Origin of the sequence: Photobacterium sanguinicancri (assembly GCF_024346675.1) — a bacterium.
Taxonomy (GTDB): Bacteria; Pseudomonadota; Gammaproteobacteria; order Enterobacterales; family Vibrionaceae; genus Photobacterium; species Photobacterium sanguinicancri.
Genome location: NZ_AP024850.1, coordinates 3,402,621 through 3,460,291 on the forward strand (window position 1 = coordinate 3,402,621; position 57,671 = coordinate 3,460,291).

General features: G+C 45.7%; 56 protein-coding genes (2 of these 56 cut by a window edge). 20 read left to right on the top strand and 36 right to left on the bottom strand.

Going from position 1 to position 57,671, the window contains the following annotated elements; all coding sequences use genetic code 11:
• The 5 genes from frdA to OCU87_RS15655 form a co-directional block, all read left to right on the top strand.
• Nucleotides 1–1,208 carry the 3' portion of a fumarate reductase (quinol) flavoprotein subunit gene (gene frdA / locus OCU87_RS15635; RefSeq protein ID WP_261857524.1) on the top strand. The gene continues 607 nt to the left of window position 1, outside the view, so only the last 1,208 of its 1,815 coding nucleotides appear in the window; its start codon lies beyond the left edge, outside the window; its stop codon occupies nt 1,206–1,208.
• Nucleotides 1,208–1,948, top strand: a complete 741-nt coding sequence (locus OCU87_RS15640; RefSeq protein WP_094958446.1) for a succinate dehydrogenase/fumarate reductase iron-sulfur subunit — start codon at nt 1,208–1,210, stop codon at nt 1,946–1,948. The genes frdA and OCU87_RS15640 overlap by 1 nt, the downstream gene beginning before the upstream one ends.
• Nucleotides 1,949–1,950: 2 nt before the next feature.
• Nucleotides 1,951–2,334: a fumarate reductase subunit FrdC gene (frdC, locus tag OCU87_RS15645; RefSeq protein WP_062687953.1), complete on the top strand. Its 384-nt coding sequence runs from the start codon at nt 1,951–1,953 to the stop codon at nt 2,332–2,334.
• Between the two features lie 10 nt (nt 2,335–2,344).
• Nucleotides 2,345–2,707, top strand: coding sequence for a fumarate reductase subunit FrdD (frdD, locus tag OCU87_RS15650; protein WP_048899877.1), 363 nt, complete (start codon nt 2,345–2,347; stop codon nt 2,705–2,707).
• 197 nt (nt 2,708–2,904) lie between these two features.
• Nucleotides 2,905–3,609 carry a VV20781 family protein gene (locus OCU87_RS15655; protein ID WP_261857525.1) on the top strand — a complete coding sequence of 235 codons (705 nt, stop codon included), beginning with the start codon at nt 2,905–2,907 and terminating at the stop codon, nt 3,607–3,609.
• 96 nt (nt 3,610–3,705) lie between these two features.
• On the opposite strand, the gene efp is transcribed toward OCU87_RS15655, so the two are convergent.
• Nucleotides 3,706–4,272, bottom strand: coding sequence for an elongation factor P (efp, locus tag OCU87_RS15660; protein ID WP_062690215.1), 567 nt, complete (start codon nt 4,270–4,272; stop codon nt 3,706–3,708).
• A 33-nt stretch (nt 4,273–4,305) separates the two neighbouring features.
• Here efp and epmB point away from each other — a divergent pair, with 33 nt between their 5' ends.
• The 4 genes from epmB (at nt 4,306) to rimK (ending at nt 9,533) form a co-directional block, all read left to right on the top strand.
• Nucleotides 4,306–5,328 (top strand): EF-P beta-lysylation protein EpmB, encoded by a 1,023-nt coding sequence (epmB, locus tag OCU87_RS15665; RefSeq protein ID WP_261857526.1) that lies wholly within the window; start codon nt 4,306–4,308, stop codon nt 5,326–5,328.
• Nucleotides 5,329–5,525: 197 nt separating this feature from the next.
• The gene (locus OCU87_RS15670) at nt 5,526–7,154 is read left to right on the top strand and encodes a methyl-accepting chemotaxis protein (RefSeq protein ID WP_062690214.1); all 1,629 of its coding nucleotides are present in this window, start codon (nt 5,526–5,528) and stop codon (nt 7,152–7,154) included.
• A gap of 38 nt (nt 7,155–7,192) precedes the next feature.
• Complete coding sequence (gene alr / locus OCU87_RS15675; RefSeq protein WP_261857527.1) at nt 7,193–8,407, top strand: alanine racemase; 1,215 nt, start codon at nt 7,193–7,195, stop codon at nt 8,405–8,407.
• A 220-nt stretch (nt 8,408–8,627) separates the two neighbouring features.
• Nucleotides 8,628–9,533 (top strand): 30S ribosomal protein S6--L-glutamate ligase, encoded by a 906-nt coding sequence (gene rimK / locus OCU87_RS15680; RefSeq protein WP_261857528.1) that lies wholly within the window; start codon nt 8,628–8,630, stop codon nt 9,531–9,533.
• 1,496 nt (nt 9,534–11,029) lie between these two features.
• Here rimK and groL read toward each other — a convergent pair.
• Nucleotides 11,030–12,676: a chaperonin GroEL gene (gene groL, locus OCU87_RS15685; RefSeq protein ID WP_261857529.1), complete on the bottom strand. Its 1,647-nt coding sequence runs from the start codon at nt 12,674–12,676 to the stop codon at nt 11,030–11,032.
• A 39-nt stretch (nt 12,677–12,715) separates the two neighbouring features.
• Nucleotides 12,716–13,006: a co-chaperone GroES gene (locus OCU87_RS15690; protein WP_048899867.1), complete on the bottom strand. Its 291-nt coding sequence runs from the start codon at nt 13,004–13,006 to the stop codon at nt 12,716–12,718.
• A gap of 208 nt (nt 13,007–13,214) precedes the next feature.
• Here OCU87_RS15690 and OCU87_RS15695 point away from each other — a divergent pair, with 208 nt between their 5' ends.
• Nucleotides 13,215–14,585, top strand: coding sequence for an MATE family efflux transporter (locus OCU87_RS15695; RefSeq protein WP_062690212.1), 1,371 nt, complete (start codon nt 13,215–13,217; stop codon nt 14,583–14,585).
• A 125-nt stretch (nt 14,586–14,710) separates the two neighbouring features.
• On the opposite strand, the gene OCU87_RS15700 is transcribed toward OCU87_RS15695, so the two are convergent.
• Entirely contained in the window at nt 14,711–15,274 is a 564-nt protein-coding gene (locus OCU87_RS15700) for an FxsA family protein (RefSeq protein WP_062690211.1), read from the bottom strand.
• A gap of 441 nt (nt 15,275–15,715) precedes the next feature.
• Here OCU87_RS15700 and aspA point away from each other — a divergent pair, with 441 nt between their 5' ends.
• The 7 genes from aspA to OCU87_RS15735 all read left to right on the top strand — a co-directional run bounded on the left by aspA (nt 15,716) and on the right by OCU87_RS15735 (nt 23,895).
• Nucleotides 15,716–17,176, top strand: coding sequence for an aspartate ammonia-lyase (aspA, locus tag OCU87_RS15705; protein ID WP_062690210.1), 1,461 nt, complete (start codon nt 15,716–15,718; stop codon nt 17,174–17,176).
• A gap of 123 nt (nt 17,177–17,299) precedes the next feature.
• A complete protein-coding gene (locus OCU87_RS15710) occupies nt 17,300–18,607 on the top strand; it encodes an anaerobic C4-dicarboxylate transporter (RefSeq protein WP_062690209.1) in 1,308 nt (435 codons plus the stop codon).
• Nucleotides 18,608–19,076: 469 nt separating this feature from the next.
• The gene (locus tag OCU87_RS15715) at nt 19,077–20,018 is read left to right on the top strand and encodes a LysR family transcriptional regulator (protein ID WP_062690208.1); all 942 of its coding nucleotides are present in this window, start codon (nt 19,077–19,079) and stop codon (nt 20,016–20,018) included.
• 150 nt (nt 20,019–20,168) lie between these two features.
• Entirely contained in the window at nt 20,169–20,804 is a 636-nt protein-coding gene (locus tag OCU87_RS15720; protein WP_094958032.1) for a response regulator transcription factor, read from the top strand.
• A gap of 274 nt (nt 20,805–21,078) precedes the next feature.
• Nucleotides 21,079–21,711 carry a MarC family protein gene (locus OCU87_RS15725; protein WP_094958030.1) on the top strand — a complete coding sequence of 211 codons (633 nt, stop codon included), beginning with the start codon at nt 21,079–21,081 and terminating at the stop codon, nt 21,709–21,711.
• A gap of 202 nt (nt 21,712–21,913) precedes the next feature.
• Nucleotides 21,914–22,180 (top strand): DUF4212 domain-containing protein, encoded by a 267-nt coding sequence (locus tag OCU87_RS15730; RefSeq protein WP_062690206.1) that lies wholly within the window; start codon nt 21,914–21,916, stop codon nt 22,178–22,180.
• 11 nt (nt 22,181–22,191) lie between these two features.
• Nucleotides 22,192–23,895: a sodium:solute symporter family protein gene (locus tag OCU87_RS15735; protein ID WP_261857530.1), complete on the top strand. Its 1,704-nt coding sequence runs from the start codon at nt 22,192–22,194 to the stop codon at nt 23,893–23,895.
• Nucleotides 23,896–24,572: 677 nt separating this feature from the next.
• Here OCU87_RS15735 and OCU87_RS15740 read toward each other — a convergent pair.
• The 24 genes from OCU87_RS15740 to flgB form a co-directional block, all read right to left on the bottom strand.
• Complete coding sequence (locus OCU87_RS15740; RefSeq protein WP_261857531.1) at nt 24,573–28,007, bottom strand: PAS domain-containing hybrid sensor histidine kinase/response regulator; 3,435 nt, start codon at nt 28,005–28,007, stop codon at nt 24,573–24,575.
• 109 nt (nt 28,008–28,116) lie between these two features.
• The gene (locus OCU87_RS15745; RefSeq protein WP_062690204.1) at nt 28,117–29,046 is read right to left on the bottom strand and encodes a GumC domain-containing protein; all 930 of its coding nucleotides are present in this window, start codon (nt 29,044–29,046) and stop codon (nt 28,117–28,119) included.
• Nucleotides 29,039–30,085 (bottom strand): plasmid segregation protein ParM, encoded by a 1,047-nt coding sequence (locus OCU87_RS15750; RefSeq protein WP_261857532.1) that lies wholly within the window; start codon nt 30,083–30,085, stop codon nt 29,039–29,041. The genes OCU87_RS15745 and OCU87_RS15750 overlap by 8 nt, the downstream gene beginning before the upstream one ends.
• A gap of 145 nt (nt 30,086–30,230) precedes the next feature.
• Nucleotides 30,231–31,232 carry a flagellar motor protein MotB gene (locus OCU87_RS15755; protein ID WP_062690202.1) on the bottom strand — a complete coding sequence of 334 codons (1,002 nt, stop codon included), beginning with the start codon at nt 31,230–31,232 and terminating at the stop codon, nt 30,231–30,233.
• A gap of 4 nt (nt 31,233–31,236) precedes the next feature.
• Entirely contained in the window at nt 31,237–32,085 is an 849-nt protein-coding gene (gene motA / locus OCU87_RS15760) for a flagellar motor stator protein MotA (RefSeq protein ID WP_062690201.1), read from the bottom strand.
• A 12-nt stretch (nt 32,086–32,097) separates the two neighbouring features.
• Nucleotides 32,098–32,850, bottom strand: coding sequence for a FliA/WhiG family RNA polymerase sigma factor (locus OCU87_RS15765; protein ID WP_062690200.1), 753 nt, complete (start codon nt 32,848–32,850; stop codon nt 32,098–32,100).
• A gap of 8 nt (nt 32,851–32,858) precedes the next feature.
• Nucleotides 32,859–33,341: a flagellar basal body-associated FliL family protein gene (locus tag OCU87_RS15770; protein WP_261857533.1), complete on the bottom strand. Its 483-nt coding sequence runs from the start codon at nt 33,339–33,341 to the stop codon at nt 32,859–32,861.
• Nucleotides 33,342–33,361: 20 nt separating this feature from the next.
• Nucleotides 33,362–34,531, bottom strand: a complete 1,170-nt coding sequence (locus tag OCU87_RS15775) for a flagellar hook-length control protein FliK (RefSeq protein ID WP_261857534.1) — start codon at nt 34,529–34,531, stop codon at nt 33,362–33,364.
• Nucleotides 34,532–34,541: 10 nt separating this feature from the next.
• Nucleotides 34,542–34,829, bottom strand: coding sequence for a hypothetical protein (locus OCU87_RS15780; RefSeq protein WP_062690197.1), 288 nt, complete (start codon nt 34,827–34,829; stop codon nt 34,542–34,544).
• Entirely contained in the window at nt 34,819–35,226 is a 408-nt protein-coding gene (gene fliS / locus OCU87_RS15785) for a flagellar export chaperone FliS (RefSeq protein WP_062690196.1), read from the bottom strand. Before fliS ends, OCU87_RS15780 begins: the two co-directional genes overlap by 11 nt.
• Nucleotides 35,227–35,246: 20 nt before the next feature.
• Nucleotides 35,247–36,791, bottom strand: a complete 1,545-nt coding sequence (gene fliD, locus OCU87_RS15790; protein ID WP_062690195.1) for a flagellar filament capping protein FliD — start codon at nt 36,789–36,791, stop codon at nt 35,247–35,249.
• A gap of 200 nt (nt 36,792–36,991) precedes the next feature.
• Nucleotides 36,992–38,281 carry a flagellin N-terminal helical domain-containing protein gene (locus OCU87_RS15795; protein ID WP_062690194.1) on the bottom strand — a complete coding sequence of 430 codons (1,290 nt, stop codon included), beginning with the start codon at nt 38,279–38,281 and terminating at the stop codon, nt 36,992–36,994.
• Nucleotides 38,282–38,599: 318 nt separating this feature from the next.
• Nucleotides 38,600–39,685, bottom strand: a complete 1,086-nt coding sequence (locus tag OCU87_RS15800; RefSeq protein ID WP_062690193.1) for a hypothetical protein — start codon at nt 39,683–39,685, stop codon at nt 38,600–38,602.
• A 162-nt stretch (nt 39,686–39,847) separates the two neighbouring features.
• Nucleotides 39,848–40,762 carry a flagellar hook-associated protein FlgL gene (gene flgL / locus OCU87_RS15805; RefSeq protein WP_261857535.1) on the bottom strand — a complete coding sequence of 305 codons (915 nt, stop codon included), beginning with the start codon at nt 40,760–40,762 and terminating at the stop codon, nt 39,848–39,850.
• 27 nt (nt 40,763–40,789) lie between these two features.
• Complete coding sequence (gene flgK, locus OCU87_RS15810; protein WP_062690190.1) at nt 40,790–42,196, bottom strand: flagellar hook-associated protein FlgK; 1,407 nt, start codon at nt 42,194–42,196, stop codon at nt 40,790–40,792.
• Nucleotides 42,193–42,702: a rod-binding protein gene (locus tag OCU87_RS15815; RefSeq protein ID WP_062690189.1), complete on the bottom strand. Its 510-nt coding sequence runs from the start codon at nt 42,700–42,702 to the stop codon at nt 42,193–42,195. Before OCU87_RS15815 ends, flgK begins: the two co-directional genes overlap by 4 nt.
• Nucleotides 42,702–43,826, bottom strand: coding sequence for a flagellar basal body P-ring protein FlgI (locus tag OCU87_RS15820; RefSeq protein ID WP_083540896.1), 1,125 nt, complete (start codon nt 43,824–43,826; stop codon nt 42,702–42,704). Before OCU87_RS15820 ends, OCU87_RS15815 begins: the two co-directional genes overlap by 1 nt.
• On the bottom strand, nt 43,811–44,470 hold the full coding sequence (gene flgH, locus OCU87_RS15825) for a flagellar basal body L-ring protein FlgH (protein ID WP_062690185.1): 660 nt from the start codon (nt 44,468–44,470) through the stop codon (nt 43,811–43,813). Before flgH ends, OCU87_RS15820 begins: the two co-directional genes overlap by 16 nt.
• A 10-nt stretch (nt 44,471–44,480) precedes the next feature.
• Nucleotides 44,481–45,266, bottom strand: a complete 786-nt coding sequence (flgG, locus tag OCU87_RS15830) for a flagellar basal-body rod protein FlgG (RefSeq protein WP_062690184.1) — start codon at nt 45,264–45,266, stop codon at nt 44,481–44,483.
• Between the two features lie 93 nt (nt 45,267–45,359).
• Nucleotides 45,360–46,094 carry a flagellar basal body rod protein FlgF gene (locus tag OCU87_RS15835; protein WP_062690182.1) on the bottom strand — a complete coding sequence of 245 codons (735 nt, stop codon included), beginning with the start codon at nt 46,092–46,094 and terminating at the stop codon, nt 45,360–45,362.
• A gap of 13 nt (nt 46,095–46,107) precedes the next feature.
• Nucleotides 46,108–47,364: a flagellar hook protein FlgE gene (gene flgE, locus OCU87_RS15840; RefSeq protein WP_062690180.1), complete on the bottom strand. Its 1,257-nt coding sequence runs from the start codon at nt 47,362–47,364 to the stop codon at nt 46,108–46,110.
• A gap of 32 nt (nt 47,365–47,396) precedes the next feature.
• A complete protein-coding gene (locus tag OCU87_RS15845; protein ID WP_062690179.1) occupies nt 47,397–48,080 on the bottom strand; it encodes a flagellar hook assembly protein FlgD in 684 nt (227 codons plus the stop codon).
• Between the two features lie 11 nt (nt 48,081–48,091).
• Nucleotides 48,092–48,511 carry a flagellar basal body rod protein FlgC gene (gene flgC, locus OCU87_RS15850; protein ID WP_062690177.1) on the bottom strand — a complete coding sequence of 140 codons (420 nt, stop codon included), beginning with the start codon at nt 48,509–48,511 and terminating at the stop codon, nt 48,092–48,094.
• A 5-nt stretch (nt 48,512–48,516) separates the two neighbouring features.
• A complete protein-coding gene (flgB, locus tag OCU87_RS15855; protein ID WP_062690175.1) occupies nt 48,517–48,891 on the bottom strand; it encodes a flagellar basal body rod protein FlgB in 375 nt (124 codons plus the stop codon).
• 74 nt (nt 48,892–48,965) lie between these two features.
• Between flgB and flgA the strand changes: the two genes are divergently transcribed.
• From flgA to OCU87_RS15870, 3 genes are all read left to right on the top strand, one after another.
• Nucleotides 48,966–49,736: a flagellar basal body P-ring formation chaperone FlgA gene (gene flgA / locus OCU87_RS15860; protein ID WP_261857536.1), complete on the top strand. Its 771-nt coding sequence runs from the start codon at nt 48,966–48,968 to the stop codon at nt 49,734–49,736.
• Between the two features lie 105 nt (nt 49,737–49,841).
• Nucleotides 49,842–50,117: a flagellar biosynthesis anti-sigma factor FlgM gene (gene flgM, locus OCU87_RS15865; RefSeq protein ID WP_062690172.1), complete on the top strand. Its 276-nt coding sequence runs from the start codon at nt 49,842–49,844 to the stop codon at nt 50,115–50,117.
• Nucleotides 50,117–50,551, top strand: coding sequence for a flagellar protein FlgN (locus tag OCU87_RS15870; protein ID WP_062690171.1), 435 nt, complete (start codon nt 50,117–50,119; stop codon nt 50,549–50,551). The genes flgM and OCU87_RS15870 overlap by 1 nt, the downstream gene beginning before the upstream one ends.
• Nucleotides 50,552–50,577: 26 nt before the next feature.
• Here the strand turns inward: OCU87_RS15870 and OCU87_RS15875 are convergent, their stop codons facing one another.
• The 8 genes in view from OCU87_RS15875 to OCU87_RS15910 are tightly spaced (at most 20 nt apart) and all read right to left on the bottom strand, a layout consistent with a single transcriptional unit that may run on beyond the window.
• The gene (locus OCU87_RS15875; RefSeq protein ID WP_239928751.1) at nt 50,578–51,012 is read right to left on the bottom strand and encodes a flagellar FliJ family protein; all 435 of its coding nucleotides are present in this window, start codon (nt 51,010–51,012) and stop codon (nt 50,578–50,580) included.
• Between the two features lie 10 nt (nt 51,013–51,022).
• Entirely contained in the window at nt 51,023–52,354 is a 1,332-nt protein-coding gene (gene fliI, locus OCU87_RS15880) for a flagellar protein export ATPase FliI (protein WP_062690166.1), read from the bottom strand.
• The gene (gene fliH, locus OCU87_RS15885; protein WP_239928752.1) at nt 52,347–53,057 is read right to left on the bottom strand and encodes a flagellar assembly protein FliH; all 711 of its coding nucleotides are present in this window, start codon (nt 53,055–53,057) and stop codon (nt 52,347–52,349) included. The genes fliI and fliH overlap by 8 nt, the downstream gene beginning before the upstream one ends.
• 6 nt (nt 53,058–53,063) lie before the next feature.
• Nucleotides 53,064–54,071 (bottom strand): FliG C-terminal domain-containing protein, encoded by a 1,008-nt coding sequence (locus OCU87_RS15890; RefSeq protein ID WP_062690164.1) that lies wholly within the window; start codon nt 54,069–54,071, stop codon nt 53,064–53,066.
• Nucleotides 54,058–55,758 (bottom strand): flagellar basal-body MS-ring/collar protein FliF, encoded by a 1,701-nt coding sequence (fliF, locus tag OCU87_RS15895; protein ID WP_094956672.1) that lies wholly within the window; start codon nt 55,756–55,758, stop codon nt 54,058–54,060. The genes OCU87_RS15890 and fliF overlap by 14 nt, the downstream gene beginning before the upstream one ends.
• A 13-nt stretch (nt 55,759–55,771) precedes the next feature.
• Entirely contained in the window at nt 55,772–56,116 is a 345-nt protein-coding gene (locus OCU87_RS15900; protein WP_062690160.1) for a flagellar hook-basal body complex protein FliE, read from the bottom strand.
• Between the two features lie 20 nt (nt 56,117–56,136).
• Entirely contained in the window at nt 56,137–57,618 is a 1,482-nt protein-coding gene (locus OCU87_RS15905) for a sigma-54-dependent transcriptional regulator (RefSeq protein WP_261857537.1), read from the bottom strand.
• Nucleotides 57,615–57,671, bottom strand: the 3' portion of a protein-coding gene (locus tag OCU87_RS15910) for a MotY family protein (protein ID WP_261857538.1). It continues 816 nt past the right edge of the window; only the last 57 of its 873 coding nucleotides appear in the window; its start codon lies beyond the right edge, outside the window — the gene reads right to left on this strand; its stop codon occupies nt 57,615–57,617. The genes OCU87_RS15905 and OCU87_RS15910 overlap by 4 nt, the downstream gene beginning before the upstream one ends.

Below are 57,671 nucleotides of genomic sequence, written 5' to 3' on the forward strand. Positions count from 1 at the left end.
ATACCAATGGCGGTATCGTAACAGGTGATGGTATGGCTATGGCGTTCCGCCACGGTGTACCACTACGTGATATGGAATTCGTTCAGTACCACCCAACGGGCCTTCCAGGTACTGGTATCCTGATGACCGAAGGTTGTCGTGGTGAAGGCGGTATCATGCTGAACAAAAATGGCTACCGTTACCTGCAAGACTACGGCATGGGCCCTGAGACACCAATCGGCCAGCCAAAAAACAAATACATGGAACTGGGTCCACGTGACAAAGTTTCTCAAGCGTTCTGGCACGAGCTACAAAAAGGCAACACCATCAAACACCCACTGGGCGATGTTGTTCACCTTGACTTGCGCCACCTAGGTAAAGAATACCTACACGAGCGTCTACCATTCATCTGTGAGCTTTCAAAAGCCTACGTAAACGTTGACCCTGCGGAAGAGCCAATTCCAATTCGTCCAACCGTTCACTACACCATGGGTGGTATCGAAACAGACAAGAACAATGAAACACGCATCAAAGGCCTATACGCTGTTGGTGAATGTTCATCTGTTGGTCTTCACGGTGCAAACCGTCTTGGTTCAAACTCACTAGCAGAGCTTGTTGTATTCGGTCGCCTAGCGGGCGAAGGTGCAGCAAAACGCGCAGCTGAGTTTACAGGCTGGAACGACGATGCTATCGCTCAACAAGTAGCGGCTGTTCAAGCTCGTATCGATACACTTCTTTCTCAAGAAGGTGACGAGAACTGGGCTGATATCCGTACTGAAATGGGTCACTCCATGGAAGCGGGTTGTGGTATCTACCGCCAAGAAGATCTAATGCAAGCGACTGTCGACAAACTTGCCGAGCTTCGTGAGCGTTACAAGAAAATCAGCATTAAAGACAAAGGCAAAGTATTCAACACTGATTTGCTATACGCAATAGAAGTGGGTTACGGCCTTGAAGTTGCAGAAACAATGGCTCACTCAGCGATTCTTCGCCGCGAGTCACGTGGTGCACACCAACGTCTAGATGACAACTGCACAGAACGTGATGACGTGAACTTCCTGAAACACTCGCTAGCATTCTACAACGGTGATAAAGCACCTCGTATTGAATACAGCGACGTGAAAATCACTAAGTCTCAGCCAAAAGCACGTCTATACGGTGCAGCGGCAGAAGAAGCAGCGGCGGCGGAAGCAGCAGCTGAAGCGAAGAAAGCAGAGGAGCAGGCATAATGTCAGGCAATCGTATCCAAAAAGTTGAAATCCTGCGTTATGACCCAGCAAAAGACGCAGAACCGTACTTCGAAATGTTTGAAGTACCGTTTAACGAAACTATGTCTGTGCTTGATGCACTGGGTTACATCAAAGATAACCTAGACAAAGATCTCGCTTACCGTTGGTCTTGCCGTATGGCGATCTGTGGTTCTTGCGGCATGATGGTTAACAAGGTACCAAAACTGGCTTGTAAAACTTTCTTGCGTGATTACCCGAATGGTCTAAAAATCGAAGCACTGTCTAACTTTGCTATCGAGAAAGACTTAATTGTTGATATGACGCCGTTCATCGAACGTCTAGAAGCAATCAAGCCTTACATCATTGGTAACGATCGTACACCAGAAGATGGCCCGAACAACCAAACACCAGAGCAAATGGCAAAATACAAGCAATTTGCTGGCTGTATCAACTGTGGTCTTTGCTACGCAGCATGTCCTCAGTTTGGTTTGAACCCAGAGTTCATTGGTCCTGCGGCGCTAACACTGGCACACCGTTACAACCTAGATAGCCGTGACAACGGCGCGGATGAGCGTATGAAGCTTATCAACGGCGAAAATGGCGCTTGGGGTTGTACGTTTGTGGGTTACTGTTCTGAAGTTTGTCCGAAGAGCGTTGATCCAGCGGCAGCAGTTAACCAAGGCAAAGTAGAATCTTCTAAAGATTTCGTTATTGCCATGATTAAGCCTCAGGAGGCATAAGGATGAGCAACCGTAAACCTTACGTTCGTGAAATGACACGTACATGGTGGAAAGATCACCCTTTCTACCGCTTCTACATGGTTCGTGAAGCAACAATTTTACCTTTAATTTTCTTCACTATCTGCCTGACTTTCGGTCTAGGTAGCCTAGTGAAAGGCCCTGAAGCATGGGCGACTTGGTTAAGCTTTATGGCGAATCCAGTTGTTGTTGTGTTGAACATTCTTGCTCTAGCGGGCAGCCTGTTCCACGCACAAACATTCTTCAGCATGATGCCTCAAGTAATGCCGATTAAGATCAAAGGCAAAGCACTTGATAAGAAAATTGTTGTGCTAGCACAGTGGGCCGCTGTTGCAGCTATCTCACTATTCGTTCTAGTACTAGTTTAAGGAGAACCACGTGGTCAATCTAAATCCTAAACGTTCTGACGAGCCAGTATGGTGGGGTCTGTTCGGTGCTGGTGGTACTTGGTTCGCAATGCTAACACCAGTAACAGTACTTGTGCTTGGTATCATGGTACCGCTGGGCATGATCGATGCTGAAGCAATGAGCTACGAGCGTGTAACAGGCTTTGTAACGAGCATCATTGGTGCGCTATTCACTATCGCGACATTAGCACTACCAATGTGGCATGCAATGCACCGTTTACACCACGGTATGCATGACCTTAAATTCCACACAGGCGTTGCTGGCAAAATTGCGTGTTACGCAACAGCATTCCTAGTGTCGGCGCTGGCTGTTATTTTTGTCTTCATGATCTAATCATCAAGATAACCCAGCCTCAAAAAACACCGCCTCGGCGGTGTTTTTTTATGCCTTAAACCATCGCCTATCTTTGCTTTTTCTTCGTGCGCTCTATACGCAAAATGTCACCATCAAGATGCAAAACAACCGTCATTGCAGTATCCTCCCCTCACAAATAAAACACCATTCAATTAATAATCCTATAAGGATGCCTCATGAAAAAGTTTGCTATCACATCCCTTGCTCTACTGACCTTAGCGGGTTGCAGCGCTGTCACCACTAAAATCAAAGTAGATGACACGCTTAAGCAACAACCTGAGTTAGCCGTAAAAACCAGTGGTATGTTTTGGGGCTTAGGTCGTAGCGGCAATTTCGATATGGCAGGTCTATATAAGGGCGATTACAGCCGAGATAAGAGCAATACATGGTGGATGCCAATTGACGATGTTAACGCTGAACTAGTGGCTCGCGTTATCAAAGTCAGTGATGATCAGACATGGAACCTTATGTGCAGCGGTGGCTATACAGGTGTGAACTTTGGAGGGATTTCCGTTGGTTCGTCAGACCCTTATACTTGCCAGATCCTCGCTGGTGAAAAGAATATCGGCAAAGTAGAGCTACGCGATAAAAGCGGTGCCATTAAGCTGGGAACAACAAAGGAAGTTGAAGGCTTTATTGAAATGAATAACATCCGCTACCAACTGACTTCCGATCACCAGATCGAAGGGAGTTTCATGAAAACAGATAACCCATCAGGATTCCATGTTAGCCAAGATGGCAAGCGCGTTGCGGCTATCTATACCAATGGTAGTATCTCGCTACAAATGCTACCCAACCTCACAGCCAACCAGAAAGATGTACTGGCTGTCGCAACCATCGCCAGTGCGATGAGCTGGCGTGCAGACGCAGATAACGAGTAATCCCATCCGTTTTGTAGGCAAAGTAAAACAGCAGATACAAAAAAGGTCGCCTTAGCGACCTTTTTTATTCTCATGCCCTAAAGCATCAGTGCGTGATTATTTCACACGACCTACGTATTCAGCTGAGCGAGTATCAACTTTGATCACTTCGCCAATAGCAATGAATAGTGGAACACGAACAACTGCGCCCGTAACCAATGTAGCAGGCTTGCCGCCCGTACCTTGTGTATCACCTTTCAGACCTGGGTCTGTTTCAGTCACTTCAAGCTCTACGAAGTTTGGTGGCGTAACTGTGATTGGGTTACCGTTCCACAGTGTTAGCGTACAAGTGTTGTTTTCTACCAACCATTTCGCATTTTCACCAACCGCTTTTACATCGGCAGCAATTTGCTCAAATGAAACATTGTCCATGAAGTGGTAGAATTCGCCGTCGTTGTATAGGTAATCAAGCTCGATGTCGACTACGTCTGCAGCTTCAACTGACTCGCCAGATTTAAATGTTTTCTCAAGCACTTTGCCTGATAGTAACTTACGGATCTTAACGCGGCTGAATGCTTGACCTTTACCAGGCTTAACAAATTCGTTTTCAATAATGACACATGGTTCATTATCTAGCATAATTTTCATTCCGCTGCGGAATTCATTGGTGCTGAAAGACGCCATTTCTATCCTCTTAACATCTTCGAGTTGTATTTAATGCCGCATATAATAACCCGAAACGCCTCATCTGTTGAGCAAAACTGGCTCAAAGAACTGACTAATGCGATTTCTGACCCCTTTCTTCTCCTTAAAACCCTGAATATCGATCCTGAGCCGTGGAAAGCAGGTTTAGAAGCTCGAAAGTTATTTGCGTTGCGCGTACCAATGAGCTTTGTCGCACGCATGGAGATAGGCAATCCACACGATCCATTATTGCGCCAAATACTACCACTCGCGCAGGAATATGACGTTCATGAAGGCTACTCACTCGATCCTCTCGAAGAGCAAGATAATGAAACGCCAGGATTGCTGCACAAGTACAAAAACCGCGTACTGATGATCCTTAAAGGTGGCTGTGCGGTGAATTGTCGCTACTGTTTTCGCCGTCACTTTCCTTACGAGGACAACAAAGGCGGTAAGCGCCAGTGGCAAGTCAGCCTCGACTACATTGCAGCTCATCCAGAGTTGAATGAGGTGATATTGTCAGGTGGTGATCCCTTAATGGCAAAAGATCATGAACTGGCTTGGTTGATCAAAATGATCGAGGATATCCCTCATATTAAGCGTTTACGGATCCACACCCGCTTACCTGTGGTTATTCCGAACCGAATTACCGCGGAACTTTGCCAATTACTGAGTGATACACGCTTACAGTGCATTGTCGTGACACACATTAACCACGCCAATGAAATCAACCCAGAACTTCAGACTGCAATGCGTCAACTCAAGCACGCCAATGTCACCTTACTTAACCAAGGTGTACTGCTAAAAGGTGTTAATGATTCAGTTAAAGTCTTAGTCGATTTGAGTGAATCATTATTTGATGCTGGTATTCAGCCTTATTACTTGCACGTTTTAGACAAAGTGCAGGGGGCGGCGCACTTCATGGTCGATGATATTGAGGCGAAAAAGCTCATGGCAGGGTTAATGCAGGAAGTGTCTGGTTATTTAGTACCAAAATTGACCCGAGAAATTGGTGGCCGAAGCAGTAAAACGCCACTGGACCTGCACCTCGAATAACCCCCCTTTATCCTCCCTCCCAGCTTTATTCACTCAGTTTGCGTCAATAATGGCGCAACTGCACTCCTCTTCGCCTTAACACTTGGTCACAAAGCAAGCAACCGCTTCTAAAACAGTTAACTTCTTGGATTTTTATGCCGCTTTTTACATAAGCAAACATATGGAACCAAGATCACAATTAAGAAGCTAATAATAACATGACCATAAATTGGAATTTAAAGGCGAAACTTGCAGCCTTTTTTGCTGCATTATCACTACTCATAACACTCTTATTATCTTACTTCTCTTACCAAACATTAGAGAACTCGACATTAGCTGGCATTGACTCAGAACTCAAAACGGCAGCGTACGCTACTCAGCAAATTATCGGCGTCGATAAACACAATCAGTTAGATAAAACCCATAACGATTACGATGCTATTAGCCAGCAGCTCACCCAATTTACCCAAGGTTCTGAATTAGATTGGGCGTACTCAACGGTGATGAAAAACGGCCGTGTCTACTACACCTATGTCAACCACAGTTCCGATGAAGCTCGCAGTGGTCGCTACAAAGAATGGTATTTGGAAGAATACCAAATCGTCCCAGAAATGCTGCGCGAAGCCTTTCTAACGAAGCGTATTCAATTTGAAGAATACCAAGGAGAATTTGGTCGCTACCGCTCTATCTTTATTCCGATGCGTAATGCTCAAGGAGAAACATATGTTATTGGTGTCGACCTCGCGTTAAAAGAAGTCGATGACCTACTGAATAAAGAACTAAAACAAGTTTGTTTCACTGCAATGATCATCTTGGCACTATCGCTACTTGCAGCTCGTTTAATTGCCATTCGTATCGTGGAGCCCATTAACGCGCTTAACAAAGTGCTATTAAACATTGCAAATGGTGACTGGAATCTTACTCAACGTGTACCAGTAACAAGCCAAGATGAAGTCGGCATGATGTCCGCTTCTTTTAATACTTTCATGGCAGCATTACGAGAACGTCTACTAGAAGTTAGCCACACAACGGATAACGTAGCAGCCATTACGACTCAGCTTGATCTATTGGTTCAAGCGGTCACCGAGCGTTCGGTAGAACAAGCTGAAAATGTTGGTAACAGCGCAGCCGCAATTGAAGAGCTAGCGACCAGTTCACAAAGTATTTCGGGCGTGGTTAACGAAGCCAACCAAAAAATGACCCGTTTTGAACAACATACCCAAAATACCGTTGGTGCAATCAACCACGCGGTGACAGGCATGCAAAGCGTCCAGTATGAAACCAACACTGTCGCAGAAAAACTACACCAGCTAGACAGTCGTGCAAACGACATCAACTCAATTGTCGAAGTGATCAAAGACATTGCCGACCAAACAAATTTACTTGCATTAAATGCCGCCATTGAAGCCGCGCGTGCCGGTGATCAAGGTCGAGGCTTTGCTGTTGTTGCTGACGAAGTACGTCAACTGTCTGAACGGACAGCCAAAGCGACCATCGAAATTGGCTCAATGATCACCTCGATTCAAAGCGATACCAGCAGTACCACAGATACCATGCAACAGGCTGTCGGTCAGGTTGATAGCTGTGTTCAACACGCAGATCAAGCCAACGACTCTCTCAATGGTTTCCGTGCTGAAATTCTTTCCGTTACCGAAGGAATGGAAGAAATTACTGAATCGGTCAAGGAGCAGGCCTTTGCTGCTGAACACTTGTCCTCAAACGTTGCAGCACTGAGTAACAGCGCCAACGAAAACCGCCTCTCAACGCAAGAGGCACAACAAGGTGTTGAAGAGCTAAAGCGTCGAACTGGCACGCTACGCGATGTCGTTCAGCTATTCACGCTTTAACTTGTAAATACCGTTACATAAACAACAGGAAAAACACTGTGAAATTAAAATTAAGCTTAATCGCACTTGCTCTTATGAGCCAAACTGCTGCCCAAGCAGCGCCTTTACTTGTCGATTTTGACAACAGCGAACGTGAAGAACGCGTTGAATCTAGCAATGCATGGTTAGAAGTTGATACGCACGCTTTCTCTAACAATATTCAGCTGCTTCAAAACCAACTAGCTGATAACACAAAGATCTGCGCCATCATGAAAGCGGATGCTTACGGCAACGGTATTGCTGGCTTAATGCCATCTATCATCGCGAACAATGTTGCTTGCGTTGGTATCACAAGCAACGAAGAAGCACGCGTAGTCCGTAAACATGGCTACACAGGTAAAATCATGCGTGTACGTGCGGCTAGTCGCAACGAAATCGAAGGCGGTCTAGATTTCCACATGGAAGAACTAATCGGCACCAAAGAACAAGCCGATCAAATCATTGAAATTGCACGCACACACGGTACTACGATCCCAGTTCATCTTGCTCTTAACACTTCTGGTATGGGTCGTAACGGTTTAGATTTAACAACATACGCAGGCCAAGTTGAAGGCGTGCAAATCGCAGGTGATCCTAATCTAAAAATCGTCGGTATGATGACCCACTTCCCAAATGAAGGTCTCGACGAAATCAAGCGTAAAGTTGAACGCTTTAAAGTGGAAACACAATGGCTAATCGACAGTGCAGATCTCACCCGTGAAGACATCACCCTTCACGTAGCGAACTCTTACATCACGTTAAACTTACCAGAGGCGCATCTAGATATGGTTCGTCCTGGCGGGATGCTATATGGTGACTATCCAGCAAAAGCACCATTCCAACGTATTGTGTCATTCAAAACGCGTATTGCATCGCTGCACCACTTTCCAGCAGGTAGCACCATAGGTTACGGCAGCACCGTGGTATTAGATCGTGATTCTGTATTAGCGAACCTACCAATTGGTTACTCTGACGGCTTCGCGCGTTCACTCAGCAATAAAGCAGAAGTCCTTATCAACGGCCAACGTGCAAAGGTAATGGGGATGGCATCAATGAACACCACCATGGTCGATGTCACTGATATCGTTGATGTTGAAGCAAATAGCGAAGTAGTGATCTTTGGCCCACAAGGCCAAGACGTTATTACCAGTGATGAAACTGAAGAACGCAGCGGTCGAATCTTACCAGAGCATTACACTATTTGGGGGGCAACTAACCCTCGAATTTACCGCTAATAAAGCAAAAAATAAGGCCAGCACAGTGCTGGCCTTACTCTCCCGTACCATCAATGTTTCACATCTTATCGATAAAAAAATATCATCGTCATAATTCTCGATTTTCGTTCGATTTGCGTGCATAGTCGCCATCCATTCAGCTACGGGCAACAAGGCTCTAAGGGAGTTCGCCAAACTTCCCTCAGCTGGTCATTAATTTCTATTTGTCGCGAGTAACGCAATGAAAATTGGCATTCTTTCCCAAAACGAAAACCTATACTCTACCCGTCGTCTACGTGAAGCATGTGAATCACGCGGTCATGAACCCGTGATCATTAATGCATTACGTTGTTATATGAATATCAACTCGGTTCAGCCATCAATTCATTTTGAGGGTAATGACTTAATAGGCTTCGACGCTATTATTCCGCGCATTGGTGCTGATATAACCTTTTATGGGTGTTCAGTGTTACGCCAATTCGAAATGATGAATGTGTTTTCGATTAACCCCTCGATTGCGATTTCTCGCTCTCGTGACAAATTGCGTTCATTACAATTGCTAAGCCGTAAAGGCGTTGGCATGCCAATCACGGGCTTTGCAAGCAAACCTGATGATGTGCCAGACCTAATCAAAATGGTTGGTGGTGCACCTTTAGTCATTAAATTACTGGAAGGTACACAAGGCATCGGTGTTGTACTTGCTGAAACACAAAAAGCCGCAGAAAGTGTTATCGAAGCATTCATGGGCTTAAAAGCCAATATCATGGTGCAGGAATACATTAAAGAAGCAGGTGGTGCAGATATTCGCTGTTTCGTTATTGGCGATAAAGTGATTGCCGCTATGAAACGCCAAGCCGCTGAAGGCGAGTTCCGCTCTAACCTTCACCGTGGTGGTAGTGCATCACTGATTAAGATCACACCAGAAGAACGTAAAACAGCTGTTGCTGCGGCAAAAGCGATGGGCTTAAGCGTGGCTGGGGTTGACCTACTTCGCTCAGAACGTGGTCCACTAGTGATGGAAGTGAACTCATCACCAGGCCTTGAAGGCATTGAAGCGGCTACGGGCAAAGATATTGCTGGCATGATTATCGACTATATCGAAAAGAACGCACAGAAAAAAAGTCGTCGTTTGTTGCACGATCAGTAAAAAGTAACAGCGTGTACGATAGATAAAACAACGGTAACGTGTTTTAGCCACAAAACCTCTCTGCGAATTTATAATTCGCTTAATCAAAAGCAGCTGAGCTTCAGCTGCTTTTTCTTTATCTCCAAACACTCCAATCAATAAAAGCCTCTAACTCTCACACCCTTATTGGATTATAAGTTGTTGTTATAGTTGCGTTTTAATTTAGCCTAATCAAATGGGTATAACTACACCCACTTTTTAATGAGGGGCACCCCTATTTTTTTGACCATGACATAAACCTATAACGCTATGCCGCACGAAGTAATTTACTCATTAAAATCCATACTACATACCCCTGACATCAAAAATGTACAGCATTAATGACCAATACCACCTAAAAGGTGAGCGCTTCACTGAAATTATTCACCCTCTCTTAATTTACATGTAAGCCATTGATTTTAAGTGCAATATTTCCTGTACAGCTTTTCTGGCTTTTTTAAAAGTGAACCATACATGATGTTTTTTAGCCTACAGATGTATTTTTACTTATCCAATAATACCAGCTAGAACGCCCGTACAGCTTTTCACCAAAAAAGCAGCAAAAAGATACACAAAAATAAACTCGCAATTAACCAGCAATAAAATCAAAGTTAAGCTCATGTTTTAAAAGAAATTAAATCACAGTACAGCTTATTTTGCTTTTTGTCGGGTAAAGGGTGCCATGTATATTTCACAAAGAAGAACCATAAAAACAGCGACGAATGGTAAGTATGAATGGCCAATATGAGGGACATAAAGGAAAGGAAAGAACAGATTACAAAGCAGTAAAGGATAAACCGTCATTATTAATGTCCCCACACCAAGATACCAAACGACATCACTAATGATTCCAGAGGGTTAATACCCTTAATTACTTAGTTATATATTTGTCAAAAAGGCTACTCACTAGCAATAATTAATACCTCTTCTACATCATTTTCCCTGCACAACATTCTTAGCACTTATCTATCCTGCTAGCGATTCCGAGGTTAACCATACTAACGCGTACAGCTTTAGCTTAAGCGTACTGGAAAATGGTGAGCAGTTTGACACTCATACTTTAAAAACAACAAGATGAATCTAAGTGTTTGATTTTATGGGGTTAAATAAACGTACAGCTTATTGAGCTTTTTCATGAGTGAACTGTACAGGTGGAAATGAGCATGAGGAACTAAAGATATAAACAAGATTTAGCCAGAATACGGCATAACTTTAGTCATAAACATACGCCAAAACCCCAGCCCTATTCACACTCAACTGGCACAAAAGCGTACATATTCCTTTTCAGCTCCCTTAAGCTTTCTACAGACGTAAAAAAGCCGAAGTATAAACCTCGGCTTTCTAAACCTACTGGATAAATAGGTGGGCTAACTCAACGCTGTATGGCTTTAGTACAAGGAGAGCACGCGGAGTTTACGCTAGTAAATGAGCATGCTCGACGCAGTAATTAAGCCTTACAGCAAGAGATAGGCTGGCTATCACATCATGCCGCCCATACCACCCATACCGCCCATGCCGCCCATATCAGGCATTGCAGGGGCATCTTTAACAGGCTTGTCTGTAATCATTGCTTCTGTTGTGATCATAAGACCAGCAACTGATGCTGCGAACTGTAGAGCAGAACGCGTTACTTTAGTTGGGTCTAGGATACCCATTGCGATCATGTCGCCGTACTCACCTGTTGCTGCGTTGTAACCGTAGTTACCTTCGCCTGCACGAACATTGTTCGCCACAACTGACTCTTCGTCACCTGCGTTTTTAGTGATTTGACGAATAGGCGCTTCCATTGCACGTAGTGCAACGCGGATACCTACATTTTGTTCTTCGTTGCTACCTTCTAGGTTTGCAACTTTTGATGCTGCGCGGATAAGTGCAACACCACCACCAGCAACAACACCTTCTTCAACCGCTGCGCGAGTTGCGTGTAGTGCATCTTCTACGCGGTCTTTTTTCTCTTTCATTTCAACTTCTGTTGCAGCACCCACTTTAATGACTGCTACACCGCCCGCTAGTTTTGCTACGCGCTCTTGAAGTTTTTCTTTATCGTAATCTGATGTTGCGTCTTCGATTTGTTGACGAATTTGCACAACACGGCTTTGAATCATCGCTTCTTCACCAGCACCATCAATGATAGTCGTTGCTTCTTTAGTGATAGTGATGCGTTTCGCTTGGCCTAGATCTTCTAGTTGTACTTTTTCTAGCTCAAGACCAATCTCTTCAGAGATCACTGTACCTGCAGTTAGTACTGCGATGTCTTGTAGCATTGATTTACGACGGTCACCGAAACCAGGTGCTTTAACAGCCGCGACTTTCACGATACCGCGCATGTTGTTCACAACAAGTGTTGCTAGCGCTTCGCCTTCAACGTCTTCAGCAACGATAAGTAGTGGGCGAGATGCTTTCGCTACACCTTCTAGAGCAGGAAGTAGTTCACGAATGTTCGATACTTTCTTGTCTACAAGTAGAATAAATGGGCTTTCTAAATCAACAGAACCCGCTTCTTGGTTGTTGATGAAGTAAGGCGATAGGTAACCGCGGTCGAACTGCATACCTTCAACAACGTCTAGTTCGTCTTGAAGTGCTTGACCTTCTTCAACAGTGATAACACCGTCGCGGCCTACTTTTTCCATTGCTTCTGCAATTAGGTTACCAACAGTCTCGTCAGAGTTTGCAGAGATAGTACCTACTTGTGCGATAGCTTTTGTATCTTCACAAGGTACAGACAGTGCTTTCAGCTCTTCAACAGCAGCAATAACTGCTTTGTCGATGCCGCGCTTAAGATCCATTGGGTTCATGCCCGCTGCTACAGCTTTAAGGCCTTCAGCGATAATTGCTTGCGCAAGTACTGTTGCCGTCGTAGTACCGTCACCCGCAGCATCGTTAGCCTGAGAAGCAACTTCTTTTACCATTTGTGCGCCCATGTTCTGGAATTTGTCTTCCAGTTCAATTTCACGCGCAACAGATACACCATCTTTAGTGATGGTTGGTGCACCAAATGATTTATCTAGTACAACGTTACGGCCTTTAGGACCTAAAGTTACTTTTACTGCGTCAGCTAGAACGTTTACACCTTCTAGCATGCGTACGCGTGCATCATTACCAAATTTGACGTCTTTAGCAGCCATGTCAGTTTCCTTTCTTAATTCTTAATGTAGGTGAATGGATTATTCAACGATTGCCATGATGTCGTTTTCAGACATGATTAGCACTTCTTTACCGTCGATTTTTTCTGATTTAGTGCCGTAGCCTTCAGCGAAGATAACGGTGTCGCCAACTTTAACGTCTAGCGCTTGTACTGTACCGTTTTCTAAGATGCGACCTTTACCTACTGCAAGGATCACACCGCGTGTTGATTTTTCAGCGGCAGAACCAGTAAGAACGATGCCACCAGCAGACTTTGATTCAACTTCTTGGCGTTCAACGATAACTCGGTCGTGTAATGGACGAATATTCATCGGTCGTCTCTCCTAATTTGGTTATGTCCAATAAAAATAAGTGAGTAAGATAATGTAAGGCGCTTACTCCTTCGATACATAGCATGTTGGGTCGATTTTCTGGAACCCAAGCCTTACAAGCTAAATAAATTCAAAATTTCTTCGAGAACTTTTGCCCCGTCACATTCTTTGCTTTAGGGTGAGCGAGCATCTTTACGTCGAGGCAACTATGACGCGTACGAATACCCCAGATAAACACGGCCTTCTCACAGCCCCCATTGATCTCGTTTTACGCCGCCTCACCATTCCGATGGTGTTTGGCATGGTGGCGATTCTGATGTTCAATCTGGTTGATACACTTTTTATTTCTTTGCTCGGCACCGAAGCGCTCGCTGCCGTGAGTTTCACCTTTCCAGTTACCTTTGCGCTGAACTGTATCACCATGGGCGTGGGCGTGGGTTTATCCACCTCTATTGGCCGTTTATTGGGCCAAGGCGACATGGCATCTGCAGCACGTTTTTCCAGCCATGGTTTGTTACTCGCTGTCATCTTAATGATTGCCGCTTCAAGCTTAGGTTTAGTTACCATTGATCCTTTGTTTTCATTATTAGGGGCTTCACCTAGCCTGCTCCCTATCATCAATGAATACATGTCAGTGTGGTATATCGCCATTCCACTATTAGTGATCCCGATGGCGGGTAACAGCGCAATTCGAGCAACAGGTGATACCAAAACCCCCGCTAAGATCATGATGCTGGCAGGCTTGATCAATGGGATCCTCGATCCGTTATTGATCTTCGGCTACGGCCCATTTCCTGAACTCGGGGTACAAGGGGCCGCGATTGCCAGTGGAGTCAGCTGGGCAGTGGCCTTAGTCGGCTCTTTATATGTGCTGACTAAACGTGAAAAGCTATTGGCCTGGCCACAACTTAATAAATTGCTCCACGATTGGCGCCAAGTATTAGAGATAGGCACCCCTGCAGGCCTGTCCAACGCATTAACGCCGTTGTCTGGGGCATTCTTAATGGCAATTTTAGCCGCCCAAGGGACAACGTCTGTCGCCGCCTATGGCGCAGCAATGCGGATTGAGTCGATTCTTATCATTGTCATGATGTCACTGGGTTCAGCACTGATGCCTTTTATGGCACAGAACCTCGGGGCTAATAATCCACAACGTGCTTTTAAAGCACTGTTTATGGCAATGCGCTTTGCGATCGTATTTCAATTATTAGTGTTTGTGATGATGGTGCCGCTTAGCTGGCCGTTGTCGGCACTTTTCAGTCAAGACAGCCAAGTACAGGATTTATTGTGGCATTACTTGATGGTGGTGCCATTAAGTTATGGCTTACAGGCCGTTTGCATGTTGCTGATCAGCGGATTAAATGCAATGCATAAACCCATGAATGCATTAATTTGGAATTTACTTCGTCTGTTCGCATTTCTGTTACCAACAGCTTGGCTTGGCAGCCAATATTACGGGACTGAAGGGCTATTTATTGGCATTGCTATTGCCAACATTTTTAGTGGGATTGGTGCTTACTGTTATGCACTGCGTATTCGACGCCAATGCCTGGCACCAACAGACCTACCAAACGGGTAAAAACAGGCAGTATAAATAGCCGAACGGGCTGGTCAAATAAAACAAGATATGAATAAAAAAGCAGCCTAGGCTGCTTTTTTTGTTATTCACATATTGTCATGACTACAATCACATCATGTTACCAATTAAGGTAAACGCGGTGCGTCGTCATCTTTTTTCTCTTCATCTTTGCGCTCAAATTCCCCATCAAATACATCGCCATTTTGATTACGACGCTGAGAACTAAATGGGTCTTGTTGATCAAACGGGCCTTGCTGATCAAATGGACCTTGTCCATTAAATCCTTGACCACCACCAAAGCCGCCACTGAAACCAGCTCCAGCTCCCATGCTATTAACTTTAACTCGGCTCATTAGCTGCTTGGCTAAATACGCACGTGGGGCTGGTAACAGCACAGCCATACCAAGAAAGTCAGTCATAAAGCCAGGTGTAAGCAGTAGCACTCCCGCAACCGCCAGCATGACACCTTCTACAATTTGCTGGGCTGGTAGCTCACCTTGCGCCAATTTGCCTTGTACCGACATTAAAGTCGCAATGCCTTGGCTACGCACCAGTGACGCCCCAACAATGGCCGTTACCAACACGAGTCCAATCGTTGGCCACATACCGAGAAAACCACCTACTTGTACAAACAGAGCGATCTCCACAATCGGCACAACAATAAAAAGAAACATTAAAATAGGAAACACGACTTACCTCTTGGTGGTCTGTGATAATTGCCGCCCAACGACCCCACTGTCGATGGTCAACATGAAAAATTAGGGTATATCTAAACTATGCGGGCATTGTGGCATTTTTCAAGCGCATTGGCGTAGACCAAGCTTGCATAATTCGTGACAAGATAAAACAAACAAAGCTTTCACATTTTACTATATTTGGTCATTTTTCATCTTATTCAGCGCATCACTTGTTAACAGGCAATGTGAGCTAACTCTCGTTTTTATGCAAATAAAACCACGCCATTCAAAAAAGTGATCTGGATTATGTTTTTACCCCTAAAGGGGAGTATTATCGTCTGCAAATAAGGTGTCAGGTACGATCATCTAGCCAACACTTCTGCAGAATGGATTCTTATTCAGAACTGGCTCAACATTTGAATTTTCTTAGCAGATTCCCCATAAGGCTACATTATGTCTCAGATGATTGATCTAGAAAAAAACGAAGCAACTCTTAACGTTGCAACCCGCATTGAAGAAGATCTACTTGGTGAGCGTCACGTTCCAGCTGATGCTTACTGGGGTATTCACACTCTTCGCGCTGTTGAAAACTTCAACATTTCTAAAACGACTATTTCTGATGTTCCAGAATTCGTTCGTGGCATGGTTTTCACTAAGAAAGCGGCTGCAATGGCGAACAAAGAACTAGGCGCTATTCCTTCTGAAGTTGGTGAGTACATCATCAAAGCATGTGACCTGATCCTAGATACAGGCAAATGCATGGATCAATTCCCATCAGATGTTTACCAAGGCGGCGCAGGCACTTCAGTTAACATGAATGCTAACGAAGTTGTTGCTAACCTAGCACTTGAGCTAATGGGCAAAGAGAAAGGCGAATACGACATCGTTAACCCTAACGATCACGTAAACAAATCTCAGTCTACTAACTGTGCTTACCCTACAGGCTTCCGTGTTGCTGTATACAACAGCATCATCAACATGCTTGACGCACTTGAGCATCTAAAAGCCGCTTTCGATGCAAAAGACAAAGAATTTTCACACATCCTGAAAATGGGCCGTACCCAACTTCAAGATGCTGTACCTATGACTGTAGGCCAAGAATTCCACGCTTTCGGTATTCTTATTAAAGAAGAAATCAAAAACCTTAAGCACACTGCAGAGCTTCTACTTGAAGTTAACCTTGGCGCTACCGCTATCGGTACTGGCTTGAACGCTGCAACTGGCTACCAAGAGCTTTCAGTTCAACGTCTTGCTGAAATCACAGGTCTACCTTGTACTCCTGCTGAAGACCTTATCGAAGCAACATCAGACTGTGGTGCTTACGTAATGATTCACGGCGCACTTAAGCGTACAGCTGTGAAACTGTCTAAGATTTGTAACGACTTACGTCTACTTTCTTCAGGCCCACGTACTGGTCTAAACGAATTAAACCTACCTGAAATGCAAGCTGGTTCTTCTATCATGCCAGCTAAAGTTAACCCAGTAATCCCAGAAGTGGTTAACCAAGTGTGTTTCAAAGTAATTGGTAACGACACTACCCTAACTTTCGCAGCAGAAGCAGGTCAGCTTCAGTTGAACGTTATGGAACCAGTGATCGGTCAGGCACTATTTGAGTCTATCGACCTACTGAAAAATGCCGCTATCAACCTAACTGATAAGTGTATTGTTGGTATTACAGTGAACAAAGAAGTGTGTGAAAGCTTCGTGTTTAACTCTATCGGCATCGTGACTTACCTAAACCCATTCATCGGCCACCACGAAGGCGACATCGTTGGTAAGATTTGTGCGGAAACAGGTAAGAATGTACGTGAAGTAGTACTAGAGCGTGGTCTTCTAACTGAAGAACAACTAGACGACATCTTCTCAGTACAAAACTTGATGCACCCAGAATACAAAGCAAAACGTTACAACTAATAGTAACGGCCCTCGTAATATAAATTAAAATTTGGCGGATATTCAGGACGAGTGTCCGCCCTTCTTTGCTACAGATTCCCCCCTTTTATTTTTTTGATTAACTTTAAGACAGGATAGATCCCTATGATTGGTGTAGAACTCTTTGTTGTTCTCGCGTTTATTTATTTAGGCGCACGTATCGGTGGTATTGGTATTGGTTTGGCAGGTGGCGCTGGTGTCATTGTGTTATCGCTCTTTTTAGGCGTGCCCACGAGTCAATCTTTTATCCCCGTAGATGTAATCCTTATTATCATGTCAGTTATTACCGCAATCGCCGCAATGCAAGTGGCTGGTGGTATGGACTGGCTAGTTGAAATAGCAGAAAACTTCCTTCGCAAAAACCCTAAACACATCACTTTCTACGCGCCTATCGTGACATACCTAATGACACTGATGGCGGGCACAGGCCACACGGCTTTCTCTACCCTTCCGGTTATTGCTGAAGTTGCTAAAGAGCAAGGCGTTCGTCCTTCTCGTCCACTTTCTATCGCCGTTGTTGCATCTCAAATCGCTATCACTGCATCGCCAATTTCAGCGGCAGTTGTGTTCTTCTCAGGTCTGCTTGAGCCACTAGGCGTGGGTTACTTAACCCTGCTTGCGATTTGTATTCCAACGACTTTCCTAGCATGTATGGCTGGTGCGTTTGTTGCTAACTTCCTTGGCTGTGAACTAAAAGACGACCCTATCTACCAAGAACGTCTAGAGAAAGGTCTGATTAAGCTAAAAGGTACTGAAAAGCGTCAGATTTTGCCAACAGCAAAAACTGCGACTTACATCTTCCTAGCGGCTATCGCATTTGTAGTGTGCTACGCAGCAGCAATTTCAAGCTCTGTTGGTCTAATTGAGAACCCAGCACTGGGTCGTAACGAAGCTATCATGACAGTAATGCTGGCAGCAGCAGCGGCTATCGTGACATTCACTAAAATCGACGCATCAAAAATCGCAGCAGCGCCAACGTTCCGCTCTGGTATGACAGCATGTATCTGTGTACTAGGTGTGGCATGGTTAGGTTCTACGTTCGTTAACTCACACGTTGATGGCATTAAAGAAGTAGCCGCTTCACTACTGAGTGACTACCCATGGATGCTAGCTATCGTATTGTTCCTAGCTTCTATGCTGCTTTACTCTCAAGGCGCAACCACTGTCGCACTAATGCCTGCTGCATTGGCTATCGGTGTTGCTCCTCTTACTGCTATCGCATCGTTTGCAGCAGTAAGTGCACTGTTCGTACTTCCTACTTACCCAACGCTACTAGCGGCAGTTGAGATGGATGACACAGGCTCTACCCGTATCGGTAACTTGGTATTTAACCACCCGTTCTTTATTCCTGGTGTGGTGACCATTTCAACTTCGGTTGCACTAGGCTTCTTATTCGGCGGTATGATTCTTTAATCGCTTGAAAATATAAGTTCTAGAACAGAATGAGGTCACCTTCGGGTGGCCTTTTTTGTGCCATTGAAATAAATAACAGCGAGATAGATTGAATCGGTAGAACAACTGAAAAGCTGAAGTATACTCAACATGGTTAGTATTTACTTACTATCATTATAAGCGGTGATTTATTGTGGCTGAATAACAAGAGAGAATGAAAAATAGTGTTACGTTTTTAATGTATTAAGAAAGGAGTAAAGCAGGAGAAAAACGCGGTAAAATAAGGTAATTATTGTCTCCGCCCCATCCTAGGGCGAAGACCCGAACACCAACGGATTCCCATCGTTAGTGTTCTACTCGAATAACTCACCAATCCCAGTGTCTTATTCGATATGTCTCAGTGTTTTGCTACAGATTCAGGTTGAAGACAGAACAACCTGAGTCCTTATAGTAGTCACAGCACGCCTAATGCGATAGAGGTAAAAGCGTGATGCAGCGATGCAAAAATGGTATGAAGTTAGATGACCTACGCACCCTAATTGCGATTGCTCAGCAAGGAAGTTTCAGAGCCGCAGCCAGTGCACTGGATATCCCCCCTGCGACCTTGAGCCGTCGATTACAACGGCTAGAAGATACCTTAGGTAGCCAATTGGTTATCCGTGATAGCCGCAATGTATCACTGACACCGCTTGGCCAAAATTACTTCGATCGCTGTCAGCCTCTCATTGATGATTTAGAAGCCGCCACCAGCGAAATTCAGGACAGCAGCCAAAACACCCCACGCGGCGCGTTACGTATTTCCGCGCCTGTTGGTTTGCTTACCTATCAACTGATGCCACTATTTAATCAGTTCTTAGCGCAGTACCCTGAAGTCACGTTATCGTTGAATCAGTTATCGAATCAGCAACACGATTACAGCCCCGAACAATATGATGTAGTGTTTAGGGTCGGTCAGCAGCCAGATTCTAGCTTTGCGGCTGCAACCATTGGTGAATCACAACGTATTTTGGTTGCTTCCCCTTGCTATTTAGCACAGCAAGGCACACCTCATACTCCTGAAGAACTAGAGCTTCATGCCCGCCTAGCCAGTGTGCCTGAATTTGAATGGGCACTCACTTCTAAGCAAAGTAATCAAACCGTCTGGCTTAACTCACCAGTACGGATGGCCATTGCCGATCTTAACAGCATTAAGCAAGCGACTATTAGCGGACTAGGCATCGCTTGCCTACCAAATTATGTTGTGGCAGACGCCATCGCCCAGCAGCGATTAACGACGATGATGCCAGAGTGGTACTCACCACCACGCCCTATTTACATGCTTTATCAGCGCTTAGGCTATGTCCCTTTGCACATTAGTCACTTCATTGATTTCATGCGAAGCGCCTTAACTACATCATCAGTCTTAACTTGCTCAATAGCAGATAAAAAATAACAGAAAAACACACACGATTACCCAGAGTGCCAGTGCCTTCACAAGCGAATACTATCAACCTCTGATCCAACGCAGATCTTGAGTGTTAACAAATTGATCTCGCTATAAGGCAGTGATAGCTTAAAGAAAAGGATTAATAATGAGATGGATATGGACGCCCAATACACTATTGTCATTGCCGATGATCACCCACTGTTTCGTAATGCGTTATTTCAATCGGTACATATGGCTTTCAGTGGAGCCAACCTACTAGAAGCTGACTCGCTCGACTCACTATTGACCCTGCTCGATAAAGAAGAAACTGATGTCGACTTGCTACTACTCGATTTAAAAATGCCGGGTGCCAATGGCATGTCAGGGCTGATTCAGTTACGTAACCAACATCCCGACCTACCGATCGTGGTCATCTCTGCCAGTGAAGAGCACAGTGTGGTGAAGCAAGTACGCAGCCACGGTGCATTTGGCTTTATCCCCAAATCTAGCGACATGCGCGCTTTAGTGTCCGCGCTGAACCAAGTTTTAGAAGGCGAACCCTTTTTCCCTGAAGGCATGAATGAAGCCGATGATGATGGGCATACTGAATTAGCAGAGAGAATAGCCACCCTAACGCCTCAGCAATACAAAGTGCTTTGCATGCTGTCTGATGGCTTGCTCAACAAGCAAATCGCCTATGACTTAAATGTGTCAGAAGCAACAATTAAGGCCCATATGACGGCCATTTTCCGTAAACTTAATGTTAGAAATCGCACTCAGGCAGTAATTTTGCTACAGCAAATGGATTTATAGCATCAATCATTTAATTGCATCGATAGCAGTATCATCTATCGATGCAGCTAACGAATACTCCCTTATATTTAAAGGGATATAGCAATAAATAGTATTGGATAGCATACCTTTAGCTTTAATGGCTAAAGTTACCATGTATTTTGTAACAACTTAAACGGTCAAAGTACGCAATATTTTCATAAAAAGTCATACCTTTTTGCTATCCTTAGCAATAAATACAGATTAAACCCTCAAATTACATACAATTCCTCTCTATCATCTTAAGGAGGCTCTTTTGCTTAGTGCTTTAGTTACCCAGTTTGTTCTTATTTGGGCCGTCGTTGATCCTATCGGTTCTGTTCCTGTTTATCTTGCTCAAACCAACCACCTCACCGCACATCAACGCCGGTTAGTCGCATTAAAAGCTGTAGGCATTGCGACTGGCGTACTGTTATTCTTTGTTATCGTGGGGCAGATCCTATTAGAAGCGATGCAAATTCCCCTTCCCGCCTTCCAAGCAGCGGGTGGGTTAGTCTTACTTTTATTTGCTCTCACCATGATTTTTGGTGAAGGCAAAGTTGACCAAGAATGTAAATTAAGCCAAGACGATGTTGCACATTCAGAGCTTGGCAATTTAGCGGTTTATCCACTAGCGATCCCTTCTATCGCCTCTCCGGGCGCTATGATGGCCGTCGTCATGCTGACGGATAACAACCGCTATGCACTGGGTGATCAAATAATGACAACCTTAGTCATGCTAGCCGTGTTAACCATCACGTTATTGCTATTACTCGGTGCTAATAAGATCCAGAAATACATTGGCACAGTGGGCGCGGCGATCATCAGCCGAGTCATGGGGTTAATACTCGCGGCCGTTGCAGTCAATAACCTGCTGGTTGGCATAAAAGATTTTTACATCATGGGTTAGACCTTAGGCTAACGCAACATTTCATTAACACCTCGAAATATTCGCTAACCTCACAAAATCGCCGTATTCGTGGCGATTTTGTCGTTTATCCCTCGACTAAAGTTGCACTGTGTCTTTCATTATTCATTGCTATTGTCGTTACGTAACATTTTATTAACGTGCAAATTGCGTTTTTACTTTCGTAACGTGTAAGGAGATAACAATGGCGTTTGAATCCAAGGAACATGCACAAGCCTACTGGCGAGAAAACCTCGCAACGATGGGATCGTTATTGGCCATTTGGTTCTTAGTCTCATATGGCGCAGGGATCTTATTTGTGGATGTCCTCAACAACTTTCAAATCGGTGGCTTTAAACTGGGTTTTTGGTTCTCACAGCAGGGAGCTATCTATACCTTTGTCGCCCTGATTTTTGTCTACGTGATGCGTATGAACGCACTGGATCGTAAGTTCAACGTACAGGAAGACTAAGAGGTTATTTCATGGATATTCAAACTTGGACGTTTATTTTAGTTGGTTTTACTTTCTCGGTGTATATCGGCATTGCCATCTGGGCACGTGCTGGCTCCACCAGTGAGTTTTATGTCGCGGGCGGTGGTGTTCACCCTGTCGCAAACGGGATGGCAACAGCAGCAGACTGGATGTCGGCAGCATCGTTTATTTCAATGGCAGGTATTATTTCTTTCGTCGGCTATGACGGTGGTGTGTATCTGATGGGGTGGACGGGCGGCTATGTCCTACTTGCGTTATGCCTTGCGCCTTATCTACGAAAATTTGGCCAATTCACTGTGCCCGATTTTATCGGAGAACGTTACTACTCCAGAACTGCACGTATGGTTGCCGTCTTTTGTGCCATTTTCGTTTCGTTTACTTACGTAGCAGGTCAAATGCGTGGTGTGGGCGTAGTATTTGCTCGCTTCCTCGAAGTTGATATCAACATGGGTATCATCATTGGGATGGGTATTGTGTTCTTCTATGCAGTTTTAGGCGGTATGAAAGGCATTACCTACACCCAAGTTGCACAATTTTGTGTTCTGATTTTTGCTTTCTTAGTGCCAGCAATCTTCACATCAATCATGATGACAGGTACCCCAGTGCCACAACTCGGCCTAGGCTCAACACTCACAGGGTCAGAAACCTATGTACTGGATAAGCTTGATGGCTTGACCACCGAGCTCGGCTTTACCGCCTATACCGATGGCTCCAAAAGTATGGTTGATGTGTTCTTCATCTGTGCAGCCTTGATGGTAGGTACCGCAGGATTACCTCACGTTATCATTCGCTTCTTTACTGTGCCTCGCGTAAAAGATGCCCGTATTTCTGCAGGCTGGGCATTGTTGTTTATCTCACTACTTTATACCACGGCACCGTCGGTTGCTGCATTTGCACGTATCAATATGATTCAGACTATCAATGGTCCTGAAATGCAAGGTGTCACGGCTGAACAAGCACCAGGCTGGGTGACTAACTGGGAGAAAACAGGACTGGTTAAATGGGAAGATAAAAACGGCGATGGCAGGATGTTCTACTCGGGCGATGAGCGTAACGAGATGAACATCAACCGTGACATTATCGTACTGGCAAGCCCTGAGCTGGCAAATCTACCTAACTGGGTTGTCGCACTATTGGCCGCAGGTGGTTTAGCCGCAGCCCTATCAACAGCTGCAGGCTTGCTGCTGGTGATTTCAACCTCGATTTCACATGATTTACTCAAGAAAGGTTTTAAGCCAGATATGACCGATAAACAAGAACTAATGGCCGCACGTATCGGTGCCGCTGTGGCGATTGTCGGTGCAGGGTATCTGGGTATTAATCCGCCAGGGTTTGTCGCTCAAGTTGTTGCGTTCTCGTTTGGCTTAGCCGCAGCATCTTTCTTCCCTGCCATTATTCTGGGCATCTTCTATAAGCAGATGAACAAAGAAGGAGCCATCGCGGGCATGTTAAGTGGCATCACCTTCACCGCCTCTTACATCATTTACTTTAAGTTCATCAATCCAGCAGCAAGTACCCCTGAAAACTGGTTCTTTGGCATCAGTCCTGAAGGTATTGGCACGTTAGGAATGTGTTTGAACTTTGTGGTATCGATTGTGGTTAATAAATTTACCGCGGAAGTACCAAAAGAAGTACAAGATATGGTGGAATCAATTCGTTACCCTAAAGGCGCTGGCGAAGCACACGACCATTAATGATTAAAGAGAACAATAAGAAAAAACGGAGTAATTGCTCCGTTTTTATTTTTAATACTCTAAAAGTAAGACCATTCATATTTTCGACATCTTAAACCACCGCGATGTCTTATTAACGAGACATAAAAGCACGATAAAGCCAACAGTAAATGCCACTAGTTGCTATGAAGGAATTTTCTTTTGTAGTCTGATGATTTACCAAAAAGAAGCGTCATCAATAATGGCACTAAGAATAGTGGTAAAAACAAAACATTCTCTTCTACCAGCGTCATATATACACATAATATAGTGAAAACCAGCGTAAGTAATAGAATAATTCTATGAACCCAAGGGTGATCAGATGAAAAAACTGCATAGGAACGAAACATTGGCTCTCACTTCTAACACGTTGTATTTATTTAGTAATTTACAAATATATATAATTAGCGAAAATCTTATCTCAGATGGTGTACACCAACTATTCCCTCAAGATCACACTTTTATTTTAATAATAGCTTTTAGTGTTAATGATATTAATAAATTCCCTGCATGAATCCAATCTATTTATTCCATTAAAAAATGCATGTTAACATTAAACTTTATTATGAGTGAAATCTTCAATAATATAAAGCGACCACTTTTCATAAATGTAAAAGCCACGTAGAACAAAAAGCTCTCCTTTTTTAAGACTTTTATTTTTAAGATAAAACTGCCCGTAACTTTAATGGTTTCACAGGCTTACTTATAAAACTAAAACCATATCCTCTAATCATCTTTTGAGTTTCTGTCGTGCGATCTGCGCTAATAATTGCACCTTTAAACGTTGTACCTAACCGTAAACGACATTGTTGTAAAACATGCAGACCGGTTTGCTCTTTGGCTAAATGGTAATCACTTAATACAAATGCTGGATACCAGCCATCATCGAGATGTTGCATCGCATCAGAGATATTTTCTGCTAAACGGACATCACACCCCCAACGCCCTAGCAAGGTTTCCATTCCCAGTAAAATATCGGATTCATTATCCACGCACAGAACTTTAACGCCATCGAGTGCTGGACGAGAAGGTATCATGACCAAAGGCTTCACCTTCGCTGCTACTTGCCCTCGCTCCGTTGTTAAGGCAAATACTGTCCCCTTACCAACCCAAGAGCGCAGAGACAACGGATGGTCAAGCACGCGCCCGATCCCACGAGCTATTGCTAAGCCAAGCCCGAGTCCATGTTCAATATCACCGCGATCTAGTCGCGTAAACTCATCAAAGATACTGGCTTGTTTCGCTTTAGGAATACCAGGCCCATTATCCCAAACCTCAATCCGATATTGCCCTTGTATACGCCTTCCCCCCAGCGTCACTTTACCTTTCGGGTTATAACGAAATGCGTTGGTCAAAAAATTCTGCAAAGCACGGCGCAATAATTTAGGGTCCGATTGAATAACCACCTTAGTGCTAACGACATTGAAATTGATCCCTTGCTGCTTCGCTAACGCACCAAACTCAGCCTCTAGCGTATTAAACACATCACTCAGAGGAAAAGCATGCACATTAACCTGCAACTTGCCGGCCTCTAACCGCGATACATCCAGTAAATCCCCAATCAGATCTTCAGCAGCCTCCAAGGCACTTTCAATATTATGCGCTAATTTTCGGCTCTCTTTCTCTTTGGTCACTTCACTCAGTGACGATGAAAACAAACGCGCCGCATTTAACGGCTGCATTAAATCATGACTAACAGCGGCCAAGAAACGGCCTTTTGAATGGGATTGTTGTTCCGCTTGTTGCGTCGCCGTCACCAGTTTTCGATTCAATAATTCAAGCTCTTGAGTACGTTTCTGCACCCGGGCTTCTAAGTTTTCGTTGGCTTCTTTCAAGGCTTGCTCGGCTTGGCGAAATGCCGTGATATCAGAAAAGCTCATCACAAATCCGCCACCGGGCATAGGGTTGCCTTGTACTTCGATCACTTGCCCATCACTACGAATGCGTGATGAGGTATGAGCAGTGCCTCGCTGTAAGTGCTCAACCCTTTTTGCCACATGCTTTTCAGGATCACCCGTGCCACACAAACCTTGTTGAGCGTTATATCGAATCACATCAGCGATTGGACGACCAACTTGGATTAACCCAGCAGGGAAGGTGAACAATTCTAAATAGCGCTGATTCCACGCCACTAACCTCAGCTGCTTATCCACGACAGCAATACCTTGATTAATATGCTCAATCGCCCCTTGTAATAAACCGCGACTAAAATCGAATAACTCAGAGGCTTCATCAACGATGGTCGCGACCTCTTCAAGCTGCATATTGCGACCTTTTAATGCGGAAGTAAGTACTAACCTCGCAGAGGACGCACCAAACACGCCAGCTAACACCCGTTCGGTATGACGGATCAAAGCTGCACTGGCTTGCAGTTCTGATGTTAAGGTGCCTCGGTGTTGTTCTGAAAATTGGCGAAACGCCTTTCGAGCTCGTTTACGGCCAACAAAACGTGCCGCTAGCATCTCAAGCTCACCAACCGTCACGCGACTTTGATATAAGCTAACATCGTCCGTTTCAGGTAATGGCGCACCGACGAATGTCGCGGCCTGTAACCGTTCAGTCAGTGATGAACGGGTAAATACTGACACCAATACGTACAAGCTGATGTTAACCATTAAGCTAAGCAACATGCCCCAATCAACCGTAGTAAGCACTTCCAATATTGGTAATGACGGTGGCGTGAGTAGCCATAACAACACATTGGTTTCAGCCGTACCTGCGAGCATGCCGGTTTGAGTCATCATGGTGATCACCCAGATGGTGATACCACCAATTAGTCCAGCGTATACCCCGTTACGATTACCTTCTCGCCAGTAGATCCCCCCCAGTAATGCGGGAGAAAATTGCGCGATAGCAGCAAAAGACAATAAGCCAATCGCCGATAACGACGGGATATTATCGAGAATTTGATAAAACCCCCATGCCGCCAGTAGTAACACCAAAATAAGGGCACGACGGATATTAAGCAGTAAACCAGAAAACGCAGAAAACCGTCGGTCCGAAATACGTAAACGTCTTAGCAACAAAGGCAAAACAAGATCATTCGACACCATGATGGCTAACGCGATAGTAGACACTATCACCATGCCACTGGCTGCCGAGGTTCCGCCTAAGAACGCCAGTAGTGCAATATTCTCAGCACCTTGTAATAACGGCAGGTTTATCACGTAGGTATCAGCCGATACTTGCGGGATCAGTGCTTCACCAGCTAAAGCAAGCGGCAGCACAAAGATCCCCATTAGTACTAAATAGCCAGGAAATATCCAGCGCGCTTTGTGTAGATCTTGCGCTCTATTATTTTCGACGACGATAGTGTGAAACTGGCGTGGCAAACAAATAATCGCCGCCATGGTCAGCAAGGTATGGATTAGGAAACTACCGATATTCAACGAACTGGTAGCGATATGTTGCTGGGCGCTAACCGTCCAGCCCGGTTGTTCAATCAGCAACCAAACCGCAAAGCCCCCCACAATAAGAAACGCCCCTAATTTAATGAGCGACTCAAAAGCCACCGCCATCATCATGCCACGATGGTGTTCGGTGGTATCAATATGACGAGTGCCAAACAGCACAGTGAAGGCTGCCATACACAAGGTCACCACCAAAGCGGTATCAAAAGACACTCCAGCCCCGAAGCTAAATTGCGCCCCCAAGTCAGGTGCAATTTGAGTCAGCCCCATGGTGATACCCCGTAGTTGCAAGGCGATATAAGGCAAAATGCCAATCACTGCAATCACAGTAACAAGCACAGCAAGCCCTTGCGACTTCCCATAACGAGCAGCAATAAAGTCAGCAATCGAGGTAATGTGTTCACGTTTAGCGATGAGGATCAGACGAGCCAGAATGCGCCAGCCCAGCGTAAAGACAAGAATAGGGGCGAGATAAATAGGAAGGAATGACCACGTATCTTGGCTAGCTTGTCCGACCGTGCCATAGAAGGTCCACGAGGTACAATAGACCGCGATCGATAAGCTATAAATCCAAGGGCGCCAGCGCGCAAGCCATGTGTTTTTTTTATCACCATACCAAGCGATAAAAAACAGTACCCCTAGGTACATCAGTGATACTGGTACAACGACCCATCCTTGCGTCATGAACACCCCTAACCGTGTTAACTCTCCGTTAAGCCATGTTAACGACAGGACAGTTATCACTCAATCAGGGGGATCACAGTTCAGCAAGACGGTATTACACGGGCAACGCCTAGAATAAACCTTTCTTTTTAATCTTTTGCACATTGGCAATACGCTGTGAAAGATCGGCTTCATTATCCTGCGGTGTAGCTTTGGGCTCTGCCGCTGGCGCATTCAATGATAAATTACGGATCATTTGGGTTTGTGCTTTCAGCATGGCTTTCAGCTCAGCCATTTCTTGCGACACTTTCTCTGCATTTTCAGCCTGAGCCGACGCTAATGCCGAGGCTTGTTTCTGCGCCTCTAATAGCGCTTTGATCTCTTCTAATTGCTGGGTTTGCTGATCCAAAGCAATAGCTTGTTGTTCCGACATCGCGCGAATAATTTCCGCTTTTTCTGTCGAAGTACAATCCTGACCAGACAGACGCGCTTCCACTTCCATCAACTGTGAATGAAGCGGTCTAAATTGGGCCTGCATCGCCTGTGTAACAGCCATTAAACTGGCTTCAGATAAGTCAGTTTCTGCCGTACATTCTTCGCTCGATGCTTGGTTTTCACGATCTTCGCGTTGAGCTTGACCTAACTGAGTCACGCTCTGCTGAAGTTGCGCTAAACCTTGGTTTACCGAACTTAAATCAACCGCACCTTGTAACTGCTCCAACATCCCCGAAATATCGGAACTTTCCGCGCCATCTAACTGAAACCCACAGATTTCAAGTTGACGTCGTAGTGTTGGAATATCAACGGTATCCTTACCCAAGTTATCCACTAAACCCTGACTTAATACTGGGCTTAGCAGATACATATACATACCCGCCAGATAAATGGTTTTGTGCATATGCAAACTCGAATGCAGCGCGGCTGCATCCGACGGGTTTTCGACTAACTGCTTACGCTCATCGACCCACTTTTGCATCACCCCGACCGCAAAGCGGTCGGACTGAGATTTAACTAAATCAAGATAGATCGAATAATTAACCCGTTTTAATTGGCTACTCATCCTCAACCTCTATCAATGATTCTGGCTCGACTTCTAGATCGTCAAAATCGCTGTGGTAAATACACAATTCACGTGCAAGTGCAGACTGTGCATCGTTAACCAGCACAACACGATCACCTAAGGTCGCATACGCTTCTTTCAGTGCAGGTGCAATTAACGGTGCGCCACCACCCACTAGGTAAACACGGTTAGGATTTTTGGCAAACTTCTTCGCTTCGTAGGCAACAGAGGTTCCAAGTTCTTGGATCTTGTTTTCAATCTTAGTCAGAATCACATCAATCTGAGATTCGTCATTAACTACTTCTCGTACGAAGTCCATATCATAACGACGCTTAATCAGCTCATTCGCCACTAAGTAACTTGCATCACTATCGGCGGCGGCTAGTGCTTTACGCGCCGCATCCGTCACCATAGAAACGCCAATTTCTTTGTTACCGTAAACCGCAGATACATCGTCAAATTCACCAACGACCACACCCATATCAAGGGTCGTACCGCCACAGTCAACAACCAATGAGCGAGTGAATTCGTTACAGTTAGAATCCATTAACGTCGACAATACTGCTGGTACACTTTCAGGCATCACAACAACATCAACAACCTCAAACAGATCGCCTTTATTCAACGCAATTTCACGCATCAAATTTTGACGTTTTTTCTCAATGTTCGCTTCGTTACGCTGGCAATCTTCCGCGTTATAAAACTCAGTGATTGGCAAGGTAACCACTAAACGAACTGGACAAGGTGTTACACCGGTTTGCAACAGCGCATGGTGAACACCAAGCAGGTTTAAATCATCGTATTGATAATCGACATGCGTTGTTTCTAACGCTTTATCTGACGTTGCATCGTACGTGTACTTCGTGGTGCCGATGGTGTAGTTAAACACCTTCTTATCACGACGCAGCGCCGCACTTTTCCAATCTTTACGGAAAGAGTTCGGCGAAATAATCGTCTTAAGCTGAGTACTTTCAATCCAGCTTACTTTTACATTTGTAGAACCGTCATCAACCGCAAAGGTAAACGCAGAAACTGTCATATTTTTCACTCGCAATTTTTATTATCAATAACAAACAGAGAAGCCGAAGGTAGCCACGCCACCTCCGGCTTTCAATTCAATCAAACACTTAGCAAAACACTCATTGATATGAATATTATCGGCATCATGCTCTTCTACTTAACTATTAATTCAGCATGACCTCTAAACGGCTTACTGGCTGGTTCGATTCTGCAAAGTTACGCGCTTGCTGCAACGCAGGCGAATCGGTCACTGCAGGACCTTGACCAAACAACAAGGCCAGCTGGGTATCTGCCTCTTTGGTTAATATCATCATCTCGATCCGACGGTTTTTACCGCTTTTCGGATCATTTTCATTAACCAACATTCGCTCAGCCATCGCAGCCACCTGCAAGACATTGCCTTGTGGTAAACCAGAACTAACTAAGGTTTGGCGTGCTTTTAATGCCCGCTCACCAGACAGTTCCCAGTTAGAGTATGTATCACGATGGAATCGAGTTACATCGGTATGGCCACTGATCACCATCCGATTTTTAATCTGGCCTAATATTGGCGCTAAGCTATATAACATATCTTCGAAGAAAGGTGTCATATTTGAGCTTCCCCGCTCAAACATAAAATGCTTGGTACTATCTTGGATCAAAATACGTAGCCCCTGCGGGACAATTTCCAGCACCACATTTTCAGAGGCAGACAGAGCATCAGTCACCGATTTCAGCTCATTCGCCAACATCATCAGCTGCGCCGTTGATAAGTGCTTACCCGCAATCATCGAATTCAGCTTTGAACCACGGCCTGCATTAGCACCGACTTTCCCTTCTGGGATCTGCTGGTGTAATGAAGAGTCTAATTTATTATTGCCGCTTAAATTCGACTGAACTGGGTTTTCAAATGGTGATGCCTCACCGCCAAAGTCAATCGGGAACGGGCTGTTAGCGACGTCAAACACGTTCTCCATATTGTCGAAGACACTGCTATGTTGCAGTCGGTATTGAATTTCTTCACGCTCTTCTTTGGATGCAATTTCCATGATCCACAGCACCATAAAAAACGCCATCATCGCGATTGCGAAATCGGCAAACGCGACTTTCCACGCTCCACCGTGGTGTTCATCGTGATGACCGCGTTTTTTCTTTTTGACGATGATGATATGAGGTTCTTTGCTCACGTTATCAGTCTCCAGAAACCCATTTTTCCATCGTAATAAACGATGGTTTATATTCAGAATGCAGCACTTTGCGTCCAGCATCTAACGCCAGCAGTGTTGGTTTTCCTTGCGCTTGGGTGACCAAAATTGCAGAAACCATATTTAACGCCATCATCTCTTTTTTCACTTGGTTAGCAATGCTGGCTGCAATCGGTTCAAATACGCCATAGCACATTAAAATACCGAAGAAAGTACCCACTAACGCCGCAGCCACTTTGACACCAATCAAGGCCAAGGCCCCACCAATGCTCTGCATGGTCACAACAATACCCAATACTGCTGCGACAATACCGAAACCAGGCATGGCTTCACCTACCTTGCCCAAAGCTTTAGATGGACGAAGTAAGTCTTCTTCTAGCGCATGTAACTCCAGTTCCAATACCGCTTCTAAATCATGATGGCTCATTTTACCCATTGCCATCATTCGCAAGTTATCGGTAATAAAACTCACTAGAACATTTGATTTAGTCACCTCAGGGTACTTACTGAAAATATCGCTACCTTGTGGATTTTCAATATGGTCATCGAGCTTTTTAATGCCATCTTTACGAATAACTTCCAGTAATTCGTACATCAACTCTAATACGGATTTAAAGAAAGATTCGCCGTAGCCTTTCCCAAACATCATCTTTAAACGGGTTAGGATATTTTTAAGCACGTATGGCGGGTTAGAAATCACCATCGCGCCAAAACCGGCCCCCAGAATAATGACAAATTCTGCCGGTTGCCAAAGTGCCAGCATTCGCCCCGAGGCATGGGTATAGCCATAAACAATGGACCCGAAGACAATGACAAAACCAATGATAAGTTGCATGCTATAACTCCGTTAAACTACTTCTCGCCAATCCGCTAACGTCGCCTGTAACGTCTTCAAGGCTTTCTTGTGAATTTGGCTAATACGCGCCTCTGTTAATTCAAAAACCAGCGCGATTTCTCTTAAATTCATTTCATGCTCGTAGTAAAAATTCAGCATGATTTGTTCACGTTCACTCAGTCGGGATAACGCCTTGACCATGGCATTTTTTAGCTCGGCCTTTTCATGTGCTTGGCACTGAAAGCTCAACCCAAAAAATTGTTCACCATCTTCTTGTAAAGACTCAAAGCTACCTAAACTTTCTGCTTGAACATCCACTCGACGGCGATAAACTTCACTTAACTCAACATCAAGTTCCGTCGCTAATTCAGCATCACTCGGCGATCGTCCTAAGCGACGACTCAACGCTCGCTCAGCATCACGCAGTTCATAGCCACGTTGACGATAACGACGAGAACGCCAATCCATTCGTCGTAGCTCATCCAAAATTGCACCGCGAATGCGCTGTACCGCAAGACGTTCTAACGCTTCATCGCTTTCATCAGGATAACGGCGGATCACATCCAATAACGCCATCAAGCCGATCTGCTCCATATCTTCCATTGAGATAACGGCATTCACTTGTGGTGTCATATGGCGAGCAACCCGGCGTACCAGTCCGGCATACTTGGTTAATAAGCGTTGTTCTTGCGCTTTTTGACCAAGCTGCTGATGCTGTTGATACGCGTTAACCCCTTGAGGGTCATACATAGCTGCATTCTGCATGGGCGCTCCTATTGGATGACCATTTTGGTGATCAGGATTCGGTCGATGCCATTACTTGAATTCATTTCATTCATCACCTTGCCGAGATAATCTTTTAATTCAGATTGCAGAACAGGGATAACACCTTGTGCCGAGAGTGATTCATAATCTTTACCACTCACCAAGGTGATCACCGCATTGCGGATCACCGGCATGTAATCTTCCAGCACTTTCAGCTGATCTTCGTTGTAGCTCATGATCGACAGCTCTAGCATTAAATAATGCAAACGGTCGTCACCTTTCACGCTCATCACGAATTTTTTTAACGGTAAAAATACCGGTTTTTTCACCAACGCTGTGGCAGGTAGTGCTTGCACAGCCGCATTTTCAACAGCCACGGCTTTTTGCTGTTGGACATACCACCAGCCTCCGCCTCCTGCTAACGCGAGTGTTATCACTCCAGCTGCGATTATTAGCGGCAATTTTGATTTTGGTTTTACTTCTTCTGTCATTATTTTGCTAACACCACAATTTAAATCATTGATTCAAAACGACTTGAAGACCGTTTTAAACCGTCTAATGCGCCACCTTGTAGAACAGTGCGGCTATTCGATGCCACCACATCATCTTGCCCGTCGAACGACGAGTGTGATTGTTGGCCTTGTTGTTGATTACCACTAGAAACAGACACGTCACCCAGCTGCAATTGCCCGCCTTCGAAGTCAAACCGCAAGCGTTCGGCATTGGCTAGCAAAGCTTCACGTAATTGGGGGTGAGCCGCGGTGAAATGCACCGACACTTTGTCACCTTCCATCCGTAGATTAATGTCTAGCTTGCCCAATTCAGGCGGGTCTAAGCGAACATGGGCTTGTTGTAAATGATCGGTCTTACTGAACTGCATTCGCGATCGCAGTTGATCAACCAGATCCTTACCCCAATCAGGCTGTGTAATATCCACACTGGCTTGAAATTGTTGCGGTGCCATTTTTGTTGCTTGCTCTGCCGCTGTATTGTGTAGTTGTGTCGCTGGCGATAGTGATGCTTGTAAATTTTGACCATGCGTTTGCGTTGCCGCAATTAGACGCTCTAATGCGGCACTGTTAAGGTCCGCCTTCGGCATATCCGATAATTGCTGGCGGAGCGCTTGCAGTAATTCCGCCTGCGCCGCAGCACCGCCTTTTTTGGCTGCAACAATGTCAGCAAGATCTTGCGGCAGTTGCCCCTGCATTTTCAGATCTGCTTGCTGAGCCGCATTCGCGTCCATCACTTGCGCACCTTTAAAAGGCATCGCATTCATGGTTGTTAGCGACCCCACTTGTACTTGACGTTGCGGTAACCCAGCCGATGTTAATTGCTCACCGTCATGGCCTGCCGTATTACCATTTAGCATCTGCTTTAACTGCGCTAAATACGCATCCGACACCACAAAGCCCGCAGCTGGTTGTGCAGCTTCATCTGCTTTTAGTTCGTTATCGTTGTCATTTTTTTCTTTCGCCTTTGCATCAGCCTTTTTCATCGCATTCTGGCGAAGTTCGCTTTGGTTCAGTTTCTGCTCAAATTGTTGAAAGCCCATTGGTTTATCCAATGGCGAATTCCCTTTAACAATAGGGTTGGCATTGGATGCGCTAGCGCTTGAGGCAGAACTTGAAGCTGAACTTGATACAGAGCTTTGACGTGTCGACTGATTGGCTATGGATTGCATTAAATGATTCTCAACGATTCTGCAGGTAGGCCTGCATCCCTTCGGTATTGGTTTGCTGTTGCTGTATTTGCGCACGGATCTCGCTTTTTTCCGATTCTCCGCGTGCAATCATCAGACTATAAAATTGATTAATTTCAGCTAACTTCGCTTTTACTTCAGAAGCCAGTGGCGCTTGTTTTAATTTAGGTAAGGCTTGCTGCAACTTAGTATCCAAGGCTGCTAACTTATCCCAATCTTCCGCCACTAACGCTTGCTTAAAGTGCTGGAGAATACTCTCTAGTTGCCGCTCAATCTTCATTCGCTACCTGAATACGATCAGGTTTTAGCACCACCCAGCCATCCAAGATGTCACGAATTAAACGACTGACTTCATCAATCGCCGCCATATCGTTTTGTAAATTCGCTTCAAATAAGCGACGGCCGCAGTAGTCATATAAGCGGAATAGCTCTTGGGTAACCTCGCCCCCTTTTTGCTCATCCAACACTGAACTTAGGCCGTTTAAAATGTCGAGGCATTTAGTGATCATCATGCCTTTATCAGCCACTTGGCCGCGTTCCATAAAGCCACGAGCGCGGCTTAAATTATCAAGCAAACCTTCCAACAGCATTTGGATCAAACGGTGTGGGCTAGCTGATGCCGCTTGGGCATGGTTTTGCGATTGCTGGTAGGCACCAAGGCCTTCTGGGTTCATCATTATTTGAATTCTTTTCGTTATTAGCTAAGCATGCCAATCAACATGCTTTGGGTTTGGTTCATATTGGCAATTTGGCTATCCATACGTGCGTAGTAATCACGTAAGGTGATCGTCTTGGCTTTCATGCGTTCATCAAGCTGTTCACGATCTTTTTGCAAAGTTTTGTTGTTGTATTCCAGCTGATCGGTACGCTGATCGTAGATACCACCATTTTTGTGGTAGTCATCTAACACCACCAGCATCTTATCCATCATGCCGGGCTGGGTGTCGGTACCTATGAACAAGTTAGCCACTTGCTCAAAGTCATCTTCGATGGCTTTATCGAGCTTGGTGTTGTCGATTTCCAACACGCCTTTTTGGCTAGTGGTAATACCCAACTGGGACAAAGTGCTAAACGTTGATGCGCCGTATTCATCCGAAATCACACCGCGTAAACGGCTAACCATACTTCGCACTGACGCGTTACCCGACAGCGCTGCCGCGCCATCTTCGCTCGACTTGGTGTAGGTATTAACGGTTTCGATAATCTTGTTGTATTCATCAACAAAAGTCTTAATGGTGTCTTTAACGCCACTCTGATCCGCTTCTACCTTGACGTTGACGGCACCCACGGCTTTTAAATTCAGGGTCATGCCATCAATGACATTTTCCATTTTGTTGCTGGCCGATGTCAGTGTCATCGAGCCAAACATCACCTCGGCATCTTGTGCGGCTTGAAGATTAACGACGGTAGAATCAACGCTTGGTGACGGCGTAAAACCAGATACATCTATTGAGTTAATGCTGTTTGCATTACCGGTATCTTTCGCATTCAATACCAGACTGACATTGTCACCACTGCGCACCAATGTCGCTTTAGCGAAATCATTTTTAGGGTCGTTATTAATCGCCTGTTGGATTTCTTCGAATTTAACGCCATCGTTTTGTAAGCGTGTTTTTTCTGTCGTAATTGCGTCTAAACGACTTTGATAGCTGTCGTGACGATCTTTGTCGTAATTGGCATGAGCAGGATCGGTCAGTGCCTTTTCCGCTTCCGCTTTTTCAGCTGGAACGGTTAAGTCATAGCCGTGTTTTTTGGCCACTGATTCAAGTTGGCTGTCGGTTAGCTCTTGCGTTTTGGTGTCTTGTGCGGCGATTAAATCCGCTTGCAGCTTGGCAATATCAACCGTCACTTCTTTGCCGACTTCACCAAATTTAATCACCCCTTGGGTGAAGGTTTCATCAGCACCGGCTTTAAGTAACTGATCACGCTGCGCTGTTGCTAACTGCTTCACATCAAAAGCATATTCACCCGCAACCGCATTGGCATCCACTGCCACACTTAAGAAGTCTTCATTGCTCAAAATAGCTTTTAGTTTTTCTAGTTCTCGCTTTGAGCCAAGATCTTCTACTGTGTCACGAAAGCCGTTAATGGTGTTCTGAATTTCTTTCAGCGCTTCCATTTCAGCTTTGTTCATACCCTCTTGACGGTTCAGCTGATTGTCTTTTGGGGCACGTTCGGCAGCAATGATGGCGCTAATCATTGATTCATAATCAATACCGGAACCAATACCTGTCATTATCATGCTGTGCTATCTCCATTCAAAAGGGGAATGTGGTAGGAAGCGCCCTATACCTACGCGTATAAAGCAAAGTTCATACCAACTTTAAGTTGTTGATTTTGTTGTTTTGGGTGAGTTTCAGGCTTGTGATAAAAATAAAGCGGAAGTAAAACTTCCGCTTTATACATTCAACGTTGGTTAACGCCCATTGGAGTGGGTGACGATTAACGTAGTAGTTGAGAAACCATGCTTGGCATTTGGTTTGCCTGAGAAAGCACTGTGATACCTGCTTGCATCATAGTGTTTTGCTTAGTCATGTTTGCAGATTCTGCAGCGATGTCAGCATCCATGATGCGGCCTTTCGCAACAGACATGTTCTCAGAGATGTTGCCAAGGTTGTTGATAGTTGATTGGAAACGGTTTTGAGTCGCACCAAGGTCAGCACGTACAGCGCCAACGTTCTCGATCATTGCATCAATTTCTTTAATTGCAGTTTCAGAACCAGCGATGTCTTTTACATTACCAAGTTTAGACGTATCTAGTGCTGCGCTATCTACTTGAACGTTGATAACATTTGGATCTTTAAATGCAGTAGTGTCAACTTTTGCACCAGTCATTGCCGTTTGAAGAGCAGACATGTCGAAATTACCGTCAGCATCAGCAGTTGGTAGTTTCACACCGCCATTTGTACCTGCATCTTCTGTTAGGCCTTTCGCCGCAGTAGCTAACGCTTCTAGTTTAGTTGCTGCATCTTTACCGCCAGTTGCAAGCGTGATTTTAACATTTGTACCAGGAGTCGCACCATCTTCTACTGCAGCATCAATTCCCATATCTTTTAGGAATTTTTCTGCATCAGCCTTGCCACCAAGCGCTGTGATATCTGCAGATTTAGTGCCATCAGTAAGAGCTTTAAGCGCTGTTAACTTAGTTTCAACAGCTGTAACATCTGTGTTTTTTTGTGCAGAATCAGATTTAACGCCAAGCTTAGCTAGCGTGTCGTTAATTGCTTGTGTTGAATTTGATTTGCTTAATTTAGACGCATCTACTGTTTTAACATCTGCACCCACTTGGAAATCAACACCCGTGTTAAGCTTTTCAAACAAACTCTCACCTTTACCGTAAGTAGTTGTCTCTTGGATACGGCTAAGTTCTTTACCCATCGCTTGGAATTCTTTGTCTAGTGCTGCACGGTCAGAATCTGAGTTAGTACCGTTTTTAGATTGCACAGACAGGTCACGCATGCGTTGTAGGATGTTAGTGTACTCTTGCAGTGCACCTTCAGCCGTTTGTGACATAGAGATGCCATCGTTCGCGTTGCGTTGCGCTACTTTAAGACCGTTAACTTGAGAGTCCATACGGTTTGCGATTTGTAGGCCAGCAGCATCGTCTGATGCACTGTTAATGCGAAGACCAGTAGATAGGCGTTGTAGTGAAGAATTAAGTGAACCTTGAGTGCTAGTAAGGTTACGCTGTGCATTCATTGATGCAAAGTTAGTGTTGATGGTCATTGCCATGAGAGCAGTCCTCTATGTAATAGTGTTCCACAGTGCCGCCTTACGGCAATGGGCTCGGTTGTTACTTTTTCAGAGCGACCCACTTTTTACGCTTCTTAAGTATTTTTTTGACTTTATTTCGTGGTGTGACCTTGCTGCGAGGAAATGCGTATATTTAACCAAAAAAGCTATTCACTCATGTGCTTATAGATAAATAGCAGGCACAAAAAAAGCGGGGAAGACCCGCTTTTACTGGCTTTGCAGCTTAATTTCACGATGAAACACTTTTCACGATTAAACACTCAGCGCCAAGGTGCATTGCTTAAATTGTTTTACTACTTAAGGTTCTAGCAAAGCCACCACGTTATGACGGGTAGCATTAGCTTGGGCCAATAATGTCGGTACCGCATTTTCTATTAGCTGAAGCGATACTTCTTGCGGCGCATCCATCCAAGTGGCTTCAATGTCACCTTGCTGGTTCACAATGCCAGACTTCAAACTGTTGGTGCGGACAATTCGCTCTAAATCCGCGCCGACTTGCTGCTGAGCGCGATCAATTTGGCTCAGTGCCTGCTGCACTTTTTGTAGCATTCGCTCGATGTCAGCCAGTGCTTGGCGAGACTGTTGCGGTTTACCGAATTCTAACGCTTCCGGCTCGCTCGCTTGCTTATCGTGTGATTCAAGGCGTGCTTTAATCGGATTACCCGATGGCAGAATTTGACCACCGCCCGACACCCACACCCCTTTACGAATATTGACCCATTCGGCTTTATCGACCGTGAAAGCCATGTCACCAAACTTATCAACACCGACCTGAATGCCTCGCGGTGCTAAAGCGCGATCTAATTTATTGGCAATTTCATGGCTGTTTTCATCGGATTCAATTAAAGCGCGAACAGAAGAAGGTGAACCAGATTCAAACTGAAAACGGACAATTTCATCTTGGCTACGCAAGGTGTTTAAACGCAGGCCTTTAATGCCAAATTGCTCGGTTTGCTGTTCGCCTTCTAGCCGTGGCGTTAAATCGTGGTGCAGTACAGGCGCACCTTGGTATTTCGCTTCACGGGTTAATTTAACTAACTTACCTTTTAACTGGTGCAGCGATTGCTGAAGTTGGTCACGCTTGCCTTCTTGGCTGCTCAGTGAACGGCGCGCCACTTGACGCAGCTGGTTTAACAGTTCGCTGGCATCACGTAAGGCTTTTTGAGCGGTTTGCGCTTGAGCCGCTTGGTTATGCGCTAACGTGGTTTGGGTAAGCAGACTACGCGGTTTACCCGTTAGCCCTGATTGTTGCTGCTCTTGGCGAGATTTTTTCTCAGATACACGACTGACCGCAGCGACGGGTTGTTGCTGAGCAATGCGTTCAGGTTGGGTACTGTCACCACTACGAAGGGTATTGGGACTCGAAGAAATTTGATTAACCAAGGCGGCCTCTTTTACTCATAAGACTGCATCTAGTAACAGAAAACGTCTAATAAAAGAAAACGCCTCGTAATAAAAAGCGTCTAGCTATAAAAAACGTTTGCCACTAGATGCAATAAATATCAAACCAAGATGAGCAAATATGGGTATTTACTCAGGTTGGTATTACATCAATTTAAACAGCGATAAATTCTGTACTTTGCTGTACGTCATTTGGGTCGCTTGCAGCGCAGCCATCTGAGTATTGAGCTCTAAAATCGCTTGGCTGTAGTCTAAATCTTTCACATCGCCGATCAGTTTATCATTGATGAGCTTATTATCATCATGCGAACCCGAAATCATGGTCAATGAGTTTTGCTGACCACCGACATCGGTTAATGCACCATTGATAGACGATAAGGTACTTTTGATGTCAGTTTGCGCTTGCGTCACACTGCTAGTGAGGTTGCTACCATCAATAGCGGGGTTACGTAGATCATTAATCACGCTATCTAGAGTATTGAAAATATTATCGCTACCGTTAGAGAACATCACATCCGCGGTTTGGTTAGCCGGGATCGACATCGATTCCGCAACCTGTACTTCACGTTGGTCACTGTTGCCTTGGTAAACATATTCCCCTGTTGCTGGGTCTTTGACTATGGGTTGGGTATCGGTTTTAGTACCCGCGAAAATGTAATCACCGTTAGGGTTTTTACTGTTCGCGATATCCGTTAGCTGCCCCAAAATACCATCCAGTTCAGTGGCGATCGCTTCACGTCCTTCCATGGTGCTATTACTGGCACTCAGTATACCTGTCACCAACTCTTGCGCTCGTAATACCGCAGTATTAGAAGCATCAAGGTGCGATTCTGTCTGGCCCAACTGGGTTGTCAGGTTCGAGATATTCTTTTTAAATTGGCTAATGTCAGCCTGCTCACGATCCAACATCATCAGTTGCACCGCACCCAGCGGATCATCCGAGGGTTTCAGCATTCGCTCGCCAGAGTTTAGCTGAATAAAGCTTTTATTCACCCCAGTTGTCGAGCTCTGCATGCTCGTCAACATGATGTTATTCATTTGCGATGTGCTTATCCGCATAATTCAATCCTGCTTGGGTATTATTAATTAGCGGAACATCGACAAAGTGACATCAAACAGCTGTTGAGCCGTTGAAATCACTTGCGCATTCGCTTGGTACATTTGGGTATACGTCATGATACTGGCCGCTTCCTCATCGAGGTTGACGCCACTTTTACTATCACGTTCACCTTGCGCTTGATCGACTAACGCTGCTGATGCTTTGGTATCCGCTTCAAGCTGCGCAGTACGAATCGCCCAGTCACCGGTTAAACCTGTGTAGTTGCTGTAAATCGACTTGCCATTAAGCTTATCAATCGCCAGTTCATAGTTTTTTAACGCCTCAGGCGACAGCTTGCTTTTGTCTACATCGACAGGGGCATTTTTAAGTTCAATTAAGCCCTTAAGGTTGTCACTGTTACCCGGTTCATCAGCGGCTGATGAAAACGCTAATTGCTTAGGGTCATCCACCAATAAGGTTAATTTAGCCGCCGCGCCTTCTACGCTATCCACGCCACCAAATACCGCCTTACCAGCCTCGCCATTGAGGTCGAAACCTTGCTGATGCTTTTCGTTAAATTCGGTCGCAAAGCTGTAGGCCATCACATCTAACTCACGGCGTAAGCCTGTCAGTTCGTTGTCACGGTAATCCACTAAACCACCAATGGTGCCGCCTAAGTTGTCATCCAATGCCAGATTGGTATCGCCACGCTTAAGGACTAACTCACCATTGTGATCTTGGCTCAATTGGCTTGCTGTGGTACCGCTGACCAGTGTTTGGCCTTTCGCCATAGTAACGGTCACTGTGCCGTCATCATGGTAGGTCGGGTTCACGTCCATCATTGACGATAACTGACGGATCGCTTCATCTCGGGCATCGAGTAGGCTACTGGCCGCTTCGCTGTTACCACCGACATCGCGAATACTGCTGTTAAGGCTCGCAATGCTAGCCATTAGGGTATTGGCATCGGTGATCGACGCATCCAGCTGGCCATTAACTTGTCGTTCTTGGCTATCAAGCTGGGTGCTTAAATTATTAAAACGCTGCACCATCGACTTGCTTTCACTGACAATCGTCTGGCGATAAGCAATGTCTTGTGGTTTAGCCGACGCTTCATTTAACCCTGCATAGAAGCGGTCTAAACCCGTGCTGATAGAGGTGCTTTTATTGTTAAGCACAGTTTCCGTTTTTTGCATGTACTGTGAGCTAATCGAATTGTAGCCCCACGAGCCACGCTGACGATAAATCTGCTGATTAAGGTAGTTATCCGCCATGCGTTCAACATTGCTGACGCCAACACCTGCACCACTATTATTCGCACCAGTGACAGAACCAAAACCCACGCGCTGACGGCTGTAACCTGGGGTCATCACGTTAGATACGTTGTGGGCTGTCACAGAAAGGCCGGCGTTCGCAGCATTCATGCCGGACAAGCCGATATTAATCAAACTCATAGCTCTTCGTTATCCATCTGGATTTTTAAATGCTGCGACAGTGGGGTCGTATTTCCCCACCAATGTGGCAACTTCACGTTGTTACCGGATTGCAATGTGGTGTCATTGACCGGGCTAAAGCGCCCCGCTAATGATTCAATCGGTGTCTGTTGATTAACAGCGACCGCCTGTGGCTGTGGCTTAAATGCTTCATGCTGACCAAGTTGTTTAATCAACATGTCAGAAATGCCCATGCTCTGCTGCTGACTCATTTCAACCGCAATTTGGCTATCGTACATTTCACGGTAAAACTTCTGTTGCTTGCTGTTAAACGGGGAGTCTTCGCCATCATTCATCGACTCAGATGCTTTACGCATATGGCGTAGCACGGTTTGCAAAAAGACCGCTTCAAACTGATTCGCCGCTTGCTCCAGTGCTTGTGTCTTGTCCGGATTTGCGGTGATTTTATTTAGTTCACTCATGTCGTTATACAAAGCTGAGTGTTGCTCGTTATCAATCGCTTTCATTACAGAATTACCAACTCACCATCCAGTGCACCAGATTCATCTAACGCAATCAAAATCGACATCAGATCATTCGGTGAAGCACCTAAACTATTCACGGCATCAACAATGCTTTGCAGTGATGTACCTTGATTGCCTTCTGGCCAAATAAAGACTTTGCCGCGCTCTTGATCAATCGACACATCTGACGATGGTGTAACTGTCGTTTTACCGTTGCTGAATGCGTTTGGCTGGCTCACATTGAAGTTTTCAACCACGCTCACGGTTAGGTTGCCATGGCTAACTGCAGCTGTGTGTACCCGTACATCTTTACCCACCACGATAGTACCGGTACGAGCATTAAAGACCACACGATCCAGTTTCTTCTGCTGTTCAACCTCTAGGTTTTCAAGCATGGCTAAGAAGGTAACGCGTTGGCTGGCTTTATGCGGTGCTCGCACGCGAATACGGGCATGGCTTTCCGCCATTGCCACTTCTGGACCAAACACGCGATTAATTTCTTTTTCGATGTTACGGGCCGTATTAAACCCTGGGACTTTTAAATTCAGCACAACATCCGTCGAGGTTAAAAACGACGACGGAATTTCACGCTCGATGATCCCGCCATTCGGAATAAGACCCGCTGTTGGAATATTGATGGTTATGCCCGTGCCGCTATTACCTTGTGCATTCACACCACCAACCACTAAGTTGCCTTGGGCCATTGCATAGATTTGACCATCCACACCTTTTAACGGCGTCAGTAACAATGTGCCGCCACGTAAGCTTTTAGCATCACCAATTGATGATACGGTAATGTCTAATGACTGGCCTTTGCCTGCTAATGCGGGAATGGAAGCATTCACTGCAACCGCCGCGACATTTTTCAGTTTAGGGTCAACATTTGCTGGCAACTGCACGCCAAACTGGCTCAGCATGTTCTTCACCGATTGCGAGGTAAACTTGGTTTGGTTTTTATCACCCGTACCACTTAACCCCACAACCAAGCCGTAACCCACCAGCTGGTTTTCTCGAATGCCTTGAATATCGACCAAACTAAGCAGTGGTCGAGCCGACGCTAGCAATGGGCACAGCACTAAACCTGCCGCTAAAAGTATGTGTTTGAATGTCATTAGATTGGGAACCATGAACTGTTAAAGAATCGAGAAAGCCAGCCCGCTTCATTCGCATCAGCCAATGTGCCTCGACCAGAATAGGTAATCCGCGCATCACCCAGACGTTGAGATGAAATGCGGTTAGAGCCATCGATATCATCTACTCGCGCTAAACCAGACAAGCGAATGTATTCGTCACCTTGATTAAGCTTGAGCCACTTTTCACCACGTACACGTAACACGCCATTTGGCATCACTTCTGATACCAATACGGTAATGCTGCCGCTTAACGAGTTTTGCTGTGAGCTTGATGACGCCCCTTTAAAGTCACGATCACCTTTTAGTGAAAACTCGCCTTTCGGGTAAGTTGCACCTGCAATGGTTGGGACGCTGATGCCGGTATTACTTTCTTTACCAAATGAAGTACCCGCTTTTTTACTTGAGCGCGTTTGCTCATCCAACACCACGGTTAAAATATCGCCGGTACGAAACGCACGGCGATCTTGAAATAACGCCATGCCGTAGCTGGCATTGAACAAACTGCCATCTTTGTCTGGCGTAAATGTTGGATAGTTGGTGTATGGCACCTCTTCCGGTGGCTGACGGTCAACTACACTTGAGACAGGGGCACACCCTGTCATCACCAATGCAGCCAAAAGAAAAATAATGCGCATCATCGCCTTACCCTTACATTGATTGGCTAACAAACTTCAACATTTGGTCTGCACTTGAGACCACTTTGGCGTTCATTTCGTAAGCTCGTTGAGTGGTGATCATGTTCACCATTTCTTCAACCACACTCACGTTAGAGCCTTCTAGCGTAAACTGGCTAATCGCACCAATGCCGTCTTCACCGCCGACGCCTTCAATTGGAGCACCAGATGCACCGCTCTCACGGAATAAGTTACCGCCCATCGCTTCAAGGCCCGATGGGTTAGTGAAGTTAGCTAAAGTGATTTGACCGATTTCTTGCTGTTCAGGCTCGCCTTGCACTTTGATCGACACCATGCCATCAGTACCAACACTCATGCCTGTCGCGTTTTCTGGGATCTCAATGTTTGGGATCATAGGTAGACCAGCGGCGTTAACCAGTGCGCCTTCCGAGTTACGGTGAAACTGACCGTTACGGGTATATGCCGTGGTACCGTCGCTCAATTCAACTTGGAAGAAACCTGCGCCCATGATCGCCATGTCTGTGGCTTCTTGGGTATTTTGGTAGCTACCGGTTTTCATCAGCTTTTGAGTGCCAACCGTGCGTACACCATTACCCAACTGCAAACCACCTGGCGCTTCATTTTGCTGATCAACCATTGAACCTGGTTGCTTTTTCATTTGATAAAACAAATCTTCAAATACCGCGCGGTCTTGTTTAAAACCAACGGTATTTACGTTTGCGAGGTTATTGGAAATAACCTGCATTTGGGTATCTTGCGCTGCAAGACCTGTTTTACTCACCCAAAGTGCTGGATGCATTGTCACTACTCCTGAATATATGCAGCGCCTTATCGGGCAAGACGCTGGAGAGATAAAAACCGAAACAAAAAACGATAGCTTAGCTAGGGTTCCTTAACTGCCACGCACTAAGCGATTACCCGCCGTGGCCAGTTGTTCTGCGGTTTTCATCATTTTGACTTGAAGTTCGAAATTACGAGCAAGGGATATGTTATTCACTAACGCATCAATGGCATTTACGTTGCTGCTTTCAAGGTAACCAGAAGCAACGGTCACGGTATCATCCGCCTCAGCTTGACCACCGCCGCCAACAACACGGAATAAACCATCTTCGCTTTTACGCAGTTGATTGTTTTCAGGCTTAACCAGCTTGAGTTGACCCACTTCTTGGATCAAACCGCCACCCTGCGGCACAATTGAAATAGTGCCATCTGAACCAATACTTAGCTGCTCATACTCAGGGATAGAGATCGCGCCACCGGTGCCCATAACAGGCCGTTCACCCAACATTAGTTGGCCACCCGGACTTAACGTGAAGTTACCCGCACGGGTATAAGCTTCGTCATTTTCACCCGCTTCTACCGCAAAGAAACCTTCGCCACGAACCGAGACATCTAACGGGTTGTCAGTGTGTTGCAACGTGCCTGCTGAAAAATCAGAACCACCCGCACGCGCAGCGACTAAGGCGCGTGTGTCGTAGCCTTGGCCCTTCACTTTAATGCTGTCAGCCTGTTCGATATCGGTACGAAAACCCGTGGTATTCACGTTAGCGAGGTTATTCGCGTGTACCTGCTGCGCCATCATCACGCGGCTAGCGCCTGACATTGCAGTGAACAATAATTTATCCATGCCGAACCTCGACTTATAAGTTCTGGAATAGGATTTGAGTCATCTCTTGCGATACTTTGATGGTCTTCGCATTCGCTTGGTAGTTACTTTGTGCTGACATTAACGACACCATTTCATTGGTTAGGTTAACGTTAGAGTTCTCGTACATACCGGTACGAAGTGCGCCCATTTGACCAGTACCCGGCGTACCAAGTAGCGGAGCACCAGAAGCAAAACTTTGGGTCCAGCGTGTGCCACCTGCTTGTTGCAAGCCTTCTTGGTTAGGGAAGCGAGCCATCAACACTTGGCCTTGCGCCTTGGTTTGGCCATTTGAATAACGCGCGTACACAGTACCGTCACCTTCAAAATACCAACCCGCAATTTGACCCGGTGCGTGACCGTCTGGTGCATTTTTATTAATCGAGAATTCGCTACCGTACTGGGTAGTATCAGTCAGCGTCATACCAACAGATTGAGCCGCAGCGCCATTGCTGAACACAAGATCAACTGGCAGGGTGTCGATTTTCATCGTTGGCGGCGTGGTTGAATTGTCCATCGCTGGTGCGCCATTGACTGTGGCTAGTTTACCGTCGCTATCAAAACCCATGGTATTGGTTTGGCCTTTCAGCACATCACCATCTAGCGCGTAATGCACTTTCCACTCATTACTGCTGGTTTTTACATAGTACTGGGTAACTTGGTGCTCACTACCTAATGAGTCATACACCGTAGAAGTCACGCTAGAGGTAAACGTTGATGGGTCTTCTGGATCGAATTTGTCATCCGCTGAATTAGTCACGATGGCCGCGTTGGCATCAAGGTTAAGACCTTGCTGTACTTTAGTGGTGGTTTTCGCCGCCATGTCACCGGTATCAACGCGCAAATCAGTCACTGTACCCGTTTGGATTTGACCTGACTCTGTCACGCCATAACCTTGTAAACGGTGACCATCACCCGACACCATGTAACCCTCGGTATCTAGGTTGAATACACCATTACGGGTAAACATTTGTTGGCCATTGTTTTGCACCATGAAGAAGCCTTCACCATTAATTGCCAAGTCACTATTACGACCTGTACTGGTGGTACCGCCAGAGGTAAAGCTTTGACGTACTTGTGCGACTTCAACACCGTTCATTTCACCGCCGCCAAACTGGGGTGCATACACATCTTGGAATTCAGTACGTGATGATTTAAAACCCACGGTACCGACGTTCGCAATATTGTGGCTAATTGAGTTCATCTGCTCGGATGTTGCTCGCAAGCCACTTAGGCCAACACTGATTGACATAAAAGAATCCTATCTACATTAATTTTTATTATTTACGCCGTAATTTCACGCATATCGAACATCGACATTTTGCCAACGCCCGCAAGACTTAATAACACCGCACCGCCATCGGCAGGGATGTTGACCGATTCAACCTCAGCCGCAATCATGATGTTTTGTTCCCATGCTTGCTCACCGCTTTCAGCAACCACTTTGAATGAGTAACTGCCTTTACCTAGGTCATCGCCATCGATTTCAAATTCAGCCATGCCTTTACCTTGTGCACCCAGCTTAATCTTGTCGACTTCTTTACCTTTATCGTCGTAGACCACCACAGTGGCACTATCAACTGGCTTGTCGAACTGAACGCGGCCATTGATTTTCTGACCTTCGGCCACATCAAGATCGCCTTTCACATCCATTAGCACTTTTTTACCAACTAGGTTGGTGGCCTGTAGCATTTCCAAATTGGTCATGCCGATGTTCATGTTCATCATGCCTTGCTTCACCCCTTCCAAACTGGAAACAGCAGACATCATGCCCAATTGCGTCAAGTACTCGGTACCATCCGTCGGATTAAGTGGGTTCTGGTTTTGCACCTGTGCCACCATCATGGTCAAAAACTCATTGCTGGTTGGCGTCATATCTTTTTGGCCGTTACTGGTCACTTGTGGTTCAGCATTTTGCGTAGCTGCACGGTTGTACTGACCAGCAGTATTAATTTGCGGTAGGCTCATTGGTTATCCCCTTAGCTTGTTTGACCAAGACGAAGAATGCTTTGCTGCATACTGCGTGCTCGACTCATTACATCAACATTGGTTTCAAAACTGCGCGAAGCAGCCATCATGTCAGCCATTTCTTCAACCACATTGACGGTTGAATGGAAGACATACCCTTGTTTGTTTGCTTCAGGGTGATTCGGTTCGTAGCGACGACGCAGTGGTTCATCACTTTCAATAACGTCATCAATACGCACACGAGTGCCAGCATTAGGATCGTTCATATCAACCATGACGGAAGAAAATACTGGGCGCTTAGCGCGGTAGCCGTCACGTTCTGAACCAGACACGACATCGGCATTCGCAATGTTACTGGCGACCGTATTCAAACGAACGCTTTGCGCTGTCATTGCAGAGCCTGCAATGTCATAAATAGATGAAAAAGACATAGAAATTATTGCCCGTTAATGGCCTGCTTCAGACCGCGAATTTTCATATTCAAAAAAGTAAGGCTGGTTTCAAGATCCATTGCGTTACCCGCAAATTTTGCTTGTTCAACGCCCAGTTCAACGGTGTTGCCATCTTGTGCTGGCTGCTGTGGATTGCGATACAGTAATTCATGCGATTGCTGTGTCTGACGACGACCAAGATGCCGAGAACGCGCGTCACTCGCGACCTGGTTCATTGCGTCCTGAAAACTAATATCACGCGCTTTAAAATTTGGCGTATCCGTATTGGCTAAGTTACTTGCCAGTACCTTTGCGCGTTGTGTTCGGAACTGCAATGTATTAGGGTGTACCCCTAACGCATCTTCGAAGTTGATTGCCATCTCACCCACCACCTATAAATTGAATATCAACTATAAAGCAATTTTCATGCCACCCATTTAAAGCCAACATATCAATGCCTTACACAAATAATAGTTACGTTGAGACCAATAAGCGGAAGTATGACTTCCGAGCGGAAATCCGCCCCGTGTTTCTCATGCTTGGTGTACTCGTTTCTGGTGGGATATTCAGCACGGAAGTCATTGCAAGCAAAGCGGATATATCAACCCAAGCTCATCAACAAATTCGCAGCTATTTATATCGTGATGTTGCCCGTTTTGCGGGGAGTATTGGCAGTAATGATTTTCGCATCGATCTAGATAAATCAACCTTATCCGACTGTGATACCCCATTTGAAATTAGCCGAAATAAGGCACGTCCACCGACGGGAAAAGTCACACTCACGGTTGAATGCCACCATCCTAAATATTGGAAGTCACGCGTTAAAGCGGAAGTACGGGTTTACCAAAAAATCGTCGTCGCGAAACACACCATTGAGCGTGATCAAGTGCTAACCGCCAATGATTTTAAACGCCGTCGTACCGACATTTCTTATGTGCGACAGGGATATTTTACGACCTTCAACGAGTTGGATAATCAAGTCAGTAAACGCAGGATTACGGTAGGGAAAATCATTAGCCCACGTATGGTGGAGTTTGCAAAATGGGTTGAGCGCCATCAAGAAGTGGTGATCGAAGCAAGGATTGGGGGCATGGCGGCTAGAATGAAAGGCGTTGCGTTAGAATCGGGCAGTAAAGGGGAGCAAATAAAAGTGAAAAACAGCACATCCGATAAAACAATTTTAGCGACGGTTGTTGGCCCCAAAAAAGTACAAACCCTGTTTTAAGCTTCTTTTTAGGTTAGTTTTATAACAAAAGGTTAAAAAAGCAGTTAAGCTCTGTGACGGCTGGTCGCTGTATACCAATAACCCTACCACCCAGTGAGTACATTCATGATTGGAAAAATTCACAACTCTGTATCGCTGCCTGTTAATGCAGACAACCGCTCACATGCGAGTAAAACAGCAAGCTCAACGATGACGAAGCAAGTCGAGTTAAGCAGTGAAGTACAGTCATTACAAAACGCGAAAGCCGATCTTCAAAACACCAGTGATGTTGATATGGATAAAGTCGCGAAAATGAAGCAATTACTGCAATCAGGTCAAGCGACAGTGGATCTTGATCAATTAGCAGGAACGATGGTTGATTATTACCAAGGCAATCAATAATGAGCGACACCAGTAGCTTGGTTAAAACCTTGCTCAATGAACTGAACCAAGATGTTGCCCACTATCAACAATTAGTGGCTCAACTAAAGCAACAACATGTGCTGTTGGTTAATCGCGATAACCAAGCGCTGATCGGCCACAATCAACAGTTACAATCCTTGATGGCATTGTTAAACCAGCACGCGACGAATCGCCATGCTATTTTAACCCGATTAGGCGTAACCGCAGATAATGACGGTATGCAGAAGCTATTGAAGAAACTGCCACAACAAGTGCAGCAAAAAGGCATGATGTTATGGCAAAAACTGTATGAGCAAACATTGGCCTGCCAAGACCTAAATAATACCAATGGGCGTTTATTAGCGCAGCAAAAGCAGTTGATTGATCGGTTACTCAAACCCGAGCAACAATACTGCTATGGCCCCGGCGAGTAATCGTACGCTACTCGCTGGTGGTAAAATTATGTTAATCGCTGGCGATAAAATTTGTTGGCAGAGAGTTCATCAAGGATCTTTTGCTGCTGACGTTCTTGCTTTAGCGCGATCTGATTTTGACGTTTCTCGATGATCTTCTCCCCCATCCGCACTTGGCAATGCTGCTGTACCAAGCGTTCATTAGTGGTTCGCAATTCTACGGCTGACATCGCTAATTCATGACGCTGTAAATTAGTTAAATTATCCAGCTGATAACGAAAACGTCCGATCCCTTTTAGCATCAATGCCGATGCTTGCTGACCACCTTCAATACAGTACTCACCCGATAGGCTTTCAAGTAATTCTAATCGCTGTTGATGGGCTTGATGCTGGCTATTAATCTGACCGTATTCTTGTTGAATGGTATCAAATTGGCGCTGTTGCTGTTCCCGCCAATGTTGCAGCATTTTCACTCGTCGCATCAGAATTTCCTTACGTTAACTGCATCATGGCATGCTGTGTTTCTTCTAACATCACGCGCTCTTGCATGCCTTGCTGAAGAAACTGACAAATCGCAGGGTATTGCTGAACCGCTATATCAAGACTCGGATCTTGCCCCGGCTGATAACCACCTAATGCAATCAAGTCTTGGATTTGGCGATAACGCGCATAGCGTTGTTTAATTTGCTGGGCTTGTTTTAGCTGCTCAGGGCTCACCACTTGTGGCATCGCACGACTGATCGATTGCTCGATATCAATCGCAGGGTAATGCCCTTGTTCCGCTAATTCACGGTTCAACACTATGTGTCCATCCAAAATAGCGCGGGCGGCATCGGCGATAGGATCTTGTTGATCATCCCCTTCCGATAGCACGGTATAAAACGCAGTGATCGAGCCTCGCTCCGTCGCGCCATTTCCGGCACGCTCCACCAACTGCGGCAATAAGCTAAATACCGAAGGCGGGTAACCTTTGGTCGCAGGCGGCTCACCCACCGCCAAGGCGATTTCACGCTGGGCTTGGGCGTAACGCGTCAGTGAATCCATCAGTAGTAAAACGTCATGGCCTTGATCACGGAAAAATTCAGCAATGCGGTGGCACAAAATCGATGCACGCAGGCGCATCAAAGGTGGATCATCCGCTGGTGAAGCAATCACCACGGCATTTTTCATGCCTTCTGGACCCAAAGAGTGCTCGATGAATTCACGTACCTCACGGCCACGTTCACCAATCAAGCCAACCACTGTAATTTCAGCAGTGGTGTTACGGGTCATCATGCCTAACAGTACACTCTTACCGACACCACTCCCCGCGAACAAGCCCATCCGTTGACCTTTACCGACACTCAACATACCGTTGATGGCACGTACACCGACATCTAACTGCGTCGAAATAGGTAAACGCTGCAAAGGGTTGATGGTTTCACCTTGCAAGTTGATGCGCTGTTCACCATGGATCGCTCCTTTTCCATCCAAGGGTTCACCCAACCCATTAAGCACACGGCCTAACATGCTGTAACCGACATCAATTTTACTGTCGCCATGCAAAGGTAAAACACGGCTGCCTGGGCGTAATCCTGTGGTATGACGGATAGGCATCAGTACCGATGCTTGACGGTCAAACCCCACCACTTCAGCTTCCACTAAGGTGCCGTGATCAGTTTCAATCATGCAGCGTTGACCGGTACATAAGCGGCAACCCACCGCTTCAAGGGTCAAACCCGCCATTCGGGTTAACCGCCCCCATGTGCGAGCAACAGGTACTTCTGGCACCTGTTCGACCGCAGAACTGAGGCGAGCATTCAGCTCTTGAAATAAATCACGCATCGCTTAGTAAACTATCTCGAATCGAATCCATACAGGTTTCTAACCGCTCTTCACTATCAGCAAAAGCTTCTGACTCACTACTGGTCACGCGACAACTACCAATCGCCAACGTGTCGTCTGGCTGTAGTGTCCAACTTGCCACTTGCTCTGGCACCAACTCAACCAAACGCTGGCAATCTTGCGGGTTTAGATAAATCACTAAATCCGGTTTTTGCTCTGGCATTTGTGCGAGGGTTTCTTCAATCAAGTGCACCATCTGACCTGGCTTCAGTGTCAGTTCAGCACGGATCACTTGGCGCGCGACCTTCTGTACCAAGTCACAGATCATTTCACTTTGCTGACGTACATGTTGCTGGAACACTTGCTGGATCTGCTGCATTAAATGATCAACCGATGCTGCAGTGCTCCCCATTTGTTGTTGAACCTGCGCAACACCTTCACGAACACCTTGTTGGCGACCTTGCTCTAATCCTTGCTCGTGTCCCGCTTGTAGCCCTTGCGCGACACCTTCTTGGTAACCCTGCTCATGGCCTTTTTGCTGGCCATCTTGGAAGCCATTATGAAATTCATCTTGGTATGAGCCCGTTGTTTCATCACCAAACAAATCATCTTCTTCTGGCTGCATCAAGGGCGGAAAATGATAAGGCCGATATTGACCAAGCTGAGGATGCATAACATTGCTCGGCTGATTCTTTTTCATCATTTATCCCTATTCCACCACAGGTTCACTAAAGAGCTGCAATTCAATCTCACCAGCATCAGCCAGTTGGCGCAGTATTTGTACCAGCTGGTTACGTGCCTCTTCCACTGCGCTCACACGCACACGGCCTTTACCTTCCATCGCTTCACGCAAGTACTGGGCAGCACGTTTAGGCATAGTGGCAAATACTTTAGCCAGTAGCTCTTCATCGGCACCTTTAAGTGCGGTTGCGAGTAGATCTTGATCCACTTCTTCAACCAAGCGCTCAAGGGTATCTTCCGTTTGGCGAACCAAAATACTGAAGTTGTACATTTGCGATTCGAGCTGGGCGACTAACTCAGGGTCAATCTCTTTCAGCCCTGTCATGACTTTTAGGCTCTGATCACCTTGCAGACGATTAATGATGTCACCGGCTTTTTGAGTACCATCAATCAGGGTGCTATTTTGCTGACCGACCTGCGATAAGAATTTCTCCAATAACACGTGCACTTCTTGCATCATGTCTGGGTGAATTTCTTTTAAGTTCGCTAAGCGATAGAGCAATTCATCAAGGTTATCTTGTGGCAGTTTCGCCAACAGCCCAGTTGCCACGTCAGGCTCAAGGTACGCTAAGAACACCGCTTGCATCTGCGGGTGTTCACCTGAAATAAGTTCGGCTAATTTGGCTGGCTCTAACCACTGTAAACGCTGCAAGTTATGTTTCAGCGAGTCACCGTAAATCGCATCTAACAGCGGCTGAGACAATGACTGCCCCAGCGCTTTATTCAACGTACGTTCTAGGTAGCTACGAGAAGCACCTGAAATACCTGATTCACGTTTAAAATCTTGGAAGAAACGTTGGAACACACCTTCCGCTTGATCTTTTTTCACGGCCGGAATACTTGCCATAGCAATCGATAATTGGCGCACTTGCTCACGATCGAGTTGCTGCAATACGTTAGCTGCAGCTTCCTCCCCCATGCTTAGCAATAAAATTGCGGCTTGCTCGATGCCTTGGTTGTTATTATTCGTCTGCATCTTTCGGGGTTATCCATTGTTTAACAACATGAGCGACACGTTCCGGTTCTTTTTCCGATAATGTCTGCAAGTAAGAGGTTTGAATTTCTAAACCCGTTTCAGGGCTTGGCAGCTCAGGCATACTACCTTCAGATACCACCGCTGAGCTTAACGTTGCTTCCGTCATTGCGGCTTTTTCTAGCGGCGCTTCTAATTCACTGTCTGAGGTTGCCACTGTATTGTTATTGTTGGTATTGAGTGTCGCCACGTCGCTGCCAGTTTTACTCTCAGGTAAAACATTATCCAGTATCGGATCTTTACTGCGCTGACGCTCACCTGCTAATTGGCGAATAGCTGGACGCACCACAACAAGTAAAATAACTAACGCGACAATCGCAGATAAAATGTATCGTAAGTAATCCAACCATACATTTTGCATCCACCACACAGGCTCTTCCGCCAATAGCTGAGCTTCCGCTTTATTAAACGGATAAACATGCAGGCTAAAACTATCGCCACGTGCAGCTTCAATACCCATCGCATCGCCCAACATTTGGCGAATACTGTCAATTTTAGCTGGAGGGAAGCTGGCAGGATCACCATTTAGCAACACAGATACACTTAAGCGTTCAATCTGGCCTTGCTGGTAATAAGTATGTTTCATGGTGCGATCCATGGCGTAATCACGTGAATTTTCACCACGCTCATTACCTGCATTTGGATCTTTTTCTTCATCGCCTTCTTCCGGTGGACGATTACTTAAAGCACCCGGTACACCTTGGGCTGCCTTGCCCACGCGGCGATCGTAAGAAGAGAATTCTGAACGTACAGTACCTTCAGGCGAATACAGTTCCTCTGTGGCTTCAGTGCGGTCAAAGTTCACTGCCGCAGCCACTTCAACTTGGAAGTTGTCGTTACCGACCATAGGACGCAACATGCGTGAAGCGCGATTAATGTAAGTCGCTTCAAGTTTTTGAACGTAATCTAAGTAGGCGCTACTGTTTTTACCATGACGGCCTTCACCGACTAACGCTGACAACAAATTACCTTGTTGATCGATCACGTTAACTTGATCAGGTTCAAGCTCGGGAACACTACCCGCGACAAGGTTAACAATCGCGGTGACCTGCTCTGTGCTCAAAGCTTGGCCTGGTTGTAATGAAAGAATGACCGATGCTGAAGCTTGCTCTTTATCGCGGCGTACAAACAACGTTTGCTTGGGCATCGCCAAGTGAACACGAACGTTACGCACAGCATCCAGCGCCATAATACTGCGCGCTAATTCACCTTCAAGACCATGACGGTAACGAGCATTTTCAACAAATTGACTAGTACCTAAACTTGAATCTTGGCTAAGAATTTCAAGGCCTGCAGGTAATTGTGCCTCAACACCTGCCGCAGCAAGTGCCAGCCTTGCTTTACCTAAACTATTGCGATCAACCATTACGCTGCCTTTTTGTGGCTCGACGTAATAATCCAATCCTTTTTCTTCAAGTACTGCAATTACTTGGCTACGATCAAACTGCTCAGCTTCACCGTAAAGCGGGCGATACTGGCTACTGCCTTGCCATAAACCTAACACGACAGCTACGGTTACTAAGGCTGCGATGGCCGCTAACAAGCCCGCTAAACGCATACCTGAAAATAAACGTCCCATTCCTGTTGGGCCTGCCATGTTTACCAATTTTTGCTTCATTACTTCAGTCACTTAAGCATTCCCACTACACAGGCATTTTCATAACATCATCGTACGCAGTCAGGAGCTTATTGCGCACCTGCACCATAGCAGAGAACGCAAGACTCGCTTTTTGGCTAGCAACCATCGCGCCAACCAAGTCATCACTCTGACCAGTATCGACTGCTGTCATCTTTGCAGATGCATCACGACTTTGTTGATCGACGTTATTCAAGGTTTCAGTGATCACACTGGTAAAATCTACCGCTTGTGTTTGCGGTGTAGTGATCGGATTTGGCGCAATTTGGATCGCATCAAATGACTGGATTTGTGCCTGAACTTCAGCAATTTGACTTAAAGGCTGCTGCATGGCTAACACGTTATTTTGCATTACAAGGTCTCTAAAAATGCTTAAGAAAAGTTATAGTTATTCGCTGAAAGTTCAGCGCTTTGATTCGTAAGGATTTGTTCTACATCCATACCCTGCTCACGCATCGTTTGCAGCTTGTACCGTAACGCACGCGTCGATACACCTAGCTCTTCTGCTGTTTTACTACGATGGCCATTAAAGCGACGTAAGGTCTCTATAATGGTATTAAATTCTGCTAGCTTGCGGCTTTTTTGTAAATTTGGTCGGTTGTTCGTGACCACCTCACTCACCGCATCCACGCTTAAAGGTTGGTGTTCAATCGGCATGACTGTTGTCGTCCCGTTCATGGCAACCAACTCATCAGGGGGGGTACTCTCTGGCTCCGTCACCAAAGGTTGACCCGGTAACATCAAATCTTGTGCGCGGATCAAGCAACCATGGCTCATTACCAAGGCGCGTTGAATTATGTTTTCTAGTTCACGGACATTGCCCGGCCATGTATAAGCCGTCAGTGCGCGTTTCGCCGAATCTGTAAAATGGGTAGATTCTTGCCCTAGCATCATGTGTCGCTTAAGCAGGTGCTTGGCCAGTGGAATAATATCTTCCGTACGATCGCGTAATGACGCACAGCACAATGGAAAGACGTTTAGACGGTAGTAAAGATCTGCTCTAAAGCGACCTTCCGCAACGGCTTTTTCTAGATCCTGATTAGTGGCAGCAAGAACACGAATATCAAGATTAATCTTCTGGTGGCTGCCTAAACGCTCAACTTCTTTTTCTTGCAGTACACGCAGCAACTTGGTTTGCAATCCCAGTGGCAGCTCAGCAATTTCATCCAGCAGCAGTGTGCCACCGTTGGCGATTTCAAGCTTGCCTGGTTGCGCCGATGACGCGCCAGTAAAAGCACCTTTGGCATGGCCAAATAAAATCGACTCAATCATGGTTTCAGGAATAGCGGCGCAGTTAATCGCGACAAAAGGTGCTTGTGAACGCGGCGATGCATTATGAATAAAACTCGCGAGCACTTCTTTGCCAGTGCCACTTTCACCATTGATTAAAACAGAGGCATCGGTTTGAGCAACACGCTGTGCCAACTGCAATAATTGTTTACTCTGTGGCGCTTTTGCCACCATGGATGAACACGACTGACTGGTTTGCATAATACGCTGAACCAGTTGCCCTAAATGCGTATGGCCAAATGGGATCAGTAAATAATCGGTCGCACCAACTTGCAATGCGCGACTTACCTGAGTGGCATGCGGCAATTCAGATAGCACGGCAATCGAGCCGTCATAGCCATGACGACGCACTAACGCAATAATATCCGCCGCTTCACTACCATCTTCCAGACACGCAGGAACCAATAGAAGATCCCAAACTTGCTGATCGAGAGTATTTAAACAATCCATCGGATTAGTGACTCGACTAAGTTGATAGCCTTCCGCTTCACCATTCGCCAAAACGTTATCAAGAACGGCATGCTGGGGGTGAAACATCAGTACTTGCCAAATTTTCCTTGTCATGAGCCTGCTCCTGATTTTCTTACCAGTCGAACCGTGGCACGACGATTTGATTG

Coding starts and splice junctions, on each gene's coding strand:
- OCU87_RS15735 (WP_261857530.1), top strand. CDS start 22,192: ATGGATATTCAAACTTGGACGTTTATTTTAGTTGGTTTTACTTTCTCG.
- OCU87_RS15875 (WP_239928751.1), bottom strand. CDS start 51,012: ATGCGACGAGTGAAAATGCTGCAACATTGGCGGGAACAGCAACAGCGC.
- OCU87_RS15765 (WP_062690200.1), bottom strand. CDS start 32,850: ATGCAGAATGCAGCTATGTATGACCCTCAAGGGGTTAACGCGTATCAA.
- OCU87_RS15820 (WP_083540896.1), bottom strand. CDS start 43,826: ATGGTTCCCAATCTAATGACATTCAAACACATACTTTTAGCGGCAGGT.
- flgL (WP_261857535.1), bottom strand. CDS start 40,762: ATGCGGATAAGCACATCGCAAATGAATAACATCATGTTGACGAGCATG.
- flgE (WP_062690180.1), bottom strand. CDS start 47,364: ATGTCAATCAGTGTTGGCCTAAGTGGCTTGCGAGCAACATCCGAGCAG.
- OCU87_RS15710 (WP_062690209.1), top strand. CDS start 17,300: ATGATTGGTGTAGAACTCTTTGTTGTTCTCGCGTTTATTTATTTAGGC.
- fliS (WP_062690196.1), bottom strand. CDS start 35,226: ATGATGAACCCAGAAGGCCTTGGTGCCTACCAGCAATCGCAAAACCAT.
- OCU87_RS15870 (WP_062690171.1), top strand. CDS start 50,117: ATGAGCGACACCAGTAGCTTGGTTAAAACCTTGCTCAATGAACTGAAC.
- OCU87_RS15905 (WP_261857537.1), bottom strand. CDS start 57,618: ATGACAAGGAAAATTTGGCAAGTACTGATGTTTCACCCCCAGCATGCC.
- OCU87_RS15815 (WP_062690189.1), bottom strand. CDS start 42,702: ATGAAAGCGATTGATAACGAGCAACACTCAGCTTTGTATAACGACATG.
- OCU87_RS15890 (WP_062690164.1), bottom strand. CDS start 54,071: ATGCAGACGAATAATAACAACCAAGGCATCGAGCAAGCCGCAATTTTA.
- OCU87_RS15720 (WP_094958032.1), top strand. CDS start 20,169: ATGGACGCCCAATACACTATTGTCATTGCCGATGATCACCCACTGTTT.
- OCU87_RS15795 (WP_062690194.1), bottom strand. CDS start 38,281: ATGGCAATGACCATCAACACTAACTTTGCATCAATGAATGCACAGCGT.
- OCU87_RS15740 (WP_261857531.1), bottom strand. CDS start 28,007: ATGACGCAAGGATGGGTCGTTGTACCAGTATCACTGATGTACCTAGGG.
- OCU87_RS15845 (WP_062690179.1), bottom strand. CDS start 48,080: ATGAGCCTACCGCAAATTAATACTGCTGGTCAGTACAACCGTGCAGCT.
- OCU87_RS15640 (WP_094958446.1), top strand. CDS start 1,208: ATGTCAGGCAATCGTATCCAAAAAGTTGAAATCCTGCGTTATGACCCA.
- OCU87_RS15670 (WP_062690214.1), top strand. CDS start 5,526: ATGACCATAAATTGGAATTTAAAGGCGAAACTTGCAGCCTTTTTTGCT.
- flgM (WP_062690172.1), top strand. CDS start 49,842: ATGATTGGAAAAATTCACAACTCTGTATCGCTGCCTGTTAATGCAGAC.
- OCU87_RS15780 (WP_062690197.1), bottom strand. CDS start 34,829: ATGAAGATTGAGCGGCAACTAGAGAGTATTCTCCAGCACTTTAAGCAA.
- OCU87_RS15695 (WP_062690212.1), top strand. CDS start 13,215: ATGACGCGTACGAATACCCCAGATAAACACGGCCTTCTCACAGCCCCC.
- OCU87_RS15690 (WP_048899867.1), bottom strand. CDS start 13,006: ATGAATATTCGTCCATTACACGACCGAGTTATCGTTGAACGCCAAGAA.
- fliD (WP_062690195.1), bottom strand. CDS start 36,791: ATGATAATGACAGGTATTGGTTCCGGTATTGATTATGAATCAATGATT.
- flgH (WP_062690185.1), bottom strand. CDS start 44,470: ATGATGCGCATTATTTTTCTTTTGGCTGCATTGGTGATGACAGGGTGT.
- efp (WP_062690215.1), bottom strand. CDS start 4,272: ATGGCGTCTTTCAGCACCAATGAATTCCGCAGCGGAATGAAAATTATG.
- motA (WP_062690201.1), bottom strand. CDS start 32,085: ATGCAACTTATCATTGGTTTTGTCATTGTCTTCGGGTCCATTGTTTAT.
- groL (WP_261857529.1), bottom strand. CDS start 12,676: ATGGCTGCTAAAGACGTCAAATTTGGTAATGATGCACGCGTACGCATG.
- OCU87_RS15900 (WP_062690160.1), bottom strand. CDS start 56,116: ATGCAAAATAACGTGTTAGCCATGCAGCAGCCTTTAAGTCAAATTGCT.
- aspA (WP_062690210.1), top strand. CDS start 15,716: ATGTCTCAGATGATTGATCTAGAAAAAAACGAAGCAACTCTTAACGTT.
- flgB (WP_062690175.1), bottom strand. CDS start 48,891: ATGGCAATCAACTTCGAAGATGCGTTAGGGGTACACCCTAATACATTG.
- flgK (WP_062690190.1), bottom strand. CDS start 42,196: ATGAGTTTGATTAATATCGGCTTGTCCGGCATGAATGCTGCGAACGCC.
- OCU87_RS15750 (WP_261857532.1), bottom strand. CDS start 30,085: ATGACAGTTTCTGCGTTTACCTTTGCGGTTGATGACGGTTCTACAAAT.
- OCU87_RS15775 (WP_261857534.1), bottom strand. CDS start 34,531: ATGCAATCCATAGCCAATCAGTCGACACGTCAAAGCTCTGTATCAAGT.
- flgG (WP_062690184.1), bottom strand. CDS start 45,266: ATGCATCCAGCACTTTGGGTGAGTAAAACAGGTCTTGCAGCGCAAGAT.
- epmB (WP_261857526.1), top strand. CDS start 4,306: ATGCCGCATATAATAACCCGAAACGCCTCATCTGTTGAGCAAAACTGG.
- flgC (WP_062690177.1), bottom strand. CDS start 48,511: ATGTCTTTTTCATCTATTTATGACATTGCAGGCTCTGCAATGACAGCG.
- OCU87_RS15745 (WP_062690204.1), bottom strand. CDS start 29,046: ATGAGTAGCCAATTAAAACGGGTTAATTATTCGATCTATCTTGATTTA.
- OCU87_RS15730 (WP_062690206.1), top strand. CDS start 21,914: ATGGCGTTTGAATCCAAGGAACATGCACAAGCCTACTGGCGAGAAAAC.
- OCU87_RS15715 (WP_062690208.1), top strand. CDS start 19,077: ATGCAGCGATGCAAAAATGGTATGAAGTTAGATGACCTACGCACCCTA.
- fliH (WP_239928752.1), bottom strand. CDS start 53,057: ATGATGAAAAAGAATCAGCCGAGCAATGTTATGCATCCTCAGCTTGGT.
- fliI (WP_062690166.1), bottom strand. CDS start 52,354: ATGCGTGATTTATTTCAAGAGCTGAATGCTCGCCTCAGTTCTGCGGTC.
- flgA (WP_261857536.1), top strand. CDS start 48,966: ATGCCTTACACAAATAATAGTTACGTTGAGACCAATAAGCGGAAGTAT.
- OCU87_RS15655 (WP_261857525.1), top strand. CDS start 2,905: ATGAAAAAGTTTGCTATCACATCCCTTGCTCTACTGACCTTAGCGGGT.
- OCU87_RS15835 (WP_062690182.1), bottom strand. CDS start 46,094: ATGGATAAATTATTGTTCACTGCAATGTCAGGCGCTAGCCGCGTGATG.
- frdC (WP_062687953.1), top strand. CDS start 1,951: ATGAGCAACCGTAAACCTTACGTTCGTGAAATGACACGTACATGGTGG.
- OCU87_RS15770 (WP_261857533.1), bottom strand. CDS start 33,341: ATGACAGAAGAAGTAAAACCAAAATCAAAATTGCCGCTAATAATCGCA.
- rimK (WP_261857528.1), top strand. CDS start 8,628: ATGAAAATTGGCATTCTTTCCCAAAACGAAAACCTATACTCTACCCGT.